The sequence below is a fragment of the Streptomyces sp. NPDC088745 genome (genome assembly GCF_044751045.1).
GTDB classification, from domain to species: Bacteria; Actinomycetota; Actinomycetes; order Streptomycetales; family Streptomycetaceae; genus Streptomyces; species Streptomyces cremeus.
Map to the genome: position 1 here is coordinate 369018 of NZ_JBIVLB010000002.1, position 57671 is coordinate 426688.

47 protein-coding genes (2 of these 47 cut by a window edge) are annotated in these 57671 nt (G+C 71.3%); 14 read left to right on the top strand and 33 right to left on the bottom strand.

Annotated features, from left to right (window positions below; genetic code table 11):
- The 17 genes from ACIP93_RS06270 to ACIP93_RS06350 form a co-directional block, all read right to left on the bottom strand.
- Positions 1-1161, bottom strand: partial view of a hypothetical protein gene (locus tag ACIP93_RS06270; protein WP_401756253.1) — the 5' portion only. It extends 1107 nt beyond the left edge of the window; the window shows 1161 of its 2268 coding nt (coding positions 1-1161); the start codon lies at positions 1159-1161; its stop codon lies beyond the left edge, outside the window.
- A 229-nt stretch (positions 1162-1390) separates the two neighbouring features.
- Entirely contained in the window at positions 1391-1969 is a 579-nt protein-coding gene (locus tag ACIP93_RS06275; protein ID WP_401756256.1) for a DUF6113 family protein, read from the bottom strand.
- The gene (mshB, locus tag ACIP93_RS06280; RefSeq protein ID WP_345228596.1) at positions 1966-2856 is read right to left on the bottom strand and encodes an N-acetyl-1-D-myo-inositol-2-amino-2-deoxy-alpha-D-glucopyranoside deacetylase; all 891 of its coding nucleotides are present in this window, start codon (positions 2854-2856) and stop codon (positions 1966-1968) included. Before mshB ends, ACIP93_RS06275 begins: the two co-directional genes overlap by 4 nt.
- Before the next feature lie 123 nt (positions 2857-2979).
- Positions 2980-3174 (bottom strand): DUF2304 family protein, encoded by a 195-nt coding sequence (locus ACIP93_RS06285; protein ID WP_345228597.1) that lies wholly within the window; start codon positions 3172-3174, stop codon positions 2980-2982.
- Between the two features lie 233 nt (positions 3175-3407).
- A complete protein-coding gene (locus ACIP93_RS06290) occupies positions 3408-4472 on the bottom strand; it encodes a hypothetical protein (protein WP_401756260.1) in 1065 nt (354 codons plus the stop codon).
- Positions 4473-4695: 223 nt separating this feature from the next.
- The gene (locus ACIP93_RS06295; RefSeq protein WP_345228599.1) at positions 4696-5811 is read right to left on the bottom strand and encodes a dipeptide ABC transporter ATP-binding protein; all 1116 of its coding nucleotides are present in this window, start codon (positions 5809-5811) and stop codon (positions 4696-4698) included.
- Positions 5804-6778: an ABC transporter ATP-binding protein gene (locus ACIP93_RS06300; RefSeq protein ID WP_401756264.1), complete on the bottom strand. Its 975-nt coding sequence runs from the start codon at positions 6776-6778 to the stop codon at positions 5804-5806. Before ACIP93_RS06300 ends, ACIP93_RS06295 begins: the two co-directional genes overlap by 8 nt.
- 14 nt (positions 6779-6792) lie before the next feature.
- Positions 6793-7764 carry an ABC transporter permease gene (locus ACIP93_RS06305; protein ID WP_345228601.1) on the bottom strand — a complete coding sequence of 324 codons (972 nt, stop codon included), beginning with the start codon at positions 7762-7764 and terminating at the stop codon, positions 6793-6795.
- Positions 7757-8680 (bottom strand): ABC transporter permease, encoded by a 924-nt coding sequence (locus ACIP93_RS06310; RefSeq protein WP_345228602.1) that lies wholly within the window; start codon positions 8678-8680, stop codon positions 7757-7759. Before ACIP93_RS06310 ends, ACIP93_RS06305 begins: the two co-directional genes overlap by 8 nt.
- A 51-nt stretch (positions 8681-8731) precedes the next feature.
- Entirely contained in the window at positions 8732-10357 is a 1626-nt protein-coding gene (locus ACIP93_RS06315; RefSeq protein ID WP_401756268.1) for an ABC transporter substrate-binding protein, read from the bottom strand.
- A gap of 294 nt (positions 10358-10651) precedes the next feature.
- The gene (locus ACIP93_RS06320) at positions 10652-11800 is read right to left on the bottom strand and encodes a dipeptide ABC transporter ATP-binding protein (RefSeq protein WP_345228604.1); all 1149 of its coding nucleotides are present in this window, start codon (positions 11798-11800) and stop codon (positions 10652-10654) included.
- Entirely contained in the window at positions 11793-12851 is a 1059-nt protein-coding gene (locus ACIP93_RS06325) for an ABC transporter ATP-binding protein (RefSeq protein WP_345228605.1), read from the bottom strand. Before ACIP93_RS06325 ends, ACIP93_RS06320 begins: the two co-directional genes overlap by 8 nt.
- Positions 12852-12860: 9 nt before the next feature.
- Positions 12861-13826 carry an ABC transporter permease gene (locus ACIP93_RS06330; protein ID WP_345228606.1) on the bottom strand — a complete coding sequence of 322 codons (966 nt, stop codon included), beginning with the start codon at positions 13824-13826 and terminating at the stop codon, positions 12861-12863.
- Entirely contained in the window at positions 13819-14745 is a 927-nt protein-coding gene (locus ACIP93_RS06335) for an ABC transporter permease (protein WP_345228607.1), read from the bottom strand. Before ACIP93_RS06335 ends, ACIP93_RS06330 begins: the two co-directional genes overlap by 8 nt.
- 146 nt (positions 14746-14891) lie before the next feature.
- Positions 14892-16535: an ABC transporter substrate-binding protein gene (locus ACIP93_RS06340; protein ID WP_345228608.1), complete on the bottom strand. Its 1644-nt coding sequence runs from the start codon at positions 16533-16535 to the stop codon at positions 14892-14894.
- Between the two features lie 455 nt (positions 16536-16990).
- Positions 16991-18895, bottom strand: a complete 1905-nt coding sequence (typA, locus tag ACIP93_RS06345; RefSeq protein ID WP_345228609.1) for a translational GTPase TypA — start codon at positions 18893-18895, stop codon at positions 16991-16993.
- Between the two features lie 327 nt (positions 18896-19222).
- Positions 19223-21571, bottom strand: coding sequence for an ABC transporter family substrate-binding protein (locus ACIP93_RS06350; protein WP_401756275.1), 2349 nt, complete (start codon positions 21569-21571; stop codon positions 19223-19225).
- Between the two features lie 318 nt (positions 21572-21889).
- Here ACIP93_RS06350 and ACIP93_RS06355 point away from each other — a divergent pair, with 318 nt between their 5' ends.
- From ACIP93_RS06355 to ACIP93_RS06385, 7 genes are all read left to right on the top strand, one after another.
- A complete protein-coding gene (locus ACIP93_RS06355; RefSeq protein WP_380837211.1) occupies positions 21890-22207 on the top strand; it encodes a hypothetical protein in 318 nt (105 codons plus the stop codon).
- Between the two features lie 428 nt (positions 22208-22635).
- Positions 22636-23469 carry a hypothetical protein gene (locus tag ACIP93_RS06360; protein ID WP_401756278.1) on the top strand — a complete coding sequence of 278 codons (834 nt, stop codon included), beginning with the start codon at positions 22636-22638 and terminating at the stop codon, positions 23467-23469.
- A 2-nt stretch (positions 23470-23471) separates the two neighbouring features.
- Positions 23472-25421, top strand: a complete 1950-nt coding sequence (locus tag ACIP93_RS06365; RefSeq protein WP_345228612.1) for a fumarate reductase/succinate dehydrogenase flavoprotein subunit — start codon at positions 23472-23474, stop codon at positions 25419-25421.
- Positions 25418-26203, top strand: a complete 786-nt coding sequence (locus ACIP93_RS06370) for a succinate dehydrogenase/fumarate reductase iron-sulfur subunit (protein ID WP_345228613.1) — start codon at positions 25418-25420, stop codon at positions 26201-26203. Before ACIP93_RS06365 ends, ACIP93_RS06370 begins: the two co-directional genes overlap by 4 nt.
- 28 nt (positions 26204-26231) lie before the next feature.
- A complete protein-coding gene (locus ACIP93_RS06375) occupies positions 26232-27128 on the top strand; it encodes an arylamine N-acetyltransferase (protein WP_401756282.1) in 897 nt (298 codons plus the stop codon).
- Positions 27129-27659: 531 nt separating this feature from the next.
- A complete protein-coding gene (locus ACIP93_RS06380; RefSeq protein WP_401756285.1) occupies positions 27660-29732 on the top strand; it encodes a TPM domain-containing protein in 2073 nt (690 codons plus the stop codon).
- Positions 29733-29817: 85 nt separating this feature from the next.
- Positions 29818-30528: a PspA/IM30 family protein gene (locus ACIP93_RS06385; protein WP_401756288.1), complete on the top strand. Its 711-nt coding sequence runs from the start codon at positions 29818-29820 to the stop codon at positions 30526-30528.
- A gap of 3 nt (positions 30529-30531) precedes the next feature.
- Here ACIP93_RS06385 and ACIP93_RS06390 read toward each other — a convergent pair whose 3' ends face one another.
- From ACIP93_RS06390 to ACIP93_RS06415, 6 genes are all read right to left on the bottom strand, one after another.
- Positions 30532-33054 carry a SpoIIE family protein phosphatase gene (locus ACIP93_RS06390; protein WP_401757003.1) on the bottom strand — a complete coding sequence of 841 codons (2523 nt, stop codon included), beginning with the start codon at positions 33052-33054 and terminating at the stop codon, positions 30532-30534.
- A gap of 928 nt (positions 33055-33982) precedes the next feature.
- Entirely contained in the window at positions 33983-34420 is a 438-nt protein-coding gene (locus tag ACIP93_RS06395) for an ATP-binding protein (RefSeq protein WP_401756291.1), read from the bottom strand.
- Between the two features lie 277 nt (positions 34421-34697).
- Positions 34698-35111 carry a (deoxy)nucleoside triphosphate pyrophosphohydrolase gene (locus ACIP93_RS06400; protein WP_345228618.1) on the bottom strand — a complete coding sequence of 138 codons (414 nt, stop codon included), beginning with the start codon at positions 35109-35111 and terminating at the stop codon, positions 34698-34700.
- A 105-nt stretch (positions 35112-35216) separates the two neighbouring features.
- Positions 35217-35396 (bottom strand): SPOR domain-containing protein, encoded by a 180-nt coding sequence (locus ACIP93_RS06405; RefSeq protein ID WP_345228619.1) that lies wholly within the window; start codon positions 35394-35396, stop codon positions 35217-35219.
- Between the two features lie 227 nt (positions 35397-35623).
- Positions 35624-36376, bottom strand: a complete 753-nt coding sequence (locus tag ACIP93_RS06410; protein WP_401756296.1) for a GntR family transcriptional regulator — start codon at positions 36374-36376, stop codon at positions 35624-35626.
- Positions 36377-36515: 139 nt separating this feature from the next.
- Complete coding sequence (locus ACIP93_RS06415; RefSeq protein ID WP_401756299.1) at positions 36516-37523, bottom strand: DUF4190 domain-containing protein; 1008 nt, start codon at positions 37521-37523, stop codon at positions 36516-36518.
- Between the two features lie 264 nt (positions 37524-37787).
- On the opposite strand from ACIP93_RS06415, the gene ACIP93_RS06420 reads away from it, so the two are divergent.
- Positions 37788-38603 (top strand): isocitrate lyase/phosphoenolpyruvate mutase family protein, encoded by an 816-nt coding sequence (locus tag ACIP93_RS06420; protein WP_345228622.1) that lies wholly within the window; start codon positions 37788-37790, stop codon positions 38601-38603.
- Between the two features lie 24 nt (positions 38604-38627).
- On the opposite strand, the gene ACIP93_RS06425 is transcribed toward ACIP93_RS06420, so the two are convergent.
- The 4 genes from ACIP93_RS06425 to ACIP93_RS06440 form a co-directional block, all read right to left on the bottom strand.
- Positions 38628-40334 (bottom strand): sigma-70 family RNA polymerase sigma factor, encoded by a 1707-nt coding sequence (locus ACIP93_RS06425; protein ID WP_401756303.1) that lies wholly within the window; start codon positions 40332-40334, stop codon positions 38628-38630.
- A 680-nt stretch (positions 40335-41014) separates the two neighbouring features.
- Complete coding sequence (locus ACIP93_RS06430; RefSeq protein ID WP_380837214.1) at positions 41015-41272, bottom strand: exodeoxyribonuclease VII small subunit; 258 nt, start codon at positions 41270-41272, stop codon at positions 41015-41017.
- A gap of 74 nt (positions 41273-41346) precedes the next feature.
- Entirely contained in the window at positions 41347-42552 is a 1206-nt protein-coding gene (gene xseA, locus ACIP93_RS06435; protein WP_401756306.1) for an exodeoxyribonuclease VII large subunit, read from the bottom strand.
- A 9-nt stretch (positions 42553-42561) separates the two neighbouring features.
- Positions 42562-43980: an APC family permease gene (locus ACIP93_RS06440; protein WP_401756309.1), complete on the bottom strand. Its 1419-nt coding sequence runs from the start codon at positions 43978-43980 to the stop codon at positions 42562-42564.
- Positions 43981-44069: 89 nt separating this feature from the next.
- Here ACIP93_RS06440 and ACIP93_RS06445 point away from each other — a divergent pair, with 89 nt between their 5' ends.
- Positions 44070-45050, top strand: a complete 981-nt coding sequence (locus ACIP93_RS06445; RefSeq protein ID WP_380837217.1) for a 4-hydroxy-3-methylbut-2-enyl diphosphate reductase — start codon at positions 44070-44072, stop codon at positions 45048-45050.
- Positions 45051-45107: 57 nt separating this feature from the next.
- Positions 45108-45845 carry a polyphosphate--glucose phosphotransferase gene (ppgK, locus tag ACIP93_RS06450; RefSeq protein WP_345228627.1) on the top strand — a complete coding sequence of 246 codons (738 nt, stop codon included), beginning with the start codon at positions 45108-45110 and terminating at the stop codon, positions 45843-45845.
- Positions 45846-46021: 176 nt separating this feature from the next.
- Here ppgK and ACIP93_RS06455 read toward each other — a convergent pair whose 3' ends face one another.
- Positions 46022-46654, bottom strand: coding sequence for a DUF6542 domain-containing protein (locus ACIP93_RS06455; protein WP_401756313.1), 633 nt, complete (start codon positions 46652-46654; stop codon positions 46022-46024).
- A gap of 218 nt (positions 46655-46872) precedes the next feature.
- Between ACIP93_RS06455 and ychF the strand changes: the two genes are divergently transcribed.
- Positions 46873-47961 carry a redox-regulated ATPase YchF gene (ychF, locus tag ACIP93_RS06460; protein WP_345228628.1) on the top strand — a complete coding sequence of 363 codons (1089 nt, stop codon included), beginning with the start codon at positions 46873-46875 and terminating at the stop codon, positions 47959-47961.
- Between the two features lie 681 nt (positions 47962-48642).
- Positions 48643-48972 carry a hypothetical protein gene (locus ACIP93_RS06465; RefSeq protein ID WP_401756318.1) on the top strand — a complete coding sequence of 110 codons (330 nt, stop codon included), beginning with the start codon at positions 48643-48645 and terminating at the stop codon, positions 48970-48972.
- Here the strand turns inward: ACIP93_RS06465 and ACIP93_RS06470 are convergent.
- The 5 genes from ACIP93_RS06470 to hemA are packed head-to-tail and all read right to left on the bottom strand — an operon-like array spanning position 48906 to position 53840.
- Entirely contained in the window at positions 48906-49772 is an 867-nt protein-coding gene (locus ACIP93_RS06470) for a LysR family transcriptional regulator (RefSeq protein ID WP_401756321.1), read from the bottom strand. The two genes, ACIP93_RS06465 and ACIP93_RS06470, sit on opposite strands and share 67 nt — an antisense overlap.
- Positions 49773-49808: 36 nt before the next feature.
- Positions 49809-51023, bottom strand: a complete 1215-nt coding sequence (locus tag ACIP93_RS06475; protein WP_401756323.1) for an MFS transporter — start codon at positions 51021-51023, stop codon at positions 49809-49811.
- The gene (locus ACIP93_RS06480; protein WP_401756326.1) at positions 51020-52102 is read right to left on the bottom strand and encodes a Gfo/Idh/MocA family oxidoreductase; all 1083 of its coding nucleotides are present in this window, start codon (positions 52100-52102) and stop codon (positions 51020-51022) included. The genes ACIP93_RS06475 and ACIP93_RS06480 overlap by 4 nt, the downstream gene beginning before the upstream one ends.
- 5 nt (positions 52103-52107) lie before the next feature.
- Complete coding sequence (locus ACIP93_RS06485; RefSeq protein ID WP_401756329.1) at positions 52108-52626, bottom strand: GNAT family N-acetyltransferase; 519 nt, start codon at positions 52624-52626, stop codon at positions 52108-52110.
- On the bottom strand, positions 52623-53840 hold the full coding sequence (hemA, locus tag ACIP93_RS06490; RefSeq protein WP_401756332.1) for a 5-aminolevulinate synthase: 1218 nt from the start codon (positions 53838-53840) through the stop codon (positions 52623-52625). Before hemA ends, ACIP93_RS06485 begins: the two co-directional genes overlap by 4 nt.
- Before the next feature lie 644 nt (positions 53841-54484).
- Between hemA and ACIP93_RS06495 the strand changes: the two genes are divergently transcribed.
- Together ACIP93_RS06495 and hutH are read left to right on the top strand one after the other, a co-directional pair.
- Positions 54485-56074, top strand: a complete 1590-nt coding sequence (locus ACIP93_RS06495; protein WP_401756335.1) for an AMP-binding protein — start codon at positions 54485-54487, stop codon at positions 56072-56074.
- 210 nt (positions 56075-56284) lie between these two features.
- A protein-coding gene (gene hutH / locus ACIP93_RS06500) for a histidine ammonia-lyase (RefSeq protein ID WP_401756338.1) crosses the window boundary here: on the top strand, positions 56285-57671 show its 5' portion. The gene runs 242 nt beyond the window's last position; the window shows 1387 of its 1629 coding nt (coding positions 1-1387); its start codon is at positions 56285-56287; its stop codon lies off the right edge, out of view.

Here is a 57671-nt window from a genome sequence, read left to right on the forward strand (position 1 = left end):
ACCGCTGGTCAGGGTGTCGCCGGAGACGTGTCCGGGGGGCGCCATGGGGCCGGGGCCCGGGCGGTCGTCGCGGGGGTCGGTCTGCGGGGTGAGGACGGCGGTGTCGTCGCCCGGACCGCCGACGCCGTTCCCGCCGGTGAGCGGGTTCGTACCGTACGCGGGGGGCGTGCCCTGACCGGGGCGGGCGTCGGGCCAGGGACCGGAAGCGGAAGCGGAACCCGAACCGGGCACCTGGTGCCGTCCGGTGGTGTCCATGCCGGGCATCTGGTGCTGGCCCGTGGTGTCCATGCCGGGCATCTGGTGCTGGCCGGTCGTGTCCATGCCGGGCATCTGGTGCTGGCCGGTCGTGTCCATGCCCGGCATCTGGTGCTGACCCGTGGTGTCCATGCCCGGGACCTGGTGGCGGCCGGTCGGCTCGGGGGTGAAGTCCCGGCCGCCGGTGGGGGCCTTGGGGGTCAGGGGGCTGCTGCCGCTGGCCGGGCCCGTGGTCGGGCCGGTGGGGCCCGCGACGGGGCCGCTCTCCGGGAGGCCGGCGCCGTCGGTGAAGTACGGCAGGCCGCCGCCCTGGGCCGGGGCGGGAGCGGCCGGACGGTCCGGCGTGGGCTGCGGCGTCACCGGGGACTTGCGCGGCGCGAACCAGTCGCTGGCCGGCTTCTCGTCCCCGGAAGCGGAACCCGCCGCGGAGCCCTCCGCGCCCTGCTCGCGCACGGTGGCGCCCTGCACGCGGGTCGGCAGCGGCGGCTGGTCCGAGGCGGCGGAGGCGGCCGGAGCGGCGGACGACGCCGTGGGCGCGGCGGAGAGCGGCTCGGAGGGCGGCCACACGGTCTCGCCGGTGCTCTCGGCGTCCGCGGCCCCGCCGGCCGACGACCCGTCACCCTTGCCGTCCGCCATGGGCTTGCGCATGACGACGGGCGGGATCGGGCGCGATCCGGGGATGTTGATGCGGATGCGGGTGGTCAGGGTCGTCTCGGTCCTGGGCTCGTCCGGCTCCACGGCCTCGGCGGGCTCGTCGTGCGCGTCCGCGCCGGTCCCGGCGTCGGTCCGGCCGTCCTGGTGGAGCGAGGGGTACGGGCTCTGTCCGTACGGCGTCGTACCCGAGGGGTACGCGGTTCCACCGCGCCCCTGCGCGCCGGAGGACGAACTGTCAGTTTCACGACTCAAGGCAGGTTCTCCCGGTTGGCTCCACCGCTCGTTCTCTTGACCATGTGCTGCGGGCGGCTCGGCGGCGCGCACCACCATACTGGCCGCCGTCGGCCCGGACCCCGCCGCCGTGGATACGGGCAACACCCGTACAACAGCGCGGGCGGGGACGGTGCGGCGGGACCGGCTGCGGAGATCGGGCGGGGAAAAAGCGGAGGGAAACAGAAGGAAGGGGGAAGGAAGGGATGCGTCAGTTCCCCGGCCGGGCCGGGTCCTTGGCGGGGACGGGCAGTCGGGGCATCGTGGCGCAGATCACAGCGAGCACGACGCCGCCGATGAGGAAGATGCTCGCCCCGGTGCCGCCGCCGACCAGGAGGTCGCCCTCGGTACGGCCCGAGGTGGCCGCCAGCACGGCGAGCAGCCAGCCGAGGCCGGGCACGGCCGCGCCCAGCCGGGTGCCGAGCGTGTACGTGCCGCCGTAGAAGAGGCCGCCCGCGGCGAGCAGCGAGAGCAGCAGCCCGACCGGTGCGAGCACCCCGGCGACCAGCGCCCCGGCGATCCCGGTGAGGGCGCCGAGGACGAGGAGCAGCAGGTAGGCGGGGACACGCCGGGGGTTCACCGGCTGGGTCATCAGGAGCGAGGGACCCGCGACGGCCGTGGCGCCGGCCCCGGAGGAGGAGGCGGCGGTCCTCGGGGCACCGGTCGACCTGGCGACACTGCGCTTGCCGGCCGCGGACTTCGCGGACGCGGTCTTGCCGGTCGCGGACTTGGCCGATGCGGGCTTCGCAGGCGTGGGTTCCGCCCCGGAAGGCGGCTGGTCCCGGCTCACGCGTCGACCCCCGCGAAGAGGTCGGTCTCGACGGGTTCGTCGCCCTCGGGATCGCGGGAGGGGATGACCCGCTCGTAGTACTCGGTGGTGAAGACGGGCTGGGCCAGCTCGTTGGAGAGCAGGAACCAGGGCTCGTGCACGGTGATCTGCGTGGCGTGCGCGCGCATCGCGGCCGTCTTGGCGGCGGCGTACGCGGTGCCGTCGATCGCCGTGGTGACGTGCTCCTCGTCGACCACGCCCGGCACGTCGTCGACCGGGGCGATGCCCGGGAAGCCGGGGTCCTCGGCGCGCAGCCGGGCGAAGGCGTCCTCGGCGACGGGGCGCGGGACGCGGTTCCAGTACACCTTCTCCACGGCGTGCGGGGCGCCGAAGTCCGGGCGGTAGGTCGGCTCGGCGGCCAGTTCGGTGGCGCGCATGGCGACGCGGTGGGCCTGGATGTGGTCGGGGTGGCCGTAGCCGCCGTCCGGGTCGTACGTCACCAGGACCTGCGGGCGGACCTCGCGGATCACCTGCACGAGGTACGAGGCGGCCCCATTCACGTCCGCGTGCCAGAAGGCGTTCTCGCGGTGGTTCTGCGGGGTGTTCATCATCCCGGAGTCGCGGTAGTGGCCGGCGCCCGCCAGGAAGCGGTGGTCGGTGACGCCCAGCTCCTTCATGGCGGCGGCCAGTTCGGTGGCCCGGTGGGGGCCGAGCGTGTCGTCCCGGTCGGCGGCGAGGTGGGCGAGGGAGGGCGGAATGATTTCGCCCTCCTCGCCCTGGGTGCAGGTCACCAGGGTGACCCCGGCGCCTTCGGCCGCGTACTTGGCCATGGTGGCGCCGTTGTTGATCGACTCGTCGTCGGGGTGGGCGTGCACCAGGAGCAGACGACGGGTGGGGAGCTCGGTCATGGGAACAGCCTACGAGGTGGGCGCTCGCGCGCCCCCCGCGCGCCCCGCCGTCTCCTCCCGCGCCGTGCGGCGCGCCTGCCGGGCCCCCCGCCCCGGTGCGGCCGTCCGGGCGGTGCCGGAGGGTCAGAAGCGGAAGTTGCCCAGCACCCCGGCGACGTTCGTGGTGACGTCCTTGATCGTGGGCGCGATGGACGAGCTGGCCAGGTAGAAACCGAGCAGCATGCAGACCACCGCGTGTCCGGCCTTCAGTCCGGATTTCCGGACCAGCAGGAAGACGACGATCGCCAGCAGCACCACCAGTGAGATCGAGAGTGCCACGGCGGTTCACCTCCATGTGAGTACGGTCGGGACGAGGAACGGAGCAACGACAGCACGACGGGTGCCAGCGGGTCTATACCCACCTAGCGCTACGGATCATAACTATCCGCATCCACGCATTGATCGGTGCACGGCAGCACGAGGGGCGCACGGGGGGTGGGGAGTTGGGGAGTGTGGCCGGAAACCGCCCCTGCGACACGCGGAATTGAGGCTCCGGGCGCGTCGGCGGCGGTCTACCAGCCCGGCGGGCGCGAGCTCGGCGGCGGGGGTCCGAACCCACCGCCGCCGGGCGACGGCGCGGGCCCGTACCCGTCGTAGACGTTGGGGGCGAGCCGGGGCGGCGGGTCGCCGGGGACGCCCCGGCGGCCCAGCAGCAGGACCAGGGCCGCCGCGGCCAGCAGGTGGAAGGCCCAGCTCGCGACGGTGAGCCGTTCGACCCCGCCGAGCGCCCCGAAGTCCGCGAACAGGCCCGCCCGCACCGCCAAGGACACCCCGGCCGCCCCGCTCACCCCCACCAGCCCCGCCACCACCAGCCCGAGGGGCCGGGAGTGCACCGCGCGCAGCAGCGCGCCGACCGCCGCAGTGAAGGAGATCACAACGAGAACCAGACAGGCCCAACCCGCCGGAATGCCGAGCAGTTGGAGCCCGTCCCCGCTGCCGGTGAAGCGGTCCGCATAACGGGACAAGGAGCCGGAATCCTGGACGAAGGCGTACACCTCCCAGGCCGCCCCCACCAGCCCCACCGCCACCAGCAGCACCGCGGACACGACTCCCGCCGCCCGCCCCGGGCGCGTCGGGACGCACACCGGGGCCCCGTCCGTACGCCCGTACGACCCTGGCGCTCCCTGGCCGGAACGCACCGGCCGGCGGCCCGCCGCGACCGTGATCAGCAGGACCGCCGCGAGCCCCAGCACGAGGAACGTGGACACCATGGCCCGCATCCGCAGCCCGTGCGGGTACACCTCCGCGAAGCCGTCCGCCCACAGCGCCGGGACCCGTAGGGCAAGGGTCGTCAGGGCGGTCACGGCGAGGGCCGACGCGGCCACCGGGGAGCGCGGGACGAGGACCGCCACGACGACGTACACGAGGAGAAGGCTCAGGTCGTAGAGCGTGCTGGCGGTGAGGAAGCGGTCGGGGCCGCTGCCCGCCCAGGCCCACCAGAGGCGGGCGGGGTCCGCGACGAGGCGCAGGTCGCGGAGGATCCAGGCGCCCGTCAGGAGGGCCAGGAGCAGGCAGACCCCGCTGCCGGTGAACCGTGCGCCGCGTACCAGTGACTGAGGCTGCCCCGTCGCTCCCATGACTGAATGGTCCCCTCTGGTAAGGGAGTTGAACAAGGGGCCGGAGAAGGGCCGGGGGACCCGCCGCTCATGACGGGTGACCGGCCCGGGGACCCGCCGCCCACGACGGGCGACCGGCCGGGGGCATGACGCGCCCCGGCCGGTCCACGGCACCCGCACGGCCGTACCCCCGATCCTCCCGCGCGCAGATGTCGCGCGCGTTGCCCGCCGGTAACGGGCGGCGTCAGCGCGGGACCACCGTCCGCTCCTCCGCGAAGTGGCACGCCGAGTCGTGCGCGGCCGGGGTGTCCGCGCCGCGGAAGACCGCCGGGACGGCCAGCAGCGGCACCTCCAGCGCGCACCGCTCCTGCGCCTTCCAGCAGCGGGTGCGGAAGCGGCAGCCGGACGGCGGGTCGGCCGGCGAGGGCACGTCGCCGCTGAGGATGATGCGCTCGCGGTGGTCGCGGGCGGTCGGGTCCGGGACGGGGACGGCCGACAGGAGCGCCTGGGTGTACGGGTGGGTGGGGTGCTCGTAGATCTCGGCGTCACTGCCGATCTCGACGATCCGGCCCAGGTACATCACGCCGACCCGGTCGGAGATGTGCCGCACGATCGAGAGGTCGTGGGCGATGAAGAGGTAGGACAGGTCGAACTCGTCCTGGAGCTTCTCCATCAGGTTGATCACCTGCGCCTGCACGGACACGTCGAGCGCGGAGACCGGTTCGTCCGCGACGATGATCTCGGGGTTGAGGGCCAGGCCGCGGGCGATGCCGATGCGCTGGCGCTGGCCGCCGGAGAACTGGTGCGGATAGCGGTTGATGTACTCGGGGTTGAGCCCGACCACGTCCAGCAGGTCCTGCACCTTGCGGCGCCGGTCGCCCTTGGGCGCCACCTCGGGGTGGATCTCGTACGGCTCGCCGATGATGTCGCCGACCGTCATGCGCGGGTTCAGCGAGGTGTACGGGTCCTGGAAGACCATCTGGATGTTGCGGCGCACCGCCTTCAGCGCACGCCCGGACAGCGCGGTGATGTCCTCGCCCTTGTAGCGGATCGCCCCCGCCGTGGGCTTCTCCAGTTGGACGAGCATCCTGGCGACGGTCGACTTGCCGCAGCCCGACTCGCCGACGATGCCGAGCGTCTCGCCCCGGCCGAGGTCGAAGGAGACGCCGTCGACCGCCTTGACCGCGCCGACCTGCTTCTTGCGGACGATGCCCTGGGTGAGCGGATAGTGCTTGACCAGGTCCCGCACCTCCAGGATGGCCTCGCCCGCGGAGACGCTCCGGGTCGAGGGACCCGCCCAGGAGCCCGCCTCGGTCGCCCCGGACCCCTCCCCCGCCTTCTCGTGACCCGTCTCAGGCATCGAGCGTCTCCTTCCAGAAGTGGCAGGCGCTCTGGCGGCCCGCGGCCACGTCGTACAGCGGCGGCACCTCGCTGCGGCAGATGTCCTGGGCCATCGGGCAGCGCGGGTTGAAGGCGCAGCCCGGCGGGATGTGGAGCAGGTTCGGGGGCAGGCCCTTGATCGCGTACAGCTCCTGGCCCTTCTGGTCCAGGCGCGGGATCGACGCGAGCAGTCCCTTGGTGTACGGGTGGGCGGGGTTCGCGTAGATCTCGTGGACCGGGGCGGTCTCGACGATCCGGCCCGCGTACATGACGGCGATCTTGTCGGCGACGTCGGCGACGACGCCCAGGTCGTGGGTGATCAGGATGAGCCCCATGTTGAGCTCGCGCCGGAGCTCCGCGAGCAGGTCCATGACCTGGGCCTGCACGGTCACGTCCAGGGCGGTGGTCGGCTCGTCCGCGATGATCAGCCTGGGCTCCAGGGCGAGCGCCATCGCGATCATGATGCGCTGGCGCATGCCGCCGGAGAACTGGTGCGGGTACTGGCCGACCCGCTCCTTGGCGGCCGGGATGCGCACCCGGTCCATCAGCTCGACGGCCTTCGCGCGGGAGTCCTTCTTCGACATCCCGCGGTGCACCACGAACATCTCGCCGAGCTGCTCCCCCACCGTCAGGACGGGGTTCAGCGAGGACAGCGCGTCCTGGAAGATCATGGCCATCTCGGCGCCGCGGATCTTCCTGCGCCGGTCCTCCTTGAGCTTGAGGACGTCCTGGCCCTGGAAGAGGATCTCGCCCTGCGGGATGCGTCCGGGCGGCATGTCGAGGATGCCCATGACGGCCTGCGCGGTCACCGACTTGCCGGAACCGGACTCGCCGAGGACGGCGAGGGTCTCCCCCTCGTCGACGCTGTAGTTGACCCCGTTGACGGCCTTGGCGACGCCGTCGCGGGTCTTGAACTCCACGTGCAGATCGCGTACTTCGAGCAGCATGTCAGCAGCACCCGCTATCGCAGCTTGGGATCGAGGGCGTCGCGGACCGCGTCGCCGAGCATGATGAACGCGAGGACCGTGACGGCCAGGGCGCCCGCCGGCCACAGCAGCATGTGCGGCGCGTTGCGGACGTACGCCGAGGCCGAGGAGATGTCGATGCCCCAGGACACGGTGGGCGGCCGCAGACCGACCCCGAGGTACGAGAGGGTGGCCTCCAGCGCGATGTACGTGCCCAGCGCGATGGTCGCGACGACGATGACCGGCGCGATCGCGTTGGGGGTGATGTGCCGCAGCAGCATCCGGGAGTTGCCCGCGCCGAGCGCCCGGGCGGCCTGCACGTAGTCGTTCTGCTTGGCGGTGATGACCGAGCCGCGCGCGATGCGGGCGATCTGCGGCCAGCCGAGCAGCACGATGAAGGCGATCACCGGCCAGACCGTGGTGCCGGGGACGACCGAGAGGAAGACCAGGCCGCCCAGGACGACGGGGATGGCGAAGAAGACGTCCGTGATGCGGGAGAGCAGCGCGTCGAACCAGCCGCCGAAGAAGCCCGCGAGGCCGCCCAGGACGCTGCCGAGGAGGGCGACGCCGAGGGTGGCGCAGACGCCGACCGTCACCGAGGCCCGCGCTCCGTAGACGGTGCGGGTGTAGACGTCGCAGCCCTGGCCGTTGAAGCCGAAGGGGTGTCCGGGCTGGGAGCCCTGCTGGGCCTTGGCCAGGTCGCAGGCGAGCGGGTCGCCGGACGCGATGGCGGAGGGCCACAGCGAGATGAAGACCAGGAAGGCGATGATCAGCCCCGAGAGGAGGAACACGGGGTTGCGGCGCAGGTCGTGCCAGGCGTCCGACCACAGGCTGCGCGCCCTGTCGCTCCGTCCGGGGCCGGGGGGCTGTTCCAGGCTGGCGCCCTCGTCGAGCGCGAGGTCCATCGCGCCGCCCGCTCCGGCGGTGGAGATCGCGGTGTCGTCCTTGCGGGGAGTGGGCTCAGGCATACCGGATCCTCGGGTCGAGAACGGCGTACAAGAGGTCGACGATCAGGTTCGCCACCAGGTAGACGAGGACCAGGATGGTCACGAAGCCGACGACGGTCTGCGAGCTCTGGCGGACGATGCCCTGGTAGAGCTGGTAGCCGACGCCGTGGATGTTGAAGATGCGCTCGGTGACGATCGCGCCGCCCATCAGGGCGCCGACGTCGGTGCCGATGAAGGTGACCACCGGGATCAGGGAGTTGCGCAGCAGGTGCCGGGAGACGACCCGGCGGCGCGGCAGGCCCTTGGCGACGGCGGTGCGGACGTAGTCGGCGCGGGCGTTCTCCGCGACCGAGGTCCGCGTCAGGCGGGTGACGTACGCCAGCGAGACGGACGCCAGCACCAGTCCCGGCAGCAGGAGTTCGTCGAAGGCGGCGTCCGGGGAGACGGCCGGTTTCACCCAGCCCCACTTCACGCCGAGCAGCAGTTGGAGCAGCAGGCCGGTGACGAAGGTAGGGACCGAGATGACGATGAGGGTGAGCAGCAGGACCCCGGTGTCGACGGGGCGGCCCCTGCGCAGTCCGGTGAGGACGCCGAGGCTGATGCCGATGACGATCTCGAAGACGATCGCGACCAGGGTCAGCCGGGCGGTCACCGGGAAGGCGGTGCCCATCAGCTCGGTGACCTTCTGGCCGTTGAAGGCGCGGCCGAAGTCACCGGTGAAGAGGTTGCCGAGGTAGGTCAGGTACTGCTGCCAGACCGGCTGGTCGAGTCCGAAGTCCTTCTTGAGCTGCGCGGCGACCGCGGGGTCGCACTTGCGGTCGCCGCACAGGCCCGCGACGGGGTCGCCCATGACGTTGACCATCAGGAAGATCAGCAGCGTGGCGCCGAAGAAGACCGGGATCATCTGGAGCAGACGCCGGATCACATAACGTCCCATGACTGGGGGCTCCCGTGGTCGTCGTTACGGTGAACTCGTCAGCGATGGGCGTCAGTTGACCTTGATCTCGCTGTAGACCGGGATGCTGAAGGGGTTCAGCGCCACGTTGGAGACGCGGTCGGAGTAGGCGACGCTGCCGTTCTGGTACCAGAGCGGGATGGCGGCCATGTCGTCGGCGACGGCCTTCTCGGCCTTCTGGTAGGTCTCGACGGCCTTCTTGGTGTCGACCTCGGCGTTGGCCTCGTTCATCAGCTTGTCGAAGGCGGGGCTGGACCACTTGCCGTCGTTGGACGAGGCGTCCGTGTAGTACAGCGGCTCCAGGAAGTTCTGGATCAGCGGGTAGTCCATCTGCCAGCCCGCCCGGAAGGGGCCGTCCATCTCGCCCTTGGTGACCTTGCTGCGGAAGTCCGCGAAGGTGCCGATGGGGTTGCCGACGCAGGCCCGGTTGTCGCCGAGGGCGTTGTTGACGCTGTTGCAGACGGCGTCGACCCAGTCCTTGTGGGAGCCGCCGTCGGCGTTGTACGAGATCTTGAGCTGGCCGCCGGGGATGCCGCCGCCCTCGGTGATCAGCTTCTTGGCCTCGGCCGCGTCGTACTCGCAGTCGGCGCCGCACAGCCCGGCCTTGTAGCCGCCCTCCTCCTTCAGGACCGGGGAGGTCCAGTCGGTGGCGGGGGTGCGGGTGCCGTGGAAGATCGACTCGGTGATCTGCTTGCGGTTGATCGCCCGGGAGATGCCCTTGCGGACCTTGGCGGCGCCCTCGGTCTTCCACTCCGGCTTGTAGAAGGGGAAGGCGAGGGTCTGGATGATGCCGGCGGGCGGGCTGGCGTACCGGCCGCCCACGTCGTTCTTGACGTTCTGGAGCTGGGCGGCGGGGACGTCGTCGAGGAGGTCCAGGTTGCCGGCCACGAGGTCGTTGTAGGCGGCGGTGTTCTCGGTGTAGACGCGCAGGTCCACGCCGTTGTTCTGCGCCTTGTCCGGGCCCGGGTACTCCTCCCACTTCTTGAGGTTCATCGCGGAGCCCTTGGCGTAGTTCTCCACCGTGTACGGGCCGTTGCCGACGGGCTTGGACACCCAGGCGTCGTGGTCGTCGAAGAAGGCCTTGGGCAGCGGGGCGAAGGCCGCGTAGCCGAGGGTCTCGGGCCAGGTGGAGAACTTCTGGTTGAGCTTGACCGTGAAGGTCTTCTCGTCGACGACCTTGAGGCCGGACAGGGTCTCGGCGGTGGGGTCGCCCTTCTCCGGGTGGACCTTGTCGTAGCCCTCGATGTAGCCGAAGAAGGGGGCGCCCTTCTGCTTGTTCTTGACGTTGGCCCCGTAGTTCCAGGCCCGCACGAAGGACTCGGCGGTGACCTTCTCGCCGTTGGAGAACTTCCAGTCCTTGAGCTTGACCGTGAAGTTCTGGGCGTCGGCCGTCTCGATCTTCTCGGCGACCATGTTCTCTGCGGCGCCCGTCTTCGGGTTGTACCGCTTGAGGCCGCGCGTGACCATGTCGAGGACCTTGCCGCCCTGCACCTCGGTGGTGTTGGCGGGCTCCAGGGGGTTCTGCGGGTCGCCCCACCAGGCGCTGAGCACGCCGTCCCCGCCACCGCCGCCGCCGCTGCCGCCGCCTCCGCAGGCGGTCGCGGCGAGTGCGACGGCGGCCGCGGCTGCGGCCCATTTGGCGTGCCTGGCTCCGCGCATGGGGTGCCTCCTGGAGTCCCGAAGATGACTTAGGGACCCATATCACCCCATTTGACAGGGTGCCGCATCTCCACTCCGCCATACGCGGCGTGTCCGGTACGGGGCGGGGACGGCTGCCCGGCGGGCGTGCCGTCAGGGGCGCGGGGAACCGCGCGACCAGCCACGACGGAGCCGCACGGGACGGAGGACCACGACGGGTCCGCACCCGCTCACGCGTCCGCGGACACGACACCGCCCCCGCTCCGAGGCGACTCGGAACGGGGGCGGTGCGTCAGGTCCTGGCAAGGGAACGGCTCAGGCCGCGCCCACCACGTCCTTGACCTCGGCGAAGTGGCACGCCGACTCGTGGGCCGCCGGAGTGTCCGTGCCCACGAAACGCGTCGGGATCGCCAGCAGCGGCTCCTCCTGCGCGCACTTCTCCTCCGCCTTCCAGCAACGCGTCCGGAAGCGGCAGCCCGACGGCGGGTTGGCCGGCGAGGGCACGTCACCGGTGAGCACGATCCGCTCGCGGTGGTCGCGGGCGGTCGGGTCCGGCACGGGGACGGCCGACAGGAGCGCCTGGGTGTACGGGTGGGTCGGGTACTCGTAGATCTCGGCGTCGGAGCCGATCTCCGCCATCTTGCCCAGGTACATCACGCCGACGCGGTCGGAGATGTGCCGCACGATCGAGAGGTCGTGCGCGATGAAGACGTAGGACAGGTTGAACTCGTCCTGGAGCTTCTCCATCAGGTTGATCACCTGCGCCTGCACGGACACGTCCAGGGCCGAGACGGGCTCGTCGCAGATGATGATCTCGGGGTTGAGGGCCAGGCCGCGGGCGATGCCGATGCGCTGGCGCTGGCCGCCGGAGAACTGGTGCGGATAGCGGTTGATGTACTCGGGGTTGAGCCCGACCACGTCCAGCAGGTCCTGCACCTTGCGGCGCCGGTCGCCCTTGGGCGCCACCTCGGGGTGGATCTCGAAGGGCTCGCCGATGATGTCGCCGACCGTCATGCGCGGGTTCAGCGAGGTGTACGGGTCCTGGAAGACCATCTGGATGTTCCGGCGGACGGCCTTGAGGGCCCGGCCGGTCAGCTTGGTGATGTCCTGGCCCTTGTAGAAGACCTCGCCCGCGGTCGCCGTCTCCAGCGTCATCAGCAGCCGGGCGACCGTGGACTTGCCGCAGCCGGACTCGCCCACGATGCCGAGCGTCTCGCCCTGGTAGAGGTCGAAGGAGACCCCGTCCACGGCCTTGACCGCGCCGACCTGGCGCTTGAAGAGGATGCCCTGGGTCAGCGGGAAGTGCTTGACCAGGTTGCGGACCTGGAGGATCGGCTCCCCGCGCTGCACCGGCGCCTCGATGGCGGCGACGGCCTCCTCGACCGAGGCGGCGTCCACCGTCTCGACCTCGGTGACGTTGGGGGTCGCGTCCACGGCCTCATCGGACTTGTTGAGCTCAGCCATGGATCGTCTCCTTCCAGAAGTGGCACGCGCTACCGCGGCCGGGCAGTTCGGCGCCGTCCTGCTCGGTGACCTGCACCAGCGGCGGGATGTCCGTGCGGCACACGTCCTGCGCCATGGGGCAGCGCGGGTTGAAGGCGCAGCCCGACGGGATCTTGAGCAGGTTCGGCGGGAGACCCTTGATCGCGTACAGCTCCTGGCCCTTCTGGTCCAGGCGCGGGATCGATTCGAGCAGTCCCTTGGTGTACGGGTGGGCCGGCCGCGCGTAGATCTCGTGGACCGGGGCGGTCTCGACGATCCGGCCCGCGTACATGACCGCGATCTTGTCCGCGACGTCGGCGACGACGCCGAGGTCGTGGGTGATCAGGATCAGGCCCATGTTGAACTCGCGCTGGAGCTCCGCGAGCAGGTCCATGACCTGCGCCTGCACCGTCACGTCCAGGGCCGTGGTCGGCTCGTCCGCGATGATCAGGTCGGGCTCCAGGGCGAGCGCCATCGCGATCATGATGCGCTGGCGCATGCCGCCGGAGAACTGGTGCGGGTAGTCGTTCACCCGCGCCGCGGCGGCGGGGATCTTGACCTTGTCCATCAGCTCGATGGCCCTGGCCTTGGCCTCCTTCTTGGAGAGGCCGAGGTGCACCCGGTACATCTCGCCGAGCTGGTAGCCCACGGTGAGCACGGGGTTGAGGGACGAGAGCGCGTCCTGGAAGATCATCGCGATCTTCCGGCCGCGGATCCTGCGCCGCTCCTCGTACCCCATCGTGAGCATGTCCTGCCCGCGGTAGAGGATCTGGCCCTGCGGGATCTTGCCCGGCGGCATGTCCAGGATGCCCATGATCGCCTGCGCGGTCACGGACTTGCCCGAGCCGGACTCGCCGAGGACGGCGAGGGTCTCGCCGGCGCCGACGGAGTAGTTCACACCGTTGACCGCCTTGGCCACACCGTCGCGGGTGTGGAACTCGACGTGCAGGTCGCGCACTTCGAGCAGCGGGGTGTTGTCGGATTCGCCCGCTCCGGAAAGGGGGGCACTTGCGGTTTCTTCGATGATCGTCACGACGCCCTCCTAGCGCAGCTTCGGGTCGAGGGCGTCACGGACCGTGTCACCGAGCATGATGAACGCGAACACCGTAAGGAAGAGCATTCCGGCCGGGAAGATCAGCACGTGGAGGTTGTTGCGGATCTCCTCGCTGCCCGCCGAGATGTCGATGCCCCACGAGATGGTCGGGTCGGCGAGACCCAGACCCAGGTAGGACAGCGTCGCCTCGGCGGAGATGAAGCCGCCGAGCGCGATGGTGGCGACCACGATGGTGGGCGCGAGCGCGTTGGGCAGGACGTGCCGGAAGATCATCCGGCTGGTCCCGGCGCCGAGGGCGCGGGCCGCGGTCACGTAGTCCGCCTGCTTGGCACTGATCACCGAGGCCCGCATCACGCGGCAGATCGACGTCCAGCCGAGGAACGCGAGCGCCGCGATGACGACGTACACCTTGCGCTCGGTGAAGGCGTTCAGGACGACCATCGTGCCGAGCAGGAAGGGCAGGCCGAAGAAGATGTCCGTGACGCGCGAGATGATCGAGTCGATCCAGCCGCCGAAGTAGCCGGAGATCAGACCCAGCAGACCGCCGATGAGGGTGATCGCGAGGGTCACGCCGACGCCGACCAGGATCGACGCGCGGGTGCCGTGGATGACGCGTGCGTAGATCGACCGGCCCTGGATGTCGTAACCGAACCAGTCCGCCTGGAAGAAGTGCCCCAGCTCGGGCTTGGTCAGGTAGTTGTTGGTCAGGTCGCCGGCCCGCGGGTCGGCGCTGGTGAACAGGCCGGGGAAGGCCGCGATCACCAGCAGGACGAACAGCATGGTCGCCGCGGTCCAGAACATCGGGCGGTGGCGCAGGTCGTACCAGGCGTCGCCCCAGAGGCTGCGGGGCTTGCCGGTGGACTCCCTCTTGACGGCCTCGGGGGCCGCGTCCGCTGCCGGGGGCGCGATGGCGTCCACGGCGGCGTCGGTCTTGGACTTGGTCACGTCAGGCATACCGGATCCTCGGGTCCAGGACCGCGTACAGCAGGTCGACGATCAGGTTGATCACCAGGATGATCAGGACGAACACGGTGACGATTCCGACGATGGTGGAACCCTCACGCTGCTGGAGCGCCCGGAAGAGCAGGTTGCCCACTCCCTGGACGTTGAAGATGCCCTCGGTGACGACGGCGCCTCCGATGAAGCCGCCGATGTCGGTGCCGACGAAGGTCACCACGGGGATCAGGGAGTTGCGCAGCAGGTGCACTCCGACGATGCGGCGTCGGGGCAGACCCTTGGCGAGGGCGGTGCGCATGTAGTCCGCACGCAGGTTCTCGGCGAAGGTCGTGCGCGTCAGCCGTGCCACGTACGCCATGGAGAGCATGGCCAGGACGAAGCCCGGTAGCAGCAACTGGGTGATGTCCATCGAGTCCTCGACGTTCGGAGCCACCCATCCCAGGGTGTCCGCGAAGACGTAGCGGGCCAGGTAGCCCATGATGAACACCGGCACCGAGATGACCACGAGGGTGAAGAGCAGGACGCCGGTGTCCGGGGCCTTGCCCACCTTCAGGCCGGCCCACGCGCCGAGCGCGAGACCGATGATCAGCTCGATGGTGAGAGCGACGATCGTGAGGCGGATGGTCACCGGGAAGGCGGCGGTCATCTCGTCCCAGACCGGTCGGCCGCCGAAGGTGTTCCCGAAGTCGAGCTGGAACAGGTCCTTCATGTAGTTGACGTACTGCATGTAGAGGGGCTGGTCGAGCCCGAACTCCTTGCGCAGTGAGGCCAACTGGGCCGGGTCCGCACCCTTGTCGCCGAACATGGCCCTGATCGGGTCGCCGGGAAGGATGTGAACCATAAGGAAAATCAACAGAGTGGTCCCGAGGAACACCGGGATCATCTGGAGCAGTCGCCGAGCGACGTAGCGCCCCATCATGCCTCCATGCCGTGAGGGGTCGGCGATGGCCTTCGCAGTTGTTCTCCGCCATGGGGTGTGGGCGGCGAGTTGACGGGCCTACGCCTGCCTGCCGGCGCCGCCCCCGGACAGGGGCGGCGCCGGCAGGCCGGTTCTGAGAAGACTTACTTCTTGGCCTTGACCTGAACGTCGGTGAAGATCGGGTCGCCGTCCTGGCCGTACACGATCTTGCCGAACACGTTCTTGGACTGGCCCGAGTTGTTCTTGTAGAACCACAGCGGGATGGCCGGCATGTTCTTCGCCAGGAGCTGCTCGGCGTCCTGGTACATCTTCACGGTCTCGTCGAGCGTCTTGGCCTTGTCGGCCTTGGCGGCGAGCTCGTCGAACTCCTTGTTGGAGTAACCGCTGGTGTTGCCGGCGGCCGTCGTGCCGTACAGGTCACGCATGAAGTTCGAGTTGACCGGGTAGTCGAGCACCCAGCCACCGCGGTACATGGACTTGACCTTCTTGCCGTCACGGGCGTTCAGGTCGGTCGCGAAGTCCGGCTTCGAGTCGCCGACGCACTCGACGCCGGTGGCCTGGCGGATGGAGTTGCAGACCGCGTCGACCCACGCCTTGTGCGGCTGGTCGGCGTTGAACTGGATCGAGATCTTGTTGCCCGGGACGCCGCCGCCCTCGGTGATGAGCGCCTTGGCCTTGGCCGCGTCGAACTTCGTGATGTCGCCGAGGGCGCCGGCCTTGTAGCCGAGCACGCCGCGGGCGACGTAGGAGTCCGCGGGCTCACGGGTGCCGTTGAGCACCGTCTTGGTGATCGTCTCGCGGTCGATCGCCATCGAGAGGCCCTGGATGACCTTCGGGTTGATGCCCTTGAACTGGTCCGTGTAGAACGCCGGGACGATCGACTGGACGGCCGAGTACTCCTGGTCGATCGCGCGGTCGCCGAGGTCCTGCTTGTAGTTCTTCAGCGCGGTGACCGGGACCTGCTCGATCCAGTCGAGCTGGTCCGAACGCAGTGCCGAGTAGGCCGACTCCGCGGTCGTGTAGTTCTTGAAGTCGATGCCACCGTTCTTGGCCTTGTTCGGGCCCTGGTAACCGTCGAACTTCCGAACCTTGATGACCTTGTTGTGCTCCCACGACTCGAACTTGTACGGGCCGTTGCCGATCGGCTTCTGGCCGGCGGCCTTCGGGTCCTTGAAGAAGGACTCCGGCAGCGGCGCCCAGACGTCGTAGCCGAGCTTGTAGGCGAAGTACGAGACCGGGCCGGTCAGGTTGATCGTGAAGGTGTTCTCGTCGACGACCTTCAGACCCTCCATCTCGGTCTTGGTCGGGTCGCCCTTCTCCGGGTGGACATCGGCGTAGCCCTTGATGTCCTGGAACCAGCTGGAGTTGGTCTGGTTGTTCTTGACGTTGGCCGACCAGTTCCACGACTTCACGTAGGACTGCGCGTTGACCGGGGTGCCGTCGTGGAACTTCCAGCCGGGCTTCAGCTTGACGGTCCAGACGCTGGAGTCCTCGTTCGGCGTGACGGACTCGGCGTTGACCATCTCCAGCTTGCCGGTGCCGGGCTCGTAGTCGACCAGGCCGGAGAAGACCGTGCGCAGCACGCGGCTGCCCTGGCTCTCCTTGGCGTTGGCCGGCTGGAGCGGGTTCTGCGGCTCGCTGAGCTGGGCGACCAGGATCCCGTTCGGGTCGGCCTTCCCCTCGCTCATGCCGCCGCCGCTCTTCTTCTCGTTGCCACCGCAGGCGGTAGCGGCCAGAGCCACGACTATCGCGCCTGCGACCCACTTGGCGCTCTTGGCACCGCGCATGGGTTCCTCCTCATGAGTCCACTTGTTAACTGCAAGAGAGGGCACAGGTGCACTCGCCGACACCCCTGACGGCGAGAAGATTCTGGTGCCCCAGTGTGCTCGTGAGTCGGCGCTCCCCACAGCGCCCAACCCATTGACCCGAGCTCAGTGGAGCCAACTATTAAGTACGTCCGGACCGTAAACCACACTTAAAGGGTCTCGTTTTGACAACATCACTTATCGCCCACTGCCCGAAATCCGGACAAAGTGAGCCCAGACAGACACCCCCGAAACGGACTGTTAACGCAACTTCCGGAGAGTGTTGATCGATATCCGGACACATGGCCCGCGAAAACGACTTGACCGGCGGGTCGGTACGGGACGGTTGGATCTTGCCCGGACAGCCCGGAGGCCCGACACTCTGACGAGTGTCGGGCCTCCGGCTCCCCGGCCGGGCGGCCGCCCGGCGGGAGTGCCTAGCGCTTGGCGCGCGAAGCCGTGCGGCCGCGCTCCTTGGCGTCCAGGACGACCTTGCGGATGCGCACGGCCTCCGGGGTCACCTCGACGCACTCGTCGTCGCGGCAGAACTCCAGGGACTGCTCCAGCGACAGCTTGCGCGGCGGCACCACGTTCTCGGTGGTGTCGGCGGAAGCGGCACGCATGTTGGTGAGCTTCTTCTCCTTGGTGATGTTCACGTCCATGTCGTCGGCGCGCGAGTTCTCGCCGATGATCATGCCCTCGTACACCTCGGTGCCGGGGTCGGTGAACAGGACGCCGCGCTCCTGGAGGTTGATCATCGCGAACGGCGTGACCGTGCCGGCGCGGTCGGCGACCAGGGAGCCGTTGTTACGGGTCACGAGCTGGCCGAACCACGGCTCCAGGCCCTCGTGGATCGAGTGGGCGATGCCGGTGCCGCGGGTGCTGGTCAGGAACTCCGTACGGAAGCCGATGAGGCCGCGGGACGGGACGACGAACTCCATGCGGACCCAGCCGGAGCCGTGGTTGGACATGTTGTCCATGCGGCCCTTGCGGACGCCCATGAGCTGCGTGACGGCGCCCATGTGCTCCTCGGGGACGTCGACCGTCATGCGCTCGACCGGCTCGTGCACCTTGCCGTCGATGAGCTGCGTGACGACCTGCGGCTTGCCGATGGTCAGCTCGAAGCCCTCGCGGCGCATCTGCTCGACCAGGATGGCCAGCGCCAGCTCGCCGCGGCCCTGCACCTCCCAGGCGTCGGGGCGCTCGGTGTCCAGGACGCGGAGCGAGACGTTGCCGATGAGCTCGCGGTCCAGGCGGTCCTTGACCTGGCGGGCGGTGACCTTGCGGTCCTTGACGGCGGACTTGGCGTCCGCGCCCTTGCCCGTGCCGCCGCGGCCGACCATCGGGGAGGTGTTGGTGCCGATGGTCATGGAGATGGCGGGCTCGTCGACCGTGATCAGCGGGAGCGCGATCGGGTTCTCCGGGTCGGCCAGGGTCTCGCCGATCATGATCTCCGGGATGCCGGCCACGGCGCAGATGTCACCGGGACCCGCGACCTCGGCGGGCTTGCGGGTGAGCGCCTCGGTCATCATCAGCTCGGAGATGCGCACGTTGGAGATCGTGCCGTCGCGCTTGATCCAGGCCACCGTCTGGCCCTTGCGCAGCTCGCCCTGCTCGACGCGGAGCAGCGCGATGCGGCCGAGGAAGTTGTCGGCGTCCAGGTTGGTGACGTGCGCCTGGAGGGGGGCGGCCTCGTCGTACTCGGGGGCCGGGACGTGCTGGAGGATGGTGGAGAAGAACGGCTCCAGCGAGTCGCTGTCGGCGGGGACGGTGCCGTCCTCCGGCTTGGTCAGCGAGGCGATGCCGTCACGGCCGCAGGCGTAGACGATCGGGAACTCGATCTGGTCCTCGTCCGCGTCCAGGTCCAGGAACAGGTCGTACGTCTCGTTGACGACCTCGTCGATCCGGGAGTCCGGGCGGTCCGTCTTGTTGATGCACAGGATGACGGGCAGGCGCTGCTGGAGGGCCTTGCGGAGCACGAAGCGCGTCTGCGGCAGCGGGCCCTCGGAGGCGTCGACGAGCAGGACGACCGCGTCCACCATCGACAGGCCGCGCTCGACCTCGCCGCCGAAGTCGGCGTGGCCCGGGGTGTCGATGATGTTGATGGTGATGACGTCGCCGCCATCCTTCGGGTGGTACTTCACCGCGGTGTTCTTGGCCAGGATCGTGATGCCCTTCTCACGCTCCAGGTCATTCGAGTCCATCATGCGGTCGTCGAGCGACTCAGAGGCGTGCGCGGCGAAGGAGCCGGCCTGCTTGAGCATGGCGTCGACGATGGTCGTCTTGCCGTGGTCGACGTGGGCGACGATGGCTACGTTACGGATGTCGTGGCGCGTGGGCATGGGTTGCTAAACGCTTCTCTCGATCGGGGGATGCGGCGTCTCGTTCCTCGTACGCCCACCGGGCGGACGCGCCACGGCTTACCCCATGGTACGGGGCGCACGCGGGACGGGCTTCCCGGGCCGATCGGTACGGTGCTCGCCAGGGGTTCGCCGGGGTGGGCGGGGGTGACCTGCGCGAAGGGTGCGGGGGGTGCGGACTGACGGGTCAAGGAGTCGGGAACGACCTTGCCCGCCGAAGGCTCGGCGGGCAAGGAAACGGGGCTGATTCACGGTGGGTTCTCAGATCCCGAGATGGGCTCTGACCTGCGATGCAGCGGTTATTTCCGATTACTTGCCGTCATCTTTGGCCGAATCGGGCTTCTTGAAGCCGATGTCCTGGTAACGGGGGGCCGAGAAGCCGAAGGCGCCCGTGTTCGCCAGCTTCGGCTTCACCGCGACCAGCTCGGGGCGCTGGTAGAGCGGAATGGACCCGGCCGCCGCCCAGATCCGTTCGTCGGCCTGCTTCAGCAGCTCCCGGGCCGCCTCCTCGTCCAGCTCGGCCGCCGCCCGGTCGAAGAGCTGGTCGATGTGGTCGGTGCCGACCCGGGTGTAGTTCTGCTCGACGAACAGCGAGCCGTCCGCCGCGGGCTCCGGCTTGGCGAAGATCGGCCGGGCGTCGGTGGCGGGGTAGGCGGTGCCGGGCCAGGAGTAGAGCGCCAGGTCGTAGTCGCCGGAGGCGATGTGGTCCTTGAAGTAGCTGGCGTCCTCGACCTTCTTGATCTCGGTGCGCACCCCGATGGACCGGAGCATCCGCGCGATCCGCTCGCCGACCGCGCGCAGGGCGGCCGAGCCGGGGTCGGCGGGCAGCACGAAGCGCAGGGTCAGCGGCTTGCCGTCCTTGCCGACCGCGCGGGGCCCGGCCGCGGCGGCGCCCGCCGCACCGGCCGCCGCGGGGGCGGCGGTGCCGCGCGGGGCGTAGGCGCCGGCCATGCCGCCCTTCTTCTTCTCCTTGGCCTCGGTCTTGCCGTCCGCCCGCTCCTTGTGGTCGCGGTACTCGGACCGCGCCCGGCCGTCCTCCCGGGGCGTGCCGTGCGCGAGGACCAGGGGCGGGGAGAGCAGGGAGGCGGACCCGGCGGCCGGGGCCAGGACGTAGCCGCCGGACTCGGCGGGACCGCCGTCGCCCGGCTTGTCGTCGCCGACGATGTACAGGCCCTCGTCGGAAACCTCGTCGGAGGCTTCGTCGGAGGTCTCGTCGCCGTCCTTCTTCTTCGGGGCCTCCTTCCGCGGGGCGCTCGCGGCGGTCTGGTTGCCCGCGCCGCCCGTGGTGAAGCCCGCGTCGGCGAGGAGGGCCTGCGCGGCCTGTGCGTCCTGGGAGCCGAGGGCGTCGCTGCCGTCGGCGTACGCCTCCTGGCCGGCCAGTGCCAGGTGGCTGCCGAGCGGGGCGGCGGGCAGGCCCAGCGGGGCGAGCACCGACGCGGCGAGCTCCTCGCGGTTCAGGGCGCGGGCCACCGCCCGGCGCACCCGCTCGTCGGCGAGCGGCCCCGAGGTGCCGTTCATCGCGAGCTGCGTGTAGGCGGGCTCCAGGGACTTCCGTACGGTGAAGGCGCGCAGCGCGCGCTGCTGCTTCGCGTACGACCGGATCTCGGCCTGCTTCTTCCTGCGGGCCTCCTGCTCGGCCTCGGCGGTCTCCTCGTCGACCGCGCCGTGCGCCCGCGCCCAGGAGCGCAGGGCGTCGGCGGCGCTGGTGGTGGAGCCGGGGCCGTGGGACGTGGGGGCCCGGCCCGCCTCCTTGGCGGCCAGCGCGATCCGGTCGGCGGCCCGTCGGTCGACCTCGGCGATGTCGACGCGGCCGTCGGCCAGGGCCTCGGCGCGCTCGCCGCGCGGCACGGCCCGCAGGACGAGCTTGTCCAGCTTGGCGGGCTGCCCCCACCAGCGCGGATTGCGCTCCAGCACGACCGAGCCGTCCTCGCGGTCCAGCTTCACCGGGCGGAACGGGCCCGCCGTCGACTGCAGCTTCGTGCGGGCGCCCTCGTTGAAGGCCTCGGGCGTGCCCATGACCTCCTTGGGGTACAGCGGGGTGAACAGGGAGCGCCAGTCCGCGTACGGGCGGGCGTAGGTGACCCGCACCTCGAGGTCGTTGGCGCCGCGCTCGATCTTCTCGATGCGTTCGTAACCGGCGTTGCGGGCGGTCCAGTACGCGGAGTCCTTGCCGCGCAGGGCCCGCCACTGGGCGACGAAGTCGGCGGCGCCGATCTCGCGGCCGTCGCCCCAGACCGCCTGCTGGTTGATCCGGTAGAGGACGACCTGCTTGGGTTCGCGCTCGACGACCGAGGCGTCCTCCAGGTAGTCGGGGTTGCGCTGCGGCTTGCCGGCCGCGTCGAGCACGAACAGGGCGGGCAGCACCGCGCCCGCGACGCGCGTGGTCGTGGCGTCGGCGTCCGCCTGGAAGGCGTTGAAGGTGGCGGGGACGGAGTCGACGGCCCAGTGGAGGGTGCCTCCGTCGGCGACCTGCTCGCGGTCGGCCGCGGCGAGGTCGGCGGCCACGGGCACCGCCCCGCCGGGCTGCTCGTCCGACGCTCCGCCGCAGCCGGCCAGCGTGGGCAGCACGAGCACTCCGCAGACCAGGAGGGTCGCGGGGCGCGGGGCACGCCGGGTGCGCCTGGCGCGGGGCGCGCGCGGGATCGCGGCGTCGGACATGGCTGGTACCTCCAGGCTGACCCGGCCGTTCCTGCCGGAAGGGGCGGTTGAGTTTCACGTTCGGGGGGTTATTGGGGTGATCACACTTGTCGTCCTTGTCGCCCACTGAAAAGGACCTCGCGCGGGGCGGCGGTGACGACACGTCGGGCATTCGGGGAAGGGCACCCGTGCGGCGCAATCCGGCGGGCACCGGTGGGGCGCGCGGGACGGACGCGCTGCGCGTACCGGCGTACGCACCCTTCACAAGGGGGGATGTGACGCGCGACACTCCAGGCGCATGGGCGTTGCGTGAGCGCACGGCGGAAGCGAGGCCAAACCATGTCCCTGCACGAGGAATTGACGGATCTTCAGGACTGTCTGGACCGGCTGGAACGGTCGGTGCTGACGCTGACCGGGCGGGCCGGGCTCGGCGAGAGCCACCCGCTGGACGTGCGGCGGGTGCGGACGGATGCGGCGCACCTGAGGGAGAGCGTGGCGATGCTGAGCGCCTTGGCGGCGGCGGGAGGCGGGTCCGCGGGGAGGCGGGGGCCGGCTCGGCCGGAGCTGATCACGATTCCGGATGCGCCGTACGACAGTGCGCTGTGGACGGACTCGGACGACGAGGGGCTGGGGGCGCGGGACCGTCGCGCCCCCTGAGCCCCCCCCTCGGGGCGGGGGGCGGTTCGGCCCGTGGGGCCCTGCTCCTCCCGACTCCGGCCGGCCCCCTTGGGCGGCGGGGCCGCCTCCCAGAGGCGGGACGGGCGGGCAGGGGGGCGACCCCTCCCGCTTCCGGCCCCGGCCGGGCCCTGTTCCGGACGGCCGTCCAGCAGGGGCCCGGCACCGTCCGTACCGGAAAGGCAGGTCCCCAGCCCCGCCCCTTCACCTGAACCCGCGGGGCAGTCAAACGGTTCCGTGCGGGTGCGTCGTGGCTGGTCGCGCAGTTCCCCGCGCCCCTGACGGGGCACGGAAAGAGCGCCCGCGCGCCCGAGCCGCAGATCGAGCACAGCCCCGCGCCCCCGACGGGGCACGGATGAGCACCCGTTCCGCTCTCCGCCCAGTCGACCCCGAGACCCCTGGAGCCCCCGTTGGCCACAGGCACCGAACCCAGAGCCGGTACCGCGAGTGCGCGGACCGGCGTCCACTCCCCGGGCCGGGCCCGGATCGCCGCCCGGCACCTGCGCACCGACCGCTGGTGGCTCGCCCCCGCGGCGACCGCGGCCGGCCTCCTCGCCTTCGTCGTGTACTCGACCTGGCGGGCCTTCGCCAACGAGCACTACTACGCCGCCCCCTACGTCTCCCCCTTCTACTCCCCCTGCCTCGCCGAGAACTGCGTCCCCATGAAGGGCGGCCCCAACTGGGAGGTCTTCGGGAGCTGGTGGGGCCTCTCCCCCGCGCTGCTCGTCCTGATCTTCCCGCTCGGCTTCCGCCTGACCTGTTACTACTACCGCAAGGCCTACTACCGCGGCTTCTGGGCCTCGCCCCCCGCCTGCGCCGTCGCCGAGCCGCACAAGAAGTACTCCGGGGAGACCCGCTTCCCCCTGGTGCTGCAGAACGTCCACCGGTACTTCTTCTACGCCGCCGTCCCCGTCGCCGGGATTCTGACGTACGACACCGTCCTGGCCTTCCGGGACGCGGACTACGCGTGGGGGCACATGGGGCTCGGGACCCTGGTCTTCCTCGTCAACATCGTCCTGATCTGGGCGTACACCTTCTCCTGCCACTCCTGCCGGCACATCGTCGGCGGACGGCTCAGGCACTTCTCCAGACATCCGGTGCGGTACCGGCTGTGGAGCTGGGCCGGGAAGCTGAACGCCCGCCACATGCAACTGGCCTGGGCCTCGCTGGTCAGCGTGGCCGTCGCCGACTTCTACGTCTATCTGGTCGCTTCCGGCGCCTTCGAGGATCCGAGGTTCTTCTAAAGATGACTCAGCTGGAGCGGCAGGAGTGGGACGTCGTCGTGGTCGGCGCGGGCGGGGCGGGACTGCGCGCCGCCATCGAGGCGCGCGAGCAGGGCGCGCGTACGGCGGTGATCTGCAAGTCACTGTTCGGCAAGGCGCACACCGTGATGGCCGAGGGCGGCATCGCCGCGTCCATGGGAAACGTGAACTCCGGCGACGACTGGCAGGTGCACTTCCGGGACACGATGCGGGGCGGGAAGTTCCTCAACCAGTGGCGGATGGCGGAGCTGCACGCGAAGGAGGCGCCCGACCGGGTCTGGGAGCTGGAGACCTGGGGGGCGCTCTTCGACCGGACCGCCGACGGGCGGATATCGCAGCGCAACTTCGGCGGGCACGAATACCCGAGGCTGGCGCACGTCGGGGACCGGACCGGGCTGGAGCTGATCCGCACGCTCCAGCAGAAGATCGTGCAGTTGCAGCAGGAGGACTTCCGGCAGTCCGGGGACCACGAGTCCCGGCTGAAGGTCTTCCAGGAGTGCACCGTCACCCGCGTCCTCAAGGACGGGGAGCGGGTCTCGGGGACGTTCTGCTACGAGCGGGAGTCCGGGCGGTTCTTCGTGCTGGCGGCGCCGAGCGTCGTCCTCGCCACTGGCGGCATCGGGAAGTCCTTCAAGGTGACGTCCAACTCGTGGGAGTACACGGGCGACGGGCACGCGCTGGCCCTGCTCGCGGGCGCGCCGCTGCTGAACATGGAGTTCGTGCAGTTCCACCCGACGGGGATGGTCTGGCCGCCGTCGGTGAAGGGCATCCTGGTCACCGAGTCCGTGCGCGGCGACGGCGGCGTACTGCGCAACTCGGACGGCAAGCGGTTCATGTTCGACTACGTGCCGGACGTCTTCAAGGAGAAGTACGCGGAGTCCGAGGAGGAGGGCGACCGCTGGTACGAGGACCCGGACCACAACCGGCGCCCGCCCGAGCTGCTCCCCCGCGACGAGGTCGCGCGCGCCATCAACTCCGAGGTGAAGGCGGGCCGGGGGTCGCCGCACGGCGGGGTGTACCTGGACGTGTCCACGCGGATGCCCGCCGAGACCGTCCGGCGGCGGCTGCCGTCGATGTACCACCAGTTCAAGGAGCTGGCGGACGTGGACATCACCGCCGAGGCCATGGAGGTCGGGCCCACCTGTCACTACGTGATGGGGGGCGTCGCCGTGGACTCCGACACCGCCGCCACCCGCGGCGTGCCGGGGCTCTTCGCGGCCGGTGAGGTGGCGGGGGGCATGCACGGCTCGAACCGGCTCGGCGGCAACTCGCTGTCCGACCTGCTGGTCTTCGGGCGGCGGGCCGGACTGTACGCGGCCCAGCACGCCGCCGAGCACCTGGGCGCCGCACGGCCGGCCGTCGACGGGACCCAGGTCGACGCGGCGGCGGCCGAGGCCCTGCGCCCGTTCAGCGCCGAGGGGCCCGAGCCGGGCTCCGCGGAGGCGGGACGGCCGCCGGAGAATCCGTACACCCTCCACCAGGAGCTCCAGCAGACCATGAACGACCTCGTCGGCATCATCCGGCGGGAGCACGAGATGGAGCAGGCCCTGGAGAAACTGGCCGAGCTGCGGGTACGGGCGCGGCGCGCCGGGGTGGAGGGGCACCGGCAGTTCAACCCCGGCTGGCACCTCGCGCTCGACCTGCGCAACATGCTGCTGGTCAGCGAGTGCGTCGCGCGTGCCGCCCTGGAGCGCACCGAGAGCCGCGGCGGCCACACCCGGGAGGACTTCCCCGCGATGGACCGCGCCTGGCGGCCGGTGAACCTGTTGTGCCGCCCCGCCGACCCGACCGGCGGACTCGCCGCCACCGATCCGGTGCGCGGCCAGATCGAACTCGTCAGCACGACGACCGAGCCCATCCGCCCGGACCTGCTCGCCCTCTTCGAGAAGGAGGAGCTGGTCAAGTACCTCGCCGAAGAGGAGCTGTCCGAGTGACGAACGCGGCATCCGCAAAGTACGTCGCCGACTTCAGGGTCTGGCGCGGGAGTCCGGCAGGCGGCGGACTCGAGGACTTCAAGGTCGCGGTGAACGAGGGCGAGGTCGTCCTCGACGTCATCCACCGGCTCCAGGCCACCCAGGCGCCCGACCTGGCCGTGCGCTGGAACTGCAAGGCGGGCAAGTGCGGTTCGTGCAGCGCGGAGATCAACGGGCGGCCCCGGCTGCTGTGCATGACCCGCATGTCGACCTTCACCCCCTCCGACACGATCACGGTGACGCCGCTGCGCGCCTTCCCGGTCGTGCGGGACCTGGTGACGGACGTGTCCTTCAACTACGAGAAGGCCCGCGAGGTGCCCGCCTTCGTGCCGCCCGAGGGGGTCGCGCCCGGTGAGTACCGGATGCGGCAGGTGGACGTGGAGCGGTCGCAGGAGTTCAGGAAGTGCATCGAGTGCTTCCTGTGCCAGGACACCTGCCACGTGGTGCGCGACCACGAGGAGAACAAGACGGCCTTCGCGGGCCCCCGCTTCCTGATGCGGATCGCCGAGCTGGACATGCATCCGCTGGACGCGGCGGCGGAGTCCGGTCTCGACCGCAGGCGCACCGCCCAGGAGGAGCACGGGCTCGGCTACTGCAACATCACCAAGTGCTGCACGGAGGTGTGCCCGGAGCACATCAAGATCACGGACAACGCGCTGATCCCCCTGAAGGAACGGGCGGCCGACCGCAAGTACGACCCGCTGGTCTGGCTCGGCGACAAGATCCGGCGGCGGCCGGAATAGCCCCGGGACGCCGTGCGCTGGACCAGGCATGTGGAACAGCGAAGCGCTCGATCTGGACGCGTACCTGAAGAAGACCGGTTACGAGGGGCCGCGCGAGCCCTCTCCGGAGGCCCTGCGGGCGCTGCACCGCGGGCATGTGCTGGAGCTGCGGTGGAGCACCGTCGACGCGATGCTCCACCACGACGTGCCGCTGGACCTGTCCTCGCTCCAGGACAAGCTGGTGGCCGGCGGGCGCGGCGGGTACTGCTTCGAGCACGTGTCGCTGTTCGCGGCCGTGCTGGAGGCGTTCGGGTTCGAGTTCTTCGCGGTGCAGGGGCGGGTCGTGATGGGCAGCGAGAAGATGCTGCCCGCCACGCACGCGCTGCTCGTCGTGGAGCTGGACGGGCGGCGGTGGCTGTGCGACGTCGGCTTCGGGGCGTCCATGCTGGAGCCGGTCGAGCTGGTTCCGGGCGGGGCGGGCAGCGAGGTCGAGCAGGACGGCTGGCGCTACCGGCTGCGCGAGCGGGCGGAGATCACGCCCGGCGCGCGGGGGTGGGAACTGCTGCAACCCGCGTCCGGGCCGGAGGCCGACGGGGACGGGGACGGGGACGGCTGGATGGTGCGGCACAACTTCACTCTCACTCCGCAGTACCCGGTCGACTTCCGGGCGTCGAACCACTTCGTGGCGACCAGCTCCCATTCACCGTTCAGCCACCGGCTGTACGTGCAGCGCGTACTGCCCGGCACCCTGCACATCCTGGACGAGCTGCGCCTGACGACCAGCACGGCCGGCGGCGGCCTTCCGGCCGTGACCCGCGACCTGGAACCCGCGGAGGTCCCCGGGGTGCTGGCGGAGACCTTCGGCATCCAGCAGGGCGAGGAAGAGGCGCGGCTGCTGGTGGCGCGGCTGGCCGCCAACGCGGCGGCCTCCCGCGCGAGCGCCTGACGCCCACGGGGTACGACGTCTCACGGACAGCGCGGGGTTTTCCCAGGCCGCCCGGGGCACGGTCCGGACCGCCCGGCCGCACAAGCGGCGGGCCGGGCAGACGGCGGGCCGGGCAGACGGCGGGCCGGGCAGACGGCGGGTCGAGCGGACGACGGACCGAGCAGGCGGCGGGCCGGGCAGGGGGCGGGCGGCGGGCCGGGCGGTCAGCAGGCCGGGCAGGGGGCGGGCCGAGCGGACGACGGACCGAGCAGGCGGCGGGCCGGGCAGGGGGCGGGCGGCGGGCCGGGCGGTCAGCAGGCCGGGCAGGGGGCGGGCCGGGCAGAGGGCGGGTGGCGGGCCGGGCAGGTTCGCCGTACTCGCCCGGACGGCGCCGGCCTCCCCGGCGCCTCCGGTGCCGGTGGCCCGCCGCGGCCGCCCCCGCCCGCACCTGACCCGCCCCCTCCCGCGGCCCCCTCCGACACCGCGTCCCGCACGCTCCGGCCCCGGCGCTCCCGGTCGCGGGGGTGGTGAGGGCGACATAGCCTCGCCTCTGTGACGTCTCCCGAGAGCCGTTCCCGCGTCCCGCGGCCCGCCGCCCTGCTGGCCGTCCTCCTCGGGCTGGGCGGGTGGTCCGTCGCCGCCGCGCCGCACCCCGCGCCCCCGGCCGCGGCGGTCGCCGAAGACCCCGTCCGGCTGTCCTCGGACGGCCAGCTCACCGACAAGGCCGGCGCCCTCGGCGGACGACGCGGCGAGGTCGCCCAGGCCCTCGACCGGCTGTACGCCGACCACCGCGTCCAGCTCTTCGTCGTGTACGTCCGGAACTTCTCCGGCCGCTCCGCCCAGAGCTGGGCCGACACCACCGCCACCCGCAACGGGCTGGGCCGGGACGACGTGCTGCTGGCCGTCGCCACCGGGGACCGGCAGTTCGCATACTCCGTCGACCAGGACTCCCGGCTCAGCGACGCCCAGCTCGCCGAGGTCTCCGCGACCGCCGTCAAGCCCGCCCTGCGCGAGAACGACTGGGCCGGGGCCGCCATCGGCGCGGCGAACGGATACGCCGCCGTGCTCGACGGCAGGCCCGTGCCCACCCCCGCCATCACCCCCGGCACCCGCGATCCGGGTTCGGAGGACGGTTTCGCCGGTGACCTCGTGCTTCCCGTCGTCGCCGTCGGCGGCGCCGGCGCGCTGGCCGCGTACGCCTTCAGCCGCCGCAGGCGGAAGCGCGCCCCGGGGCCCGAGAGGGCCGCCCCCGCGCTCACGCCGCTCCCCGAGCTCGACAGCCGCGCCAAGCAGGCCCTCGTCGAGACGGATGACGCCCTGCGCACGAGCGAGGAGGAACTGGGCTTCGCCACCGCCCAGTTCGGCGAGGAGGCCGCCCGGCCGTTCGCCGAGGCGCTCGCGTCCGCGAAGGGGGAACTGACCAGCGCGTTCAGGGTGCGGCAGCAGCTCGACGACGCCTTCCCCGAGGACGATCCGACCAGGCGGAGGATGCTGGAGGAGATCCTCGCCCGGTGCGCCGAGGCCAACCGCCGTCTGGACTCCGAGGCCGACGCCTTCGACCACCTCCGCGAGCTGGAGCGCAACGCCCCCGCCGCGCTCGACGCCGCCGAGACGGCCTTCCGCGACCTCACCGGGCGCACCGGCGCCGCCGAGTCCGCCCTCGCCACGATGCGCGAGCGGTACGCCGCGTCCGCCGCGGCCCCCGTGGCCGGGCACGTCGAGCAGGCCAAGGACCGCCTCGTGTTCGCCACCGCCAACCTCAACCAGGCCCGACAGGTCCTGATCGCCGGGGACAACAGCCGGGCAGCCGTCCTCGTACGGGCCGCGGAGGGCGCGGTCGACCAGGCCGCCACCCTGGTGGACGCCGTCGAGCGGCGGGCCCGCGAACTGGCCGACGCGGAGCAGGAGCTGGCCGGGGTGCTGACCGAGACCGACACCGACCTCGCCGACGCCCGCGGCCTGCTCGGCGGTACGGCCCCGGGCGCCGGCATGGCCGACCTGCGAGGGCGCATCGCGCGCGCGGAGGCCGTCGTGCGCGACGTACGGGAGGAGATGCGGGCCGGGAGGTACGACCCGCTCGACGCCCTGCGCAGGACCGAGGAGGCGGACGCCGCGCTGGACGGGGCCCTCGCCGGGGCCCGGGAGCGCGAGAGCACCGGACGGCGGGCCCGGGACCTTCTGGGGCAGGCCACCCTCACCGCGCGCGCCGCGATCGGCGCGGCCGCCGACTACATCACCACCCACCGCGGGGCCGTGGGCAGCCCGGCCCGCACCCGGCTCGCGGAGGCCCAGCGCCGCCTGGAGCAGTCGGCGGCGCTGACGGACGACGCCCCGGCCGCCCTCGCCGAGGCCCAGCGGGCCGACGCCCTGGCCCGGGAGGCGCAGAGCCTCGCCGAGCAGGACGTGCGCGGCTTCGGCGGCCCGTACGGGGGCGGCGGCGCCGGCGGAGGCGGCCTGAACGGGGCCGTCCTCGGCGGCATCATCCTGGGCGGCATCCTCAACGGCGGACGCGGCGGCGGTCACGGAGGCGGCTTCGGCGGCGGGGGCTTCGGCGGCGGCGCGGGTCCCGGCAGCTTCGGCGGCGGCGGCACCCGGGGCCGCCGGGGAGGCGGAGGACGGTTCTAGGCCGCGCCGCCGGTCACGGCGACCGCGTACCGCCGCACCCATGACACGTACACCCGGCACCCCCACTCACCCCAGGGAGCAGACCATGTCCAAGCAGTCCGTCCTCGGCCGTGTCACCCAGCTCGCCAAGGCCAACATCAACGCGCTGATCGACCAGGCCGAGGACCCGCAGAAGATGCTCGACCAGCTCATCCGCGACTACACCGGCAACATCGCCGAGGCCGAGGAGGCCGTCGCCACCACCATCGGCAATCTGCGGCTCCTGGAGCAGGACCACCGCGAGGACGTGGACGCCGCCCGCGAGTGGGGCGGCAAGGCGCTGGCCGCCAGCAGGAAGGCCGACGAGCTGCGGGCGGGCGGTTCGGCGGCGGAGGCCGACCGGTTCGACGGGCTGGCGAAGGTGGCGCTCCAGCGGCAGCTCCGGGCCGAGAAGGAGGCCAGGACCGCCGAGCCGACGATCGCCGCGCAGACCGAGGTGGTGAACGGGCTCAAGGACGGCCTCACGAAGATGAAGGCCAAACTGGGCGAACTCACCTCTAAGCGCGACGAGCTGGTGGCCCGGGCGAAGTCGGCGCAGGCCCAGAACTCGATGATGGACGCGGTGCGGAACATCGACGTCCTCGACCCGACCAGCGAGCTGAGCCGCTTCGAGGACAAGGTGCGGCGCGAGGAGGCGCGGGCGGCGGGCAAGCAGGAGCTGGCCGCCTCCTCGCTGGACGCCCAGTTCGAGCAGTTGGACAGCCTGGGCGACGACGCGGAGATCGAAGCCAGGCTGGCCGCCCTCAAGAACGCCTGACGCTCAGTACATGCTCAGCAGTTGGTCGACCGTCAGCTCGGCGGGACCGGCCGACTTCCCGTCCGGCAGGGCCAGTTCGAACCACACCGTCTTGCCGCGCGGGGTGCGCCTGGCTCCCCACGCCGCACTGAGCAGCCCGACGAGCTGGAGGCCGCGGCCGCCCTCGTCGGTGTCGCGGGCCCGCCTGCGCCGGGGCTGGACGAGTCCCGCGTCCCAAACCTCGCAGACCAGGGTGCGGTCGAGCAGCAGGCGCAGCCGCACCTCGCCCTCGCCGTAGCGCAGGGCGTTGGTGACCAGCTCGCTGACCAGCAGCTCCGTGGTGTCCACGAGGTCTTCGAGGCCCCAGGAGACGAGCTGGCCACGGGCCAGTTCGCGGGCCCGGCCCACCGAGCGCGGTTCGCGCGGCAGCCGCCAGTCGCCGACCGAGGCGGCCGGGAGGCCCTGGATGCGGGCCATCAGGAGGGCGATGTCGTCCTCGCCGTGGCGGGTGTCGAGGGTGGTCAGGACGTGGTCGCAGACGTCCTCCAGGGGGCGGACCGGCCCGCTCATGGCCGTGCGGAAGTCGCGCAGGCCCTCCTCCAGGGGGTGTTCGCGGGACTCGACCAGACCGTCCGTGTAGAGGGCGAGCAGCGAGCCCTCGGGCAGCTCCACCTCGACCTCCTCGAAGGGTTCGCCGCCGACGCCCAGCGGCATTCCGGGCGGCACGTCGAGCAGCAGCGGCTCCTCGCCGGGCTCGACCACCACGGGCGGCAGGTGGCCCGCGTTGGCGAACGTGCAGCGGCGGGTGACCGGGTCGTAGACCGCGTACACGCAGGTCGCGAGGTACACCTCGGAGAGGTCCGCCTCCCGGGACTTGTGGGCGGCACGGGAGGCCTGCTGGGCGCCGCTGGGGGTGCCGAGTCCGCGGGCGATCTCGTCCAGGGCGCTGAGCACTTCCGCCGGTTCGAGATCGAGGAGCGCCAGGGTCCGCACGGCGGTACGGAGTTCGCCCATGGCGACGGCCGCGCGCAGCCCGCGCCCCATCACGTCTCCCACGACCAGCGCGGTGCGGTGGCCGGGGAGTTCGATGACGTCGAACCAGTCGCCGCCGACCTCAGTGGCGGTGTTGCCCGGCAGGTAGCGGCAGGCGATGTCGAGCCCGGCGGCCTCGGGGTCGCCGGGCGGCAGCAGGCTGCGCTGGAGGATCAGCGCGCGCTCGTGCTCCCTGCGGTAGAGGCGGGCGTTGTCCATGCAGACGGCGGCCCGGGAGGCCAGCTCGGTGGCCAGCGCCCGGTCCCGCTCGCCGAAGGGCTCGCTCCCCTTGGTGCGGGAGAACTGCACGAGCCCGATCACCGTGTCGTGGGCGACCATCGGCACCGCGATCGTGGAGTGCACCAGCTCGCCGTCCTCGCCGGGGACGACCCGGGCGCGTCCGGTGCGCAGCGCCTTCGCGCACGGGGTGGTGAAGGGGTAGCGGTGGACCGAGCCGACCTGGATGTCGGCGGGGTCCTCCCCCGGGCCCACGCAGCCGGGCGCGGCCAGCGGCGCGTCGGAGACGGCCGAGGCGAACGCGACCCGGCGCAGCTCGGCGCTGCCGTCGGTGACCCCGGGCGGGGCCTCGTCGCCCGTCAGCAGCCCCTGGTACAGGTCGACGGACGCCAGGTCGCAGAAGCCCGGCACGGCGACGCCCAGCAGCTCCCGGGCGGTGGTCTCCAGGTCCAGCGAGTTCCCTATCCGGGCGCCCGCCTCGTTGAGGAGGGCGAGGTTGCGCCGGGCGTCGGCGGCCTCGCGGGCGGCCCGGTGGCGGCGGGTGACGTCGGTGGCCAGGCCCGCGACGCCGACCGGGCGGCCGGAGCCGCTGTGCACCCGGTAGAGGTTGACGGACCAGTGCCGGCGCTCGGCGCTGCCGGGTTCGGTGCCGGTGATCTGGATGTCGGTCATGGCGTCGCCGGTGTCGAGCACCCGGCGCAGGGCGGCGGAGACGCGCTCGGCCTCGGGGGCGGCGAGGTAGTCGTGGACGGTGCGTCCCCGGTGCGCGTCGGCGTCGCCGCCGAAGACCTCGGCGAAGCGGCGGTTGGTGCGCTGCACGGTGAGATCCGTGCCGAACAGCAGGAAGCCGAAGGGAGATTGGCCGAAAATGGCCTGCGAGGCGGCGAGGTCGGTTTCGATCCGGCGCAGGGCGCGCACGTCGACGACCAGACAGAGCGCGCCGCGCTCCCCGGCCTGGGTCTCACTGGGCATCACATAGATCTCGGCGACTCCCTCGGCACCGTTCGTCCCAGCCGCCGCCTCGGGCATCCGGAACGGGACGAGGCCGGTCCACTCCTTGCCGTCGAGGATCTCGGCCACCTCGCGGTGACCGCGCCCGCGGTACTCCTCGGGCATGAAGACCTCGACCGGGTCCCGCCCCACGACCTCCCGGGCGAGCACCCCGAAGAGCTCCTCGGCCCGGCGGCTCCACTGCTCGACGCGGCCGTCGGCGCCGAGCGAGAAGGAGGCGATCTTGATGTAGTCGTAGATCGACCCGGGCGGACTGGACTGCCACAGGGGCCCGCCGCCCTCCGCGGCCCCGGCGCCGGTGCCGCTCGCTGCCTCACCGGCACCGCGTGGTGTCCCACCGGTACCGCTCGCGACCCCGCCGACGCCGCTTGCCGCGTCACGGATGCCGCCGACCGCAGCTCCGCCGACCGCGGCACCGCCAGTCGTAAGGCCGGCACCCTCCGCGCCGCCCGCGTCCCGGCTCCGGTCGTGGCCCGCGCCGGTCGGGCCCCGGCCGGGTCCCTCGGCGATCGGGCTCCGGTCAGGTCCTTCTGCGTTCCCGGACCGGCCAGATCCCTCTGCGCCCCGGGACCGGTCAGGTCCCTCTGCGCTCGTGCCCCGGTCGGGTCCTGCTGCGCTCGTGCCCCGGTGAAGGTCCTCGCCGGTCGCGGCCCGCTCAGGGTCTCCCCCGGTGGCGGTCCGCCCCTGAGCCGCGTCGCTCACGCCGCCGTCGTCGCCCGCACCGCTCGTCCTCGTACCGCGTGGACCGTGCGTACCGCGTGGACCGTACGTACGGTACGGACCGCCCGACCCGGCATCGGGCCCGTCAGCCACGGCGTAGCCGTCCGCCCCCCGGGGCACGCCTTCGGGAGCCGTCGGCTGCGCGTCCGCCGCCCGGTCCGGACCGGTGGGTCCGGGCGCCGCTGGGGCCCCGGCCGATCCTCCGGTGCCCAGGGCACCGCCAGCGCCGCGAGCACCGCCCGCTGCCTCGCCGGGCGTCTGCGCCTTCGCCGGTATCTCGTTCACACGACCGTCCCCTCCAGCTCACCTCACCGGAACCGGCCTTGCCCGCAGTATTCAGCACTGCGGCCCCAGACGGCACGGCGTTCACGATCGCGACGTCCTCCCGGGCCGTACCCGACCCTTTTCGGCCGTAATGCACTGCCCGGCCGGGACCTCCCGGATGTCGCGTGATCGTTCAAGTCCCTTCACACTTCTAACCGGGCAGAGCCAGCTCGAACCACACCGTCTTGCCGCTCTTTCCGCGCCGGGTTCCCCAGCGCCGTGCGGAGCACGCGACCAACTGCATGCCGCGCCCCCCCTCGTCGTCCGGCCCCGCGGTCCGCTCGCGCGGTGGATCCGGAAGCGGATCGGAGACCTCCACCCGCAGGACGACGGGCGCGGCGGCCGCGGTTCCGGCCAGGGGCCCGGGGGTGGCGAGCCTCACCAGCCGCACCCCGATCGGCCCGGACGTGTACCGCAGGGAATTGGTCACCAGCTCGCTGACCAGCAGCACACTGACGTCGCTGAGCTCCTCGAGGCCCCAGTCGCGCAGCGCGTCGCGCACCGCGTGCCGTGCGGTGCGCACCGCGCCGGGCTCAGCGGGGAAGGTCCACTCGGCGCAGGCGCCTTCGATGTCCAGCACGCCGACCACATCCCAGAACAGCAGCAGTGGACCCCAAAGAGGCAGTGTCCTTTTTCAGGGGGTTAATCAGCACATACCCGATATCCGTCTCCGACTATCCCGGGAACGGGCGCACTGTGGCACGAACGGCGTACGGGGTCGCCCGTGCGCTGGGTCCCATTGCCCCGTTCAGACCCGTGTGACCGGCGGCATCAGTCCGTACGAGGAGGCCGCACCCGCGGTCGTACGAATGCGGAACCGACCCGGAACCGGCCAGGACCGGGACACCCGCCACCCCCATGGACCCTCAGCCCTCCCCGCCGAACCCCTCCGCCCGCAGCCGACGCACCGCCTCCGCGACCGCCGGGCGGTCCTGGTCGAGCCAGTCCACCGTGTCGCTCTCGTCGGGGCCGAGCCAGCGCAGCTCGTCGTGGTCCTCCAGCGGGCGCGGCTCACCGGAGAGCAGCCGGGCCGTCCAGACCTGGAACACGTACCCGGGTTTCAGCGGCCACTGCCCCGGAATGCGCTCCAGCGGCTCGACCTCGACGCCCAGTTCCTCGCGCAGTTCGCGGACCAGCGCCTGCTCGGGCGTCTCGCCCGGCTCGCGTTTCCCGCCGGGCAGTTCCCAGCGGCCGGCCAGCTCCGGCGGGGCGCTGCGGCGCGCCGCCAGCAGCCGCCCGTCACGGCACAGGGCTCCGCCCACGACAAGTGTTTCCGTCATGGTGCGGAGCCTACGGGTGTGCCCACCCGGCTGGATCACGGGCGCGGTACGGGCGTCGGGGAACTGATCGGATTCACCGCCGCACGCCGCGCGCGCTCCTCCCCCTCACTGCTGCTTCGCCGCAGCCTGTTCGATCCAGTACAACTGCTTGTGCCCGTGGCTTTCGAGCTGGTCGGCCCTCTGCTGGGCCTCCGCGCGCGTGGCGTACGCCCCCACGCGATAGCGGTTGCCGTTGTCGTCCTGCCGCACCACCAACCACGGAAGCCGATCGCCGTTGTCATTCATCGCGCGCCTCCGTCAGGGGTCCCCAGGAAACCTCAGTACGCATATGCCCGACCTTACGCCTGACCTTTACGCACCGGATATGTGTTTTCACAAAGAGGCACCGATCTGGCCAAGAAATACTGGGGAGTTGACGCCGAAGAGGGGGCGCGTCCGCGTGGACGCGCCCCCTCGAAAACCCCAACCGCCGGGCGCGCCAAGGAAATTGGCGTTCCCGTGCCGGTGCCGGGCTACCGCACCGGCAGGTGGTACGACACCCGGTAGCGGTCCGCCGGGACCACCAGGTCGGCGGTCTCCACGGCCCGCCCCGAGGCGTAGTACGTCCGCTCGATCACCAGCACCACATGCCCCGGCACCCCGCCCAGCTCCGCCAGCTCCTCGGCGAGCCCCGGCCGGGCGCCGACCTCCTCGGCCACGTTGTCCACGACCACGTCGATGGCCGCCATCCGCTCGACCACCCCGCAGCCGCCGAGCGGGCCCTCCTCGGGCAGCATCACCGGTGTCCGCCCGGTGACGGCCAGGGGTTCGTAGGAGGTCGACAGCATCATCGGCTCCCCCGCGTCCCGGAAGACGTACTTCGTGCGCATCACCCGCTCGCCCGGCTCGACGCCGAGCCGGACCGCCACCTCGGCGGACGCCTCCACCTGCTCGCTGCGCGACTCCCAGGTGCCGCGCGTGCCCTCGGCCGCCTGCTCCTGCCGGAAGGGCGTCGTCGAGCCCGGCCCCCGGTAGGCGGAGCGGGCGACGCTGCGCGGCACCGGGCGCTCCCGGACGTACGTCCCCGAGCCGGACCTGCCCTCGACCAGGCCCTCCGCCATCAGCACCTTGCGCGCCTCCAGCGCGACGGTGTCCGAGACGCCGTAGACCTCACGGATGCGGGCCTGCGAGGGGAGCCGGGTGTGCGGCGGCAGCTTCCCGTCGGCGATCTGCTGCCGCAGGTCCCTCGCCACGCGCAGATAGGCCGGCTGCTCACCGAATGTCACTGGCCACTCCCATCAGGTTGACAGACAGCAACAGCCTGGCAACCGTGGGTTCTGGAACACAAGCAAAGGCCAAAGTTTCACTCGAAGTGATGATTCGGCTTCACGCAGGCATGTTTCCTTGGGTAAGGGGCGTGAGGCGTTACACCTCTTCCTGCGCATCCGTACCGACGCTCGCGCCACCCCCGGTGCTCCCACCGGTCCCGTCCGTACCACCGGACCCGTCGGTCCCTCCCGTACCGCCCGAACCACCCGTACTGCCGGTACCACCCGTGCCGCCTGCAGCGCCCGTGCCACCCGCACCACCCGCACCGCCGTCGCGCAGCGAACCGGTCAGCTTCTCCCCCGACTCGTTGCCGAAGACGCAGGTGACGCCCCGGTCCCCGAGCCGCCAGCCCCGGCGGTCGGGCATCAGGTAGTAGAAGTCCGCCTCGATGTCGGAGCCGCCGGTGTAGGTCACCTGTGCGGCGGAGCAGCGCCGGTCGGCGATGGCGCTGATCTTCTCGTCGCCGGGGTACGTGCGGGAGTCGGCCAGGTCGAAGGTGCCGAACACCTCCGCGTCGTGCTCCTCCTGGCAGCCGACCACGTCCACCCGGTAGGTGGTGCCCTCCAGCGAACCGTCGACGGAGTTGAAGCACTGCCCGACCCGCAGATCCGTGACGGAACGGCCGGTTCCGTCCGCCCCCCGCTCAAGGCCGCGCAGGATGCCGCCGAACCCGCCGGTGAGGAGCGTCACCAGGGTGAGCACGACGCTGAGCGAGGACAGCACGATGCCCGTCACCGCCAAGCCCTTGCCGCTGTCGCCGCGCTTCCTGATCTGCGCGAGCGCGATGAGGCCGAGGACGAGACCGAGCGGGGGCACGCAGCAGACGATGCCGGTGACCAGCGAGGCGATGGCGAGCCCGTTGGTGGCGGGCGGCACGGGCGGCATGCCGTAGGGACCGACACCGTAGGGCTGGGCGCCGTACGGGGTCTGCTGTCCGTACGGCGCCTGCTGCCCGTACGGAGGCTGCTGACCGTACGGTCCGGGAGCCTGCCCGTACGCCTGGTGCGGCGGGGAGCCCTGCGGATTCGGCCCCTGGGGGCTCGGCCCCTGCGGATTCGTCCCCTGGGGCGGGTCCCAGGGCTGTTCGGGCGGCGGTATCGCCATCGGTGCGGTGCTCCTCGTCGGGGGTGCGGGGCGCGGGGTGCCCGGCGCATCGTACGTGCCCCGTACCCGCCGGGGCAGTCCGCGCCTACGCCCCCATGCCTGCCGGGGCGGCCCGCTCGTACGCCCCCCATGCCTGCCGGGGCGGCCCGCTCGTCACCTGCCCCGTGCCTGCCGGACACCGTCCGGCCGCCCCGCCGGGAGCAGCCCACGACCATGTCGGAAAACCGCCAGCGCCGCCCGTCCCGACCTGATGCACTGGTCCCCATGACGACGACGCAGCACGACAAGGCCACGCTCCTCGACTCCCTGCACCGCCGCCCCGGGTCCCCGCTCCTGGTCGCCAACGCGTGGGACGTCGCCAGTGCCCTGGTGGCCGAGGACGCGGGCGCCCCCGCCGTCGCCACGACCAGCGCCGGGGTCGCCTGGAGCCTGGGTTCGCCGGACGGCGACGTACTGGACCGGGGCCGGGCCCTGGACCTGGTCGCCCGGATCGCGGCGGCGGTGAAGGCGCCGGTGACGGCCGACATCGAGGGCGGTTTCGCCGAGAGCGCGGAGGGCGTCGGCGAGACCGTGGCGAAGGTGATCGAGGCGGGCGCGGTCGGCGTCAACCTGGAGGACGGCAACCGCGACCCGGCCGCCCAGACGGGCCGGATCGCCGCCGCGCGGGCCGCCGCCGACAAGGCCGGGATGCCGCTCTACCTCAACGCCCGCATCGACACGTACCTCTTCGGACTCGGCGAGGAGTCCGGCCGCCTCCAGGAGACGACCGAGCGGATGCGGGCGTACGTGGCCGCGGGCGCGTCCGGCGTCTTCGTCCCCGGGGTGACCGACCCGCAGGTCATCGCCGCGCTGGTGGCCGCCGTCGACGTCCCGCTGAACGTCCTGGTGGGCCCGGGCGCCCCGAGCGTCGCCGAACTGGCGGAGCTGGGCGTGGCCCGGATCAGCCTCGGTTCGACCGTGGCGGCCGCGGCGTACGCGGTGGCCCGCCGGGCGACCCGCGAACTCCTGGAGCGGGGAACGTACGGGACGGTCGCGGACGCCATTCCTTACGGCGACCTGAACGGCCTCCTCCCCCGCTGACGTCCGGCCGCCGGCCCCGCCGCCCTACCGGGCGCCGAAGACCTGGGTCCAGCGGTGGTCCGCGACGCCGATGCCGACCTCCTTGAACGCGCAGTTGAGGATGTTGGCGCGGTGCCCGGAGCTGTTCATCCAGGCCTTCATGACGGCGGCGGGGGTGCGCTGGCCGGCCGCGATGTTCTCGCCGTACGTCGACCACTTGTACCCGGCGGCGGTGACGCGCTCGCCGGGCCCGTCGCCGTCGGGGCTGGTGTGGTCGAAGTAACCGCGGGCGACCATGTCCGCGGAGTGCCGCTGGGCGGCCGTGTCCAGCAGCGCGTTGCCGCGCACCACCGGGCAACCGGCCTTGGCCCGCTCCTCGTTGAGCAGCCGTACGACCTCCTGCGCGGGCCCGGCGGGGGGCGCGGGCGGGGCGGGCTTGTCGGTACGGGGCGGCCTGGGCGGCGGCGCGGCCTTCGACGGCGTCCTGGTGGGCGGCTTGGGCGGCTTGGTGGCGGCGGACCTGGTGGGCTTCGGCGTGGCGGTGCGGGCGGCCGAGGCGCTGGGGGTGGGGGTGGGGACGGGAGCGGTGGCGCTGGGGGCGGGGCTCGACGGGAGGGCCGGCCCGCCGGTGCGCGCGGCGTCCGCGACACTCGTGCTGCCCCCGCCCCCGCCGCTGCCGCCGCCCGAAAATATCTGGTACACCCCGAAACCGCCGCCCAGGAGCGCCAGCAGGGCTGCCGAGCCGATCACCTGACGCTTCCTGCGGGTGCGCCGCTGCCGCAGTTGGGACCGGGAGGGCCCGTGGGGGGTGGTGCTCTGCTGGTTCTCTGCTGCGTCGCCGTACGACAAGTCGTGCTCCTGCGTCCCGTGCTGTGATGTGTCTGCCTGAGTCCCGTGGAGCGGGTCCTGCGAGTACGGCGGTACGTCCCGGGCGTGCGCGACGGGGGCGATCCCGCCGCTCCCGCGCCGCACCGCGGCGCTGACGGCCGCGGCCAGCGCCGCCGCCACGGGCACGAGCCCGAACCCGGCGAGCAGCCCCTCGGCGGGCACCAGCCCGGTGCGGTGCCCCGAGCAGGCGGCGCACTCCTTGGCGTGCCGGGAGATGCGCTTGCGCCACAGCGCGGAGGGCACTCCGTCCCAGGGGCCGAGCACCTCCCGCAGCGTCCCGCACGACGGCACGGCCGCCACGGCACGCACCACCACCCGCGACGCCTCCAACTGCGCCTTCATGCGCTGCACACGGACGGCGGTGTGGTCGGGCGGCAGGTCCAGCGCGGTGGCGACCTCGGCACGGGTCAGTTCGCCCGCCGCCTCCAGCCACCACAGCGACAGCAGCGCGCGGTCGTCGGAGTCCAGCCACCGCGTGGCCTCGACGGTCTCCTTCCGCTGCCCGGACAGCCCCATGCGCACCAGGGTCAGCCCGACGAAGTCGGCCGCGGGGTCGGCGAGCTCGCGCTCCTCCGACACCGGCACGGCGTCGGTCTGCCCGCGCTGCCAGTGCCGGCGCACCTCGTTCATGGCGATGGCGACGAGCCAGGACCGGAAGCCCTCGGGTATGCGCAGGGACGGCAGTCCGTCGAGGGCCCGCAGCATGGTCTCCTGCACGACGTCGTCCACGTCGGCGTGTCCGTTCAGGGCGCGTCCGACGATGTTGTAGACGAGCGGCAGATAGGCGGCGACGAGGGCGTCCTGTGCCTGCGGGTCGCCGCTCTGCGCGGCAAGCACCCGCGCGACTCCGTGTTCCCTGTTCACGGTTGCCCGCCCCTTCTCCGCCGGATTGCCCGATACGCGCCTACGCACCTGCGTACGCGGCACGCACCCGCATCTTGCTCCACGCCTAGGAGACCGCCCCCACCCCCCGCCATAACAAAAACTTCCCCCCGACTTCTCCGCCTCCCGCCGAGGGGGCACCGCGTCAGGGGCGCGGGGAACTGCGCGACCAGCCACGACGCTCCTGCACGGAACCGTGCGATGGCCGCGCGGCGAGCGCTTCAGGGAAAGGGGCGGGTCCGGGGCCTCTCCTGCGTGAGCAGAACGGGGCTGCCTGGCCCGGTACCGGGGCTGAGCTCTCGGCCTCGCCGAAGGAGCGTGCCCGGCACAGGCGCTGACGCGAGGGGCGGCACCCGGGTGGGCCGGGAGCGGGAGGGGCCGCCCCCTTGCCCGCCCGTTCCGCCCCCTTGGGGCGGCCCCGTCGCCCAAGGGGACGGGGGTGACAGGGCTGTTGCGAAGCCCAAGGGGCCGGGTGCGAAGGAAGAGGGCAGGGGCGGGTTCGCCGCCCAACGGGGCTGGCGCCCAACAAGGGGTCGGCACCCAACGGAGGTCCGGCACCCAGCGGGATCAGGAGGAGAAGGAGGGGCGAGGCGAAGGGCGGAACGCCCTCCGGAGGGGGACAGAAACACCCACCGGATCAGGCGGAGCCCGCCCCCACCACCTCAGCCCTCCGCCTCCAACGCCGCATCCAGCCTCTTCCGCGCCCCTTCCAGCCACCCCCTGCACACCTTCGCCAGCTCCTCCCCCCGCTCCCACAACGCCAGCGACTCCTCCAGCGACGTCCCCCCGGCCTCCAGCCGCCGTACGACGTCGATCAGCTCGTCCCGCGCCTGCTCATAACCGACCTCGGCACCCGACGCACCCGACGCACTCGAAGAACCCGACGCACCCGACACTGCGGCTTCATCCGTATTGGCCATGCGTTCCACCCTATGCACGAGCTCCGACAACTCCGACTCAACAACAGACCCGCCCACGAACCCACCCTCCGAACTCACTCCACCCGCACCCCGAACTCCCCCTCCGCGACCCGCGCCCGCAGTACGTCCCCGGCCGCCACCTCCTCCGCCGACCGCACCACCGCCCCGTCGCCCCGCTGCAATACCGCGTACCCCCGCTCCAGCGTCGCCGCAGGCGACAGCGCCACCACGCGCGCCCGGGTGTGCGACAGCTCGGAGTCCGCGCGGTCCAGCAGGTGCCGCAGCGTCCTGCGGCTGCGCGCCACCAGCGCGTCGACCTCGTCCTCGCGGTCCTCGACCATCCGCTGCGGCCGCTCCATCACCGGCCGGGCCAGCGCGTGCGCCAGCCCCCGCTCCTCCCGGTCGAGCAGCCCCCGCACGGTCCGCAGCGCCCGGTCCCGCAGCCCCTGCACCCGGTCGAGCTCCTCCCCCACGTCGGGCACGACCTTCTTCGCCGCGTCCGTCGGCGTCGACGCCCGCACATCCGCCACCAGGTCCAGCAACGGCGAGTCCGGTTCGTGCCCGATGGCGGAGACGACCGGGGTCCGCGCCTGCCCGACCGCCCGCACCAGCGACTCGTCGGAGAACGGCAGCAGGTCCTCCACGCTCCCCCCGCCCCGCGCCACGATGATCACGTCCACGTCCGGCAGCGCGTCCAGCTCCTGCACGGCCCGCACCACCTGCGGCACCGCGTGCACCCCCTGCACGGCGACGTTGCGCACCTCGAAGCGCACCGCCGGCCACCGCCGCCGCGCGTTCTCCAGCACGTCCCGCTCGGCGGCGCTCGCGCGGCCGGTCACCAGCCCGACCAACTGCGGCAGAAAGGGAAGGCTCCGCTTCCTGTCCAGCGCGAACAGCCCCTCCGCCGCCAGCGACCTCTTCAACTGCTCCAGCCGCGCCAGCAGTTCCCCGATCCCCACCGGCTTGATCTCGCTCGCCCGCAGCGAGAGCTGCCCGCGCGGCGCGTACCACTCCGGCTTGGCGTGGACGACGACCCGCGCCCCCTCCGACACCACGTCGGCCACCGTGTCGAAAACCTGCCGGTAACAGGTCACCGCCACCGAGATGTCGTTCGACGGATCGCGCAGCGTCAGGAAGACGACCCCCGCCCCCGGCCGCCGCGACAACTGCGTGATCTGCCCCTCGACCCACACGCTGCCGAGCCGGTCGATCCACCCCCCGATCAACCGGGAGACCTGCCCGACCGGCAGAGGCGCGTCCGCTGACGTATTCAGAGCCATACAGCGAGGCTAGCCGGACCGACCGACATCGACCCCCGCGTCGGCCCCCGCCCGCCGCCCCCGCTGGGCGAACAGCACCACCAGGCCCACCACCAGCCACACCACGCCCACCACCTGCGCCGTCCGGCTGGCCTCCACGATCACCGCCACCGCGATGACCGCACCCAGCACCGGTACCACCACGTGCTTCCACCAGACCGGCGGTCCGCCCATCCTCCGTACCGCGAACCAGCCCACCACCGACGCGTGCAGCAGCACGAAGGCCGTCAGCGCGCCGATGTCGACCACCGACACCAGGTGGTCCATGCCGTCGCCCCGCGAGGCCGCCCACACGGCCGCCACCAGCGTCACCACGGCGGCGAGCCCCAGCGCCACCCTCGGCACCCCGGACTTCCCGTCCACCCGGGCCAGCAGCCCCGGCAGCCGCCGGGCCCGCGCCATCGCGAACAGCAGCCGCCCTGCCGCCGCCTGCCCGGCGAGCGCCGCGAAGGCCGCCCCGATCGCCTTGCTCACCGCGACCAGGTCGTGCAGCCACTGCCCGACCGAGCCGTCCACGGCGTCGTAGAAAGCGGTTCCCTGCTTCGACGGATCGGCCGCCAGGTCCGCCGCCTGCACCGGTGACAGGAGTGCCACCAGATACGTCTGCACGACGAAGAGCACACCCACCATCGCCAGGCACAGCAGCACCGCCCTGGCCACCTTCGCGGAACCCCCGGTGACCTCCTCCGCGAAGGAGGCGATCGCGTCGAAGCCCAGGTACGACAGCACGGCCACCGACACCGCGCCCAGCACCGCCGCGAGCGAGAACCCGCCCATCGACCCGTCGCCGGTGAGCGGCGACAGCCAGTCCCGCTGCGCCCCGTCCCGTACGAGCACCACCACGGCGGCCACCACGAACACCACCAGCACGGCGATCTCCAGCGCCAGCACCGCGAACCCGACCCGGGCGGCGGCGCGCACGCCCCACATGTTGAGGGCGGTCGTCACCACGACGGCCAGCGCCGTCCACACCCACTGCGACACCGAGGGCACCAGCGCGTGCAGGGCGATACCGGAGAACAGGTACGCCACCGCGGGGATCAGCAGGTAGTCCAGCATCGCCATCCACCCGGCGACGAACCCCGGCCCCTCCCCCAGGGCGGACCGGGCGTACGCGAAGACGGAACCCGCGCGCGGCACGACCCGCACCATCTGCGCGTAACTGAACGCGGTGAATCCCATGGCCACCGTGGCGACGAGGTAGACGAGCGCCACCGAGCCGTGCGACTTGGCGTCGAGGGTGCCGAAGACGCCGACCGGGGCCATGGGCGCGATGAACAGCAGCCCGTACACGACCAGATCCCGGAAGCCGAGGCTCCTCTTCAGGCCCGCCGAGCCGGTCCCTGCCGCACCCGTGGCCTCCGTGGCCCCACCAGGACTCCCCACCATCGCTCCTCCGTACGCGCTTCGGTCAACTCTCCCAGTGTTGCCCCGGACGCGATCTTTGGCCTCCTGGGCACGGCCTTACGATGGGAGGCATGACTTCCTCCTCCCCGCGCCGTGTCCTGCTTGCCGCCCCCCGTGGCTACTGCGCGGGCGTGGACCGCGCCGTCATCGCCGTCGAGAAGGCCCTGGAGCAGTACGGCGCGCCGATCTACGTCCGGCACGAGATCGTCCACAACAAGTACGTCGTGCAGACCCTGGAGAAGAAGGGCGCGATCTTCGTCGAGCAGACGGCGGAGGTCCCGGAGGGCTCCATCGTGATGTTCTCCGCGCACGGTGTGGCCCCGACCGTCCACGCCGAGGCCGCCGAGCGGAAGCTCGCGACGATCGACGCGACCTGCCCGCTGGTCACCAAGGTCCACAAGGAGGCGGTCCGGTACGCCAAGGACGACTACGACATCCTCCTGATCGGCCACGAGGGCCACGAGGAGGTCATCGGCACCTCCGGCGAGGCCCCCGACCACATCACGCTGGTCGACGGCCCGGAGGACGTCGCGAACGTCACCGTGCGCGACGAGTCGAAGGTCGTCTGGCTCTCCCAGACCACGCTCTCCGTCGACGAGACGATGGAGACGGTCGACGCCCTGAAGAGCAAGTTCCCGAACCTGCTCTCGCCGCCCAGCGACGACATCTGCTACGCCACGCAGAACCGTCAGATCGCGGTGAAGAAGCTGGCCGAGGACGCCGAGCTGGTGATCGTCGTGGGCTCGAAGAACTCCTCGAACTCCATCCGCATGGTCGAGGTCGCCCTGGACGCCGGCGCCCCCGCCGCGCACCTGGTGGACTTCGCCTCCGAGATCGACGAGGCCTGGCTGGAGGGCGTCGGCACGGTCGGCCTGACCTCGGGCGCCTCCGTGCCGGACGTACTGGTCGACGGCGTGCTGGAGTGGCTGGCCGAGCGCGGCTACGCGGACGTCGAGACGGTGAAGACGGCCGACGAGTCGATCACCTTCTCGCTCCCGAAGGAACTCCGCCGCGACCTGCGCGCGGAGGCCGCCGCGCTGGGCAGCAGGTAGGACTTTTCCAGGAGGTACGGCGCACCGCTGTCATCGGTGCGTCGTACGGTGGTGTCCATGAACGTGTTCGGAGTGGACATCGGCGGTTCGGGCATCAAGGGCGCTCCTGTGGACCTGCAGCGGGGCGACCTCGCCCAGCCGCGGCACAAGGTGCTGACCCCGCACCCGGCGACGCCGGACAGCGTGATCGACGGCGTCAAGGAGGTCGTCGACAACTTCGGCTGGTCGGGCCCGGTCGGCATCACCTTCCCCGGGGTCGTCACGGACGGCGTCACCCGCACGGCCGCCAACGTCGACAAGGGCTGGGTGGACCTGAACGCCCAGCAGGTGCTCGGCGAGCGCCTCGGCATGCCGGTGACGGTGCTGAACGACGCGGACGCGGCGGGCGTCGCCGAGATGACCTTCGGCGCGGGCGCCGACCGCAAGGGCACGGTCATACTGCTCACCTTCGGCACGGGCATCGGCAGCGCCCTCTTCCTCGACGGCAGGCTGGTCCCCAACACCGAACTGGGCCACCTGGAGCTGAACGGCCACGACGCCGAGAAGCACGCCTCGACCAAGGCCAAGGAGGACGAGGACCTGAGCTGGGAGCACTGGGCGAAGCGCGTCACGAAGTACCTCGCCCACGTCGAGATGCTCTTCTCGCCGTCCCTCTTCATCATCGGCGGCGGCGTCAGCCGCAAGGCCGAGAAGTTCCTCCCGCTGATCGAGGGCATCCGCGCGGAGATCGTCCCGGCCCAGCTCCAGAACAACGCGGGAATCGTCGGAGCCGCCATGGCCGCCGCCAAGCGCTGAGCGCCCCGCGCGGACGGACGGGACACGGAGGCGGTACGGGACCGCTCCCCCGCCCGCGGAACACGGAGGCGGTACACCGCTCCCCCCTGACCGCGGGACCCGCTGCCGCACCCCGCCGGGACCGCTCACGGCACCTGCCGCCCCGCACCCTGGGGCGGCACGGCCCTCGCCCGCTGCTACTTCGGCGGACGCTGCCGTCGTACGCCGCCCGTCCGCCCCGGGGCCTGCGGTCGTACGGCGGCGGGGGCGACGGCGGCGTGCGGCGCGGCGGCTGCGGCCCGCTCCGCCTGCCTGCTCGCCATCCGCCGCACCTTGCGGACGCTCGCGATCAGACCGGCGATCAGGGTCCCCCCGTACAGCCATCCGGCGTGGACGGCCAGCGCGGTGACGACGGCCATCAGCCGGCTCCCCAGCCCGTCCGACCCGCCCGCGATGGGCACCAGCCCGCAGGCGAAGGCGATCGGCACGCTGATCGGCGCGGTCACCAGGTCGGCGGGCCGCACCCAGAGCGCGGTCAGCATGCTGACCGGCAGGAACAGCACCCCGTAGACGATCGGCGACCCGTCGAACAGCAACTGGTCCAGACACCCCAGCACCACCATGACGGCCATGGCGAAGAGCCCGCCGCCGAGCCCCGTCAGCCGGGGCTGGGGCAGCCGGCGCAGCGCGAGGACCACGGGCGCGACGGGCCGCGCGGTCCTTCCTCCCCCGGCACTCCGGTAGACGGCCGAGGTCTCGGCTGTAACTCCCCGCGCGGCGACGTGCGGCTTGCGCGGCGAGGGGCGGGGTCGGGTCCTGGGATGCTCCACCGCACCAACGTAGGTCGCCGGACTGGCGGATCGCGGGCTGGGACACGCCTTTGGGCCGACCTTGGCACTGCGTTCGACGCATCCACACACCACGACCACCCGCTCCCCCTCTCCTCCCCGTACGACACCCCCACCCGCCCGCCCGTAAACTGGGGGATCGGTCGGCCCGCCCCGGGCCGCAACCAGCTCTCCTCTCTCCGCTACGGGAAGTCGCCAACGTGTCGCTCACGATCGGAATCGTCGGTCTGCCGAATGTCGGCAAGTCGACCCTGTTCAACGCCCTGACCAAGAACGACGTGCTGGCGGCCAACTACCCGTTCGCCACCATCGAGCCGAACGTCGGCGTGGTCGGCGTCCCGGACCCCCGCCTGGCGGTCCTCGCCGGCATCTTCAACTCCCAGAAGATCCTTCCCGCCACGGTCGACTTCGTCGACATCGCGGGCATCGTCCGCGGCGCGTCGGAGGGAGAGGGCCTCGGCAACAAGTTCCTCGCGAACATCCGCGAGTCCGACGCGATCTGCCAGGTCATCCGCGCCTTCAAGGACGAGAACGTCGTCCACGTCGACGGCAAGGTGTCCCCCAAGGACGACATCGAGACGATCAACACCGAGCTGATCCTCGCCGACCTCCAGTCCGTCGAGAAGGCGATCCCGCGCCTGACCAAGGAGTCCCGCCTCCAGAAGGAGAAGGTGGCCGTCCTCGCCGCCACCGAGAAGGCCAAGGCGATCCTCGAAGCGGGCGAGACCCTCTTCTCCGCGGGCATCACCAAGGGCACCGAGCAGGGCGACCTCCTCCACGAGCTGCACCTGCTCACCACCAAGCCCTTCCTCTACGTCTTCAACGTGGACGAGGACGAGCTGGTCGACGAGGACTTCAAGAACGAGCAGCGCGCCCTGGTCGCCCCGGCCGAGGCCATCTTCCTGAACGCCAAGATCGAGTCCGAGCTCATCGAACTCGACGACGACGAGGCCCTGGAACTCCTCCAGTCCATGGGCCAGGAAGAACCCGGCCTGGCCACCCTGGGCCGCGTCGGCTTCGCCACCCTGGGCCTCCAGACCTACCTCACGGCAGGCCCCAAGGAGACCCGCGCCTGGACGATCCCCCAGGGCGCCACGGCCCCCGAGGCGGCCGGTGTGATCCACACCGACTTCCAGAAGGGCTTCATCAAGGCCGAGATCATCTCCTTCGCCGACCTGGTCGAAACCGGCTCCGTCGCCGAGGCCCGCGCGAAGGGCAAGGCCCGCATGGAGGGCAAGGAGTACGTCATGCAGGACGGGGACGTGGTGGAGTTCCGCTTCAACGTCTAGAGGGCGACACACCAGCACGTCGCCCGTTTGGCAAACATGCAGCTCAGATGGGGTCCGACTCTCTTGGGTCGGGCCCTGACTTTCGGGCCGTGCTGGGAGCGTGCCGGAAAATCTGACCCACCGTCACCCCTGATCACCCGGGCCGTGCTGGGATGGTGCCGGGATACTCCCCCAACCGCCGTGCTGGATGCCGGGAGCACCCGGACAGGGCCGATCAGTCGACTCACCCAAGGAGCCCGTTACGGGCACCCGGAAACAGTGCAAGACCGTCGGACACCCGCACACAAGTGTCCGACGGCCTTGCACTGTTTCGCATGCTCCGAACGGAACCAGAGAGCGATGCTGAACGCTTCTGCCGACAGCACTCCACCCGCAAACCGGCCGAGGTGCAGCGCCAGGAGAGGGCGATGAGCCCGCCGTGCTCGGCGTGCTGAGCACATACTCCGGCGGCCCGCGCCTGGGTCATGGCGGAGCGGGGGTCGCCCATGTCGTGGGACGCCTTGGCCGTGTGGGCGGAGACGATGGTGGCCAGAACATGGAGTTCGCGGATCCGGGAGGGGCGGGCGCGCCCCCCTTCGATCAGGCGGACCAGCCGCTTGCACTCCCTTACCGGCGACAGCCGCGATCCGGCCCAACGCCGCGTCCACGTCCGCCACCTCCAAGGACGCCTCCGCGGCGTCCTTGAGCACCCCCCACCCCACCCCGATCCGCCGCTGCGGCAGCCTCCCCGACAAGTACGTCACCACCAACGCCACCTCGTCCGCCCCCGCCGCCCCCCGGAACACCTCCGCCAGCAACGCCACCTTCCGGGTACGCCCGGAAGCCGCCCCGGCCGCGACCGGGCCGTCGACGCCGGAACAGGGCGGGCTCTGGGGCTGCTGCACACCCGAACCCGACTCCGGTGCGACGCGGTGGGACCGGCCCGTACGCCTGGTTCACATGTCTCAGGTGGCGGGAGTCCGCTCGCTGGCCTGGTCCTGGCGCAGGACACGCCCCAAGGTCGCCGCATAGGGGTGGGGGTTGTTGCGGGGATAGGCATAGGTGAGGACGGCGGGCGGGGCGCCTGTGAGCGGCAGGTACAGGATGTCCGGATCGGGGTACTGGTCGGCCACCGACACCGGGAGCACGCCGGCACCGCGTCTGGCGGCGACGGCGTGGAGGTACTCCTCGATGTTGGAGGTTTCCACACCGATCTCGGGGGTGGCATCGGCCGGCCAGTCCTCCGGGGTGAGCGTGCCGCTCACGGTGTTGACGACGAGGCAGCGTCGTCCGAGATCGCGCCAGGTCACACGGTCGCGCACGGCCAGGGTGGAGGTGCGGGCGATCGCTGCGATATGCGGCTCCCGCAGGATCTCGGTGGTGACCAGGCGCGGATCGCGGATGGTCCCCCAGAGCAGGGCCGCGTCGGCGGACCCGTCGCGCAGTCCGGCGGTGCGGTCGTCACGGCGCACGGTCTGCACGATGACGCGGTGCTGCCCCTCCAGGGTGACGGTCGCTCGACGGCCACGCTGGAGGGGGAAGCCCCAGGCATACCCGAGCCGCAGTGAGGACTGCGGCTCGGGGGGCTGGAGAGCCGTTTCCAGCTGGGGCAGCAGGACTTGGAGATCGGCTTGCAGACGGTTCCCGTCCGCGGTGAGGCGGGGGTGGCGGGTGCTGCGGTCCACCAAGGTCCGGCTCAGGGCCCCCTCCAGACGCTGGATGTGCCGGGTGAGGGTGGGCTGGGAGATACCGAGCCGGTCGGCGGCCCAGGTGAAGTGCTGCTCCTCGGCCAGAATGAGAAAACACCGCAGGTGATGCAAACCGATTTCCATGGGAACAATTTAGCCAGTTGCGGCTGACTTCCCAGCTCAGGAGGCTTTTACGGCCTCTCCCGCACGCCGTGTGGCGCCTCGCACCACGGTCAGGTGCAGGATCAGGGCAACCAGGGTGAGGGCGGCCGTGTAGTACGGCAGGGAGCCCGGAGCCACGCCGAGGCCCAGCACCACGCCGCCGAGCGCGGACCCGAGTCCGCTGCCGAGATAGACGGCGGAGCTGTTGAGCGAGACGGCGACCGTGGCATGTTCGGGCTGGGCCGCGATGAGCTGGTGTTGCTGAGGCACCTGGATGGCCCATCCGGCCGCGCCCCAGATCACGAGCGGCACGGCTGCCAGGGCCACGGCGGTGTGCGCGGCGACGGGCAGGACGAGCTGGCCGGCCACGACGAGGACCAGAATCCAGGAGACCGCGGCGAAGGGCTTGCCGGTGCGGTCCACGATGCGGCCGATCAGCAGACTGCCGATGATGCCGCCCGCACCCCAGGCCCACATCGCCCAGACCGGCTGGTCGGTGTGCGCGGTGTCGACGATGAACTCAGCGAGGTAGGTGTACAGACCGAGGCTGGCGATACCGCCGAGCAGCGAGACGGAGACGATGCCGGCGACCCGGCCGCTGGCCAGGGCGCGCACGCGCTGACCCAGCGGCGGCGGCGGGCTCACCGCGACCTGCGGCAGCCGCATGATCCCGATCAGAGCGACCACACCGAGCGCGGTGATCAGCCACAGCGTGCCGCGCCACCCCATGTGCGAGGCGAGCAGCATGCCGACCGGGACACCGATGACGGTGCCGATGCTCAGGCCGCCCATGACCGTGGCGAGCGCGCGGCCACGCCGTTCCGGAGCGGTCAGACCCGCTGCTGTGGCGGCGGCGATGGGTGAGTACACACCCGCGCCGATGCCTGCGACCGCGCGGGCGAGCAGGAGAACCCACAGGCTGGGGGCGACGGCCGTCAGGGCATTGCCGATGGTGAAGACCACCAGTGCCACACCGAGCACCACCTTCGCCGGCCGGGCGGCCAGGAGGGTGGCGAAGATCGGCCCGCCCAGCGCGTAGCAGAGCGTGAAGACGGTGACCATCTGGCCGGCTGACGACGCCGAGACGTGCAGATCCCCCGACACCAGGGGCAGCAGTCCGGCCATCACGTAGGCGTCCACACCCAGCGCGAAGGTGCCCAGCGCCAGCAGCGGGATGAACTTACTGCGGGTGTCCCCCTTCGTCGGGGTGGCTGTTTTCTCTGTGGCGCTCATCCGAGGCGCTCCAAGTCCGTTTCGGCGATGATCTGGCGGCCGTTGGGGAAGTAGCTGGCCGGTTCGGTCACCGCGGCCTTCTGTTCGATCTCGTTGAGCAGGCGCTGCAGCCGTACGGACTCCTCAAGACCGGCGAACGGCACGACAGGCTGCTGCCGGTCGTGCGCGAACCGGACCGCGTCCGTGACGACGCGGCGCAGCGAGACGATGGTGCTGTGCCCTTCGGGAACAGGGTCGTTACGGGTGTCCACCTCGCACAGCAGCTCTTCGCGGCCGTCGGCCTCGCGCCAGATCCGTAGGTGGTCCGCATCCCAGGTGGGGTTGGAGTACTCCACGGTGGCGTAGACCAGGCCGCCTTCCTGGTCCCGGAAGGCGCAGTCGATCGTGCGCTGCCGGGTGACGTTGACGAAGCTGCTGTAGACGCTCACCACGGCGTCGCCCAGCTGTGCCGTCAGGGCCACGCTGTCCAGGACGTCGGGGCCGGAGATGGAGTAGTCGGAGCAGACGGCGACGGCGTCACGGAGCCGCAACTGCCGGCCGTCCAGGTCGAGTCCCTGGACCAGGTTGAGGGAGTGGATGACCTCACTGGCGACCCCGACCGTGGGCCGGTGGTCGTTGATGCGGTTCTTGCCCCAGGTGGCGTGGGCCCGCACCAGGGCCAGCCGGTGCCGGCGCGCGTAGTCCCAAAGGGCCACGCTCGCCTCCGAGTACCGGCCGACCAGGTCCATGGCGAAGCCGGAGACATCGCTCAGGGCCGCGACCACGGCGTCCAGGTCGTCCTGGGCGGAGGTGAGGGGCTTCTCCGCCAGGACGAAGCCCCGGTAACCCTTGAGGCGCGTCAGGATCTCGGCGTGCGCCGAGTCGGTCACCGCGACGATGACGAGGTCGGGCTCGAATTCCTTGAGGGCGCCTTCGACGGTGGGGAAGTAGGGGATGTCCTCGGCCGTGCGGTGCCGGGCGTGATAAGCGATCTCGATGTCGAGACCGAGTTCCTGCGGGCCGGAGAGGCTGTGCAGTGCGCGCCGAAATCGCGTACCGGCGTAGCCCATTCCCGCGATCAGTACTTTTACGGTGTCCATGCGGGTCATCCCTCCCGGCTCGCGGTGACGGGGCGGTGGTACAGGCCCTCTTCGGAGAGCTGCCAGCCGGCCCGGCGGTGGAACTCCACGGCACCGCTGGAGCTCTGCATCATGGCGATGTCGGCGCCGCGCGTACTCGCCCACTCGAAGAGCGGGGCGATCACCGCGGTGGCCAGTCCCTGGCCCCGGTCACGCGGATCGGTGATGAGGGTCTGCATCCAGGCCACCCGGCCACGGGGCTGAGCGGGCGAAGGCGGACGCTGGTCGATAACGGAGATGGCGCAGGCGCGGAGCCGGCCGGGGCCCGCGGCCACCGAGACGAACACGTCCTCATGGGACAACTTCTCCGTCAGCCAGGCCCGGTAGCCCGCCCGCCACGCCCTGCGTGCCTCGGGGGTTGTCGCGATGTACGGGAGCGAGGCCTGCTCCTCGTCGCCGTCGAGCAGGAAGGCGCGCAGACGGATGAGTTCGTCGATGTCCCCCGGCTCCGCACGCCGCACCACGGTGTCGGTCGCTGTCGTCACGCTGTCCTCCTGTGCAGACCGAAGTGGGTGAAGACCTCGTCCAGGGCACGGACCAGGTGGGCGATGTCCTCGTCGGAGTGATTCGGCGTGACATTGACGCGGAACCGCTCGGTGCCGACCGGAACGGTGGGCGAGTTGATGGGCTGGAGGTAGACGCCGTGCAGGTCGAGGAGGCGTGCGGCCGACTGCTTGCACAGCTCGGCGTCCCCGACCAGGACCGGCAGGACGTGCGTCGTGCTGCACGGCATCACTTCGATCCCGGCGCCCGCCAAGGCGGTACGCAGCCGGGCGGTCTTGCTCTGCAGCGCGTCCCGTTCGGCGGTGGAGGTCTTCAGGTGTTCCACGCTGGCGTGGCAGGCCGCCACGACGGCGGGCGGCAGTGAGGTGGTGAAGATGAAGCCCGAGGCGAAGCTGCGGACCGCGTCGACGAGGGTGGTCGAACCGGTGATGTATCCGCCGATGACGCCGATTCCCTTGGCCATCGTGCCCTGGATGACGTCGACGAGGTGGTCGACATTCAGCTGTGCCGCGATCCCCGCGCCCCGGGGCCCGTACATGCCGATCGCATGCACTTCGTCCAGGTAGGTGAGCGCGTTGTACTCGTGCGCGAGCTTGACGATCTCTTCGATGGGGGCGACGTCACCATCCATCGAGTAGACGGACTCGAAGACAACGATCTTCGGGCGGTCCAGAGGCTGGCTGGAGAGCAGCTCCTCCAGGTGGGCCACATCGTTGTGGCGGAATACCTGGCGTTCCGCGTTCGTGCTGCATATCCCATTGATGATCGAAGCGTGGTTCAGCTCGTCAGACAGGACAATGGGATCGGGCAGCAGGCGTAGCAGGCATCGCAGAGTGGCATCATTCGAGCTGTATCCCGTGGGAAAGACCAGGGCGGCTTCTTTGTGATGCCATTCAGCGAGCGAGGTCTCCAGCGCGGAGTAGTGGGCGTGCGTTCCGCCGATATTTCGAGACCCCCCGGAACCGGCTCCGTATTCATCGATTGCCCGATGCATGGCCTCGACCACTTTGGGGTGCTGCGACATCCCCAGGTAGTCATTGCTGCACCATACGGAAACCTGCTGGCCACACCCATCGGCCGCGCGAAGCGTCGCCTTCGGGTACGCGTTCGCGTGCCGATTGATTTCTACGAACGTTCGATACTGGCCATCGCGTCTCAGCTTGTCAAGCTTTTCCGCCAGATAGCTTTCGTACATTCCCCCGCCTTGCAACTAGCGTGCACCTGCGAGCGCACATGATTCGTAAACGCAGGAATTACATACAGCGGGCACCACCCCCGCAAGTCAGTCAGCTGCATCTATGATGCATCTTCTACATAACCGCAGGTCATCGCAGTTTACGGTGCTCCATGAGATGCCAGTCACACCATCAAGACCAGGGGAATCCGATACGCTGCCCCGGAGTGCTCGACAGGCTGCTGCCAGGTTCCCTTCCGTCACTGCAGGGCGACCGTCTCCACATAGGGGCCGAGGAAAACAATTCGTCGGCGTGCCGACCGCACAGCAGGCTCTCCATTCCGGTTCCGCTGTCCCGTCCGACTGCTGTTCAGTTCGGCTTTCCGGTCTGGCGCTGCGGTATTATCTCAGCCCAGATCCGAAATTCGGCTCCCGTGCCGCCCCTGGTGAATCTCCAGCCCCGCGCGGGGGCCGTATCGCCATGAAATCAACCGGCCGACCGCCGGGCCCTCAGCTCTGCTCGCGCCTTCTTGCATTCGCGCATTCGACCCGCCAGGGGGGCGCGAACCCGATGTCCGATACGACGGCACCCGAGTCCCGGCGGCCCCATGGCGGCCCGCAGCAGCACCCGCAACACCTTCGCACTCACTCAGCACGGGGGAAACATGAGAGAAGTCAGCATCAGCACGGCCGCAGCCGTGCACCGTTGGGCGCGGGTCGCCGGTGACGCGCCGGCCATCGTCTACGAGGGCGCCGAGACCACGTACGCCCAACTGAGCGCCCGGGTCCGTGAAATGGCCGGCATCCTGTCCCGGGGAGGCCTGCGGGCCGGAGACCGCGTCGCCTACCTCGGCCACAACAGCGCACTGCTGCTGGAGACGGCACTCGCCGCCGCCCATCTCGGAGCGATATTCCTTCCGGTCAACTTCCGGCTCGCCGCCGAAGAAGTGTCCTATCTGCTCCACGACTCCGGCACCCACACCGTGGTCGCCGAGGACGGACACCGGCCGGTCGTCGACAGCATCGCCGACGGTTCACCGGTCCGCCGCTTCCTGCTCGGCGACCGTGACCCGCTCGCCCCGGCCGCCGCCTCGGCCCATCCGCGCTGGGAACGCCTGTCCGAGGCGGGCGGGGGCACCCCGGGCTGCGAAGCCGTCAAGGCCGGTCCGGACGACACCGCCGTGCTGATGTACACCTCGGGGACGACGGGCCGTCCGAAGGGTGTGATGCTGACCCACGGAAACCTGTGGTGGAACCACCTCAACGTGACCGCCTCCATCGACGTACGCCCCCGCCACACCACGCTCGCGGTGGCGCCCATGTTCCACATCGGCGGCCTCAACGCCTTCACCCTGGGCGCCCTGACCCGCGGTGGGACCGTGGTCGTCAGGCGGTCCTTCGAACCCGCCCAGTGCCTCGCCGACTTGACGCGGTACCGGGTCAACAGCGTCTTCGCGGTGCCGGTGATGTTCGCCGCGCTGGCCTGCGCCCCCGGATTCGCCGACGCCGATCTGACCGCGCTGACGGCCGCGGTCGTGGCCGGGGCCCCGGTGCCGGGACAACTGGTGCGCGACTACGCGGCCCGTGGTGTCCAGTTGCAGCAGGCGTGGGGGCTGACCGAGACCGCGCCGTTCGCGACGTACCTGCCGGGGCACCTGGTCGGCGACCACCCCGACTCCGCCGGCTTCCCCATGCCGTACACCGAGATACGGCTGACGAACCCCGAGACGGGAGCCACCGTCACCGAGGCGCGGGAGCCGGGAGAGGTCTGTGTCCGGGGGCCGCACGTCACCCCGGGCTACTGGAACAACCCTGAAGCCACCGCGGCGGCGTTCGACTGCTCCGGCTGGTTCCACTCCGGCGACATCGGCTACCTCGACGAGGGAGGGCTGCTCCACATCGTCGACCGCATCAAGGACATGATCATCAGCGGCGGAGAGAACGTCTACCCCGCTGAGATCGAGCGGGTACTCGCCGCGCACCCTGACGTCCACGACGTGGCGGTGGTGGGCGTGCCGCACCCGAAGTGGGGCGAGACCCCGATCGCGGTACTGCGGCAGGACGGCGCGGCGCCCCGGCTCACCATCGAGGAAGTCCGCGCGTACACCGGCCAGTGGCTGGCCCGTTACAAGCTGCCGACCGCCGTCAGCCATGTCGAAGCCCTGCCCCGCAACACCAGCGGAAAGCTCGACAAGACAGTCCTGCGGGCCTGGGTGCTGAGGGAGTGCGAAACCACCGGAGCACTCAGCCACTGAATCATCCGGCCACTGCACCATCTGGCCATTGCGCTGCTCGGCCGCTGCACCACCTGGCCCCCACACCACCTGGCCACTGCACCATCACCCCGCCATTCCGGCGGACCGCTGGGCCAACCGCCCACTCCACAGCGCTGGCCCGGACACCTACCGGCCGGCGCGCCCACCGAACCCGCGTCACCATCGCGTCACGGAAGAGAAATGCACACCATGGACACTGCCCAGGCAGCCACCGACAAGGCCGAACTCGTCATCGACGGCCACACCCTGACGGTGGCCGATGTCGTCAGCGGCGCTCGCCCCGCCGACACCACTCGCGTCGACGCCCGGCTCGCCGAAGGCGCGATCCAGCGTATCGAGCAGTCCCTCGCGCTCAAGAACAAGGTCATCGAGGCAGGCCTGCCCGTCTATGGCGTCACCTCCGGCTTCGGTGACAGCAACACCCGGCAGATATCCGGCCTCAAGTCCGAGGCCCTGCAGACCAACCTCATCCGGTTCCTGTCCTGTGGCATCGGCCCCGTAGCCACCCCGGACGTCATCCGGGCCACCATGATCGTCCGGGCGAACTGCCTGGCCCGGGGCGCCTCCGGTATCCGTACCGAGGTCCTCGAACTGCTGCTGGGCTGTCTCAACAACGACGTGCTGCCGCCCATCCCCGAGCGTGGCTCGGTCGGTGCGAGCGGCGACCTCGTCCCGCTGAGCTACGTGGCCGCGCTGCTGACCGGACAGGGCAAGGCGCTGCACCGGGGTGAGGAGAAGGACGCCCGCACGGCACTGGCCGACGCCGGTCTCAGCGAGGTGGTGCTCGGGGCCAAGGAGGGCCTCGCGCTGGTCAACGGCACCTCGTTCATGTCGGGCTTCGCCACCCTCGCCGTCCACGACGCCGCCGAACTGGCCTTCGCCGCCGATCTGAGCACCGCGCTGGCCTCCCAGGTGCTCCAGGGCAACCCCGGCCACTTCGTCCCGTTCATCTTCGACCAGAAGCCGCACACCGGCACCCGCACCAGCGCCCGGACCATCCGTGAACTGCTCGGCAACCCCGAGGACCGCGACCCGTCCGTGGACCCCGAGGGCATGGCCCTGACGGAGTCCGGTTTCCGGGAGCTGGAAGAGCCCATCCAGGACCGGTACTCGGTGCGCTGCGCGCCGCATGTGAACGGTGTGCTGCGTGACACCCTGGACTGGGCGAAGAACTGGGTCGAGGTCGAGATCAACTCCACCAACGACAACCCGCTGTTCGACGTGGAAGCGGGCATGGTCCGCAACGGCGGCAACTTCTACGGAGGTCACGTCGGCCAGGCCATGGACGCGCTCAAGACCGCGGTGGCCAGCGTCGGCGACCTGCTTGACCGACAGCTCGAACTGGTCGTCGACGAGAAGTTCAACAATGGCCTCACCCCGAACCTCATCCCGCGGTTCGGCTCCGAGAGCTGGGAGGCGGGGCTGCACCACGGCTTCAAGGGGATGCAGATCGCCGCCTCCGGCCTCACCGCCGAGGCGCTGAAGAACACCATGCCGGCGACGTCGTTCTCCCGGTCGACCGAGGCCCACAACCAGGACAAGGTCAGCATGGCCACCATCGCCGCACGGGACGCCC

Excerpts from the sequence above, each read along its gene's own strand:
- mshB (WP_345228596.1), bottom strand. The coding sequence starts at position 2,856 with ATGACCGAGCTCCCCACCCGTCGTCTGCTCCTGGTGCACGCCCACCCC.
- ACIP93_RS06290 (WP_401756260.1), bottom strand. The coding sequence starts at position 4,472 with ATGGGAGCGACGGGGCAGCCTCAGTCACTGGTACGCGGCGCACGGTTC.
- ACIP93_RS06295 (WP_345228599.1), bottom strand. The coding sequence starts at position 5,811 with ATGCCTGAGACGGGTCACGAGAAGGCGGGGGAGGGGTCCGGGGCGACC.
- ACIP93_RS06300 (WP_401756264.1), bottom strand. The coding sequence starts at position 6,778 with ATGCTGCTCGAAGTACGCGATCTGCACGTGGAGTTCAAGACCCGCGAC.
- ACIP93_RS06305 (WP_345228601.1), bottom strand. The coding sequence starts at position 7,764 with ATGCCTGAGCCCACTCCCCGCAAGGACGACACCGCGATCTCCACCGCC.
- ACIP93_RS06310 (WP_345228602.1), bottom strand. The coding sequence starts at position 8,680 with ATGGGACGTTATGTGATCCGGCGTCTGCTCCAGATGATCCCGGTCTTC.
- ACIP93_RS06315 (WP_401756268.1), bottom strand. The coding sequence starts at position 10,357 with ATGCGCGGAGCCAGGCACGCCAAATGGGCCGCAGCCGCGGCCGCCGTC.
- ACIP93_RS06320 (WP_345228604.1), bottom strand. The coding sequence starts at position 11,800 with ATGGCTGAGCTCAACAAGTCCGATGAGGCCGTGGACGCGACCCCCAAC.
- ACIP93_RS06330 (WP_345228606.1), bottom strand. The coding sequence starts at position 13,826 with ATGCCTGACGTGACCAAGTCCAAGACCGACGCCGCCGTGGACGCCATC.
- ACIP93_RS06335 (WP_345228607.1), bottom strand. The coding sequence starts at position 14,745 with ATGGGGCGCTACGTCGCTCGGCGACTGCTCCAGATGATCCCGGTGTTC.
- ACIP93_RS06340 (WP_345228608.1), bottom strand. The coding sequence starts at position 16,535 with ATGCGCGGTGCCAAGAGCGCCAAGTGGGTCGCAGGCGCGATAGTCGTG.
- typA (WP_345228609.1), bottom strand. The coding sequence starts at position 18,895 with ATGCCCACGCGCCACGACATCCGTAACGTAGCCATCGTCGCCCACGTC.
- ACIP93_RS06350 (WP_401756275.1), bottom strand. The coding sequence starts at position 21,571 with ATGTCCGACGCCGCGATCCCGCGCGCGCCCCGCGCCAGGCGCACCCGG.
- ACIP93_RS06355 (WP_380837211.1), top strand. The coding sequence starts at position 21,890 with ATGTCCCTGCACGAGGAATTGACGGATCTTCAGGACTGTCTGGACCGG.
- ACIP93_RS06365 (WP_345228612.1), top strand. The coding sequence starts at position 23,472 with ATGACTCAGCTGGAGCGGCAGGAGTGGGACGTCGTCGTGGTCGGCGCG.
- ACIP93_RS06375 (WP_401756282.1), top strand. The coding sequence starts at position 26,232 with ATGTGGAACAGCGAAGCGCTCGATCTGGACGCGTACCTGAAGAAGACC.
- ACIP93_RS06385 (WP_401756288.1), top strand. The coding sequence starts at position 29,818 with ATGTCCAAGCAGTCCGTCCTCGGCCGTGTCACCCAGCTCGCCAAGGCC.
- ACIP93_RS06400 (WP_345228618.1), bottom strand. The coding sequence starts at position 35,111 with ATGACGGAAACACTTGTCGTGGGCGGAGCCCTGTGCCGTGACGGGCGG.
- ACIP93_RS06405 (WP_345228619.1), bottom strand. The coding sequence starts at position 35,396 with ATGAATGACAACGGCGATCGGCTTCCGTGGTTGGTGGTGCGGCAGGAC.
- ACIP93_RS06415 (WP_401756299.1), bottom strand. The coding sequence starts at position 37,523 with ATGGCGATACCGCCGCCCGAACAGCCCTGGGACCCGCCCCAGGGGACG.
- ACIP93_RS06420 (WP_345228622.1), top strand. The coding sequence starts at position 37,788 with ATGACGACGACGCAGCACGACAAGGCCACGCTCCTCGACTCCCTGCAC.
- ACIP93_RS06430 (WP_380837214.1), bottom strand. The coding sequence starts at position 41,272 with ATGGCCAATACGGATGAAGCCGCAGTGTCGGGTGCGTCGGGTTCTTCG.
- xseA (WP_401756306.1), bottom strand. The coding sequence starts at position 42,552 with ATGGCTCTGAATACGTCAGCGGACGCGCCTCTGCCGGTCGGGCAGGTC.
- ACIP93_RS06440 (WP_401756309.1), bottom strand. The coding sequence starts at position 43,980 with ATGGTGGGGAGTCCTGGTGGGGCCACGGAGGCCACGGGTGCGGCAGGG.
- ACIP93_RS06445 (WP_380837217.1), top strand. The coding sequence starts at position 44,070 with ATGACTTCCTCCTCCCCGCGCCGTGTCCTGCTTGCCGCCCCCCGTGGC.
- ppgK (WP_345228627.1), top strand. The coding sequence starts at position 45,108 with ATGAACGTGTTCGGAGTGGACATCGGCGGTTCGGGCATCAAGGGCGCT.
- ACIP93_RS06470 (WP_401756321.1), bottom strand. The coding sequence starts at position 49,772 with ATGGAAATCGGTTTGCATCACCTGCGGTGTTTTCTCATTCTGGCCGAG.
- ACIP93_RS06475 (WP_401756323.1), bottom strand. The coding sequence starts at position 51,023 with ATGAGCGCCACAGAGAAAACAGCCACCCCGACGAAGGGGGACACCCGC.
- ACIP93_RS06480 (WP_401756326.1), bottom strand. The coding sequence starts at position 52,102 with ATGGACACCGTAAAAGTACTGATCGCGGGAATGGGCTACGCCGGTACG.
- hemA (WP_401756332.1), bottom strand. The coding sequence starts at position 53,840 with ATGTACGAAAGCTATCTGGCGGAAAAGCTTGACAAGCTGAGACGCGAT.
- ACIP93_RS06495 (WP_401756335.1), top strand. The coding sequence starts at position 54,485 with ATGAGAGAAGTCAGCATCAGCACGGCCGCAGCCGTGCACCGTTGGGCG.